Raw genomic sequence first — 57,671 nt, 5'->3', positions numbered from 1 at the left:
GGCCTCCCATTACCTGGCCGATCCCTATGCCGCAGGGGCGGCAACCACCGTCTTGGTCGTCGTCCTGAACTATATCGTCCTCAAACGCTGGGTCTTCCGGCCCTCGGCCTCGTGACCATGGACAGACGCGCAGGGCTCCGCTTCGAATGGGCGATGGCCGCGGTCATCGCCGCGATGACCGTGTGGAACATGTGGCACCTGGTCACGCGAGGCTATCTGCCGCAGCCGTTCTTCTATGAATCTTCCGACACCTGGATGGACTGGTTCAACACCGCATGGTGGGCGCATGACCGCGGCATCTACGACAGTTGGGCCTCGATCTACCCGCCGATTTCGTTCGTCGTCCTGCGCCCCCTCAGCCTTGCATCCTGCTACGGGCAGACCACAGCGGGGCTTGAGGTCCGTTCCTGCGACTGGCTTGGCATTGCCGCGATCCACGGGTTCTATCTGCTGGATATCGTTCTTGCCGCGCTCGCTTTCACCAGGCTGGACCGGCGCACCGCACTGCCACGGTCATTCGCGCTCACGGCGGGCATGCCGCTGCTCTATGGACTGGAGCGCGGCAATCTCATCCTGCTTGCCTTTGCCTGCATGATCTTGGCCTTTGGCCCGCTGCTGAAGTCGGCCCGCCTGCGATGGCTGAGCCTTGCCGTGGCGATCAATCTCAAGGTCTATCTGGTAGCAGCACTGGCGGCACAGCTGCTCCGTCGCCGCTGGCGCTGGTTCGAAGGCGGCGCAATCGCCTTCGTTGCCGTCTATCTTGCCTCCTTTGCCATGCTAGGCATCGGCACGCCGGGTGAGATCGTCCGCAACATCACCGCCTTTTCGGGCGGCTTCAATGCCGCAAGTGTCCTTGATGTCTGGTATCCGGCGACCTTCATCCCGATGAAATCGCTGCTGAACAGCACCGATTTCCCGATCACTGCACTGATCGGTTCGCAACTAGTCGAAACCGGTGATCCGATCATTTCACTCGTTCTCCGGCTGGGTCAGGCCAGCATGGTGCTCGGCGCCGCCGCGATCTGGTTCCGCCCGCAGGCGGTGCCGGCACACCGCGCCACGCTGCTGGCTGTCAGCCTTGCCTTGGTCACTTCGGAAGCTGGCGGTTACACCCCCGCCCTCATCCTGTTGTTCGTGATGATGGAGCGCTGGGATGGCTGGCTGCGCCCTGCCGCTATCGTCATCGCCTATGTCCTGTCCCTCCCGGGTGAGATCGTCTTCTCGACCATACCGTCGATGATCCAGGACAGCTACTTTGCCGGGCACACCGTGACCGTCCAGCACGGCATCGGCCTTGGCATGTTCGTCCGGCCGATCCTGAACATCCTGGCGCCCAGCCTGCTGGCCTGGCACACCATCGCGCTCGTCTGGCGGGCCGTCTTTCAGGGTCAGCAGAGCCAGCCCCCCCCCAATTCCGCAGGTCGTGCCGCTTAGCGCCTCTGCAATTCGCTTGTCAGAACTCCGACCAGTCGTTGTCGATAGCGAGATTGCCTGTCGCCAGCGGGACCGACGGCGCAGGCGTTGTCGCCCTCACGCGTGACGGCGCCACCGTCGGGACTCGTGCCAGAACGGGTGTCGGGAGGCGGCGCTTTTCGCCGCCGATGCGGAAGCTGGAAAAGGCGCTGGCAAGCTGGCCGGCCTGCTCGCTCAGGTTCTTGGTCGCGGCGTTCGTTTCCTCGACCATCGCCGCGTTCTGCTGGGTCATCTGATCCATCGCACCGATCGCACCGTTGATCTTGCGCAGGGCGATGCTCTGTTCGCCCGCCGTCTCGGCAATGGTCGAGATCGAAGAAGTGACCGCGCTAACGCGGCTGATGATCGTCTCCAAAGCCGAACCGGTCTCGTTGACCAGCGACACGCCCGACCTGACGTGGCTCGTCACCGCCTCGACGCGTTGCTTGATCGCGTTGGCGGCTTCTGTCGCACGCTGCGCAAGCGCGCGCACTTCCGACGCGACGACCGCGAAGCCCTTGCCGGCCTCACCCGCTCGCGCTGCCTCGACGCCTGCGTTGAGCGCGAGCAGGTTGGTCTGGAAGGCGATCCCGTCGATCATTGCCGTGATCTCGGAAATCTCGGCGCTGGCACGTTCCACGTTATCCATCGCCTCGATCGCCTTGCTGACGACCATTCCGCCATTCTCCGCCTCCCCGCGCGCCTCGACCATCGATCCGCTGACTTGCGCAGCGATCTTGGCATAGTCCTCGATCTGGGTCGTCAGGTGCTCCATCGCACTCGATGATGCCTGCAGGCTCGCCGCCTGCTGTTCGCTGCGGGTCGCAAGATCGGTCGTGGCCTGCTGGATCTCGGAAGATGTCAGGTTGATGGCGACAATGCTGTCCTGCACCAGTCCCATGGCCTGGCAAAGACGCTCCATCGCTTCGTTGAAGTCGTCCGCCACTGTCTGGAATGCCGGAGGGACGCCAATAATGCGTACCGAAAGATCCGCTTGGGCAACGGCTGACAGGCGCTCTCCGATCTGCGCCATGGCTCGCTCGCGGTCGGCCACGGCGCGGGCGCGGTCAAGAGCGGCGTCGCGGAAAACCATGACGGCGCGAGCCATGTCCCCCAGCTCGTCGGCACGGCTGGTTCCGGGAATGGGCGCGTCATTCTGGCCGTCGGCAAGCGCCGTCATCGTTTCGGTCAGGTCCGAAAGCGGAACGGCGATAGACCGCGACAGGCGCCGCGACAGCACGAGGGCGAGACCAATCAGGGTGGCGCCGCCGATTGCCAGCGCTATCCACGCGAAGAGGATCGCGCTTTCCTGCCGCGCCGTCTCCTCGGTGATCTCCTTGGTCTTGGCATCTTTCACCGCGCGTAGTGGCAAAACGGCATCGCTTACCAGCACGGCCTTGCCTGCCGCACGGACCGCCTCCTGCGCCGCATCGCGCTGGCCGGCCTTGACGACGGCGATATACCTGTCGCCCCAGCTTTCGCGCCACTTCAGTGTTTCGGTGCGGGAGCGACGCACAAGGTCCTGAAGCTCCGGCTCTGTGAGTCGGGCTTCCAGCGCAGCGGATGTCTTGTCGTAATCGTCACGACCTTCGTGATACGATTTGAGATAGCTTTCGTCGGCAGTCACCAGGAAACCACGGAACTGGCTGTTCTGCCGCAGCAGAGCGGTCTCCAGTGCCAAGGTGTCGGCCAGGACTGCCTGGCTCTCAGTATTACGCGCACTGACATTCGACACCATCGCCAGGCTGATGCCGAAGACAACCATCATCAGGGCTGCTGTCACGTTCAGCGCGACGAAAGCAAAGCCGAGGCGGCGCGGAATGTTCATGCGGTCGAACACGAGTGTGGTTTCCTTGTCGGGCGTTATCGCCTTGGTGTCGATCGTGGCTCGCCCGCGGACGAACGAGCCACCCGAGGATCAGAAGCTGTAGCGGATCGAGCCGGTGACCGTGCGCGGGTTCAGCGTCCGGATGTTGGCGATCCCCGATGCAGGAATGGTGCTGGTCGATGCCGAATAGACAGCCAGCTTGTCGAACACGTTGAAGGCGTTGACCGCAAGCGTCAGCTGCTGTGCCGGATGGAACTGCACAAACGGGCTGACGACGACGTAGCCGGGCAGCTTGAGTTGGTTCGTATCCTGCGCATAGCTGCTCGTGGTGGCATTGATCACAGCTCCAAAAGCCAGGGACGCAAACTCGACGGTCGGCCGGGCGTTGAAGGAAAGTGACGGAATGTAGCGTGGGACGTTCCCGACGAGTTCCGGGAAATCAGCATCCTTGACGATCTTCGCCTTGGTCCAGGTCCCGCCGATGGCCAGCCTGAAGGGACCGCGCTTGAATTCACCCTCGAGTTCGATGCCCTTTGCAGAATACTCGCGCACCACGTCCAGGACGATGACGTTGCCGTTCTTGTCGGCGGCCAACTGGGTATTGCGTTCCTCGGTTGATGCCCAAAAGCCGGTCACGTAGATGCCGACACCGTCGTTGCGATATTTTACACCCGCTTCCGCCTGCTTCACGATCCCGTACTTCAAGGCATCATTGGCAAGCTGGCCAGTCGTTGCATTCAGCGATCCAGGGCGCAGGACGCGCTCCGCGCTGGCGCGTCCGCCGCGGCTGTAGCGGGCAAACACTGAAAGCGGCTGGGCTATACGATAATTGACCCCGGTCGAGTACGACAAGTAGCCGTAATTGTAGTCGACCCGGATCGGTCTTGTCAGCGGCAGCACGGCAACCGTCGATTCGACTGGTGCGATGGCGCCATCGCGGTTGATATCGAAGGGAGCAACCAGTTCGTCGGTAATGACCTTCCCACTCACGTCGCCACGATCATAACGCAAGCTCGCCCCGATCGAGAGCTTGCCGGTCGCAAAGTTGATCGAGCCATATGGCGCGGTGATGCGGTACTTCGTGTCGAAATTGTAATTGCCGTAAGCGCGCGGCTGTCCGAAGCCGAAGCCGTAGGCAAACACGCCGTTCTGGCTGAGCAGCGTCCCGCTGGCATTGCGCAGGTCAAGCGGCGCCATCCGTCCGTTCCCGACGACGTCGGAAATGGCGTTGGTGAAGCTCCAGTCGACGTTGTAGTCCTGAATGGCGTTGTAAATGCCGCCGCTGACAGTCAGCTTGCCGCCATTGAGGGCGAAAACGCGTGACGCTCGCAGATCGTTGGTGATGTTATCGTTCGACTTCTGGTTCATGTTCAGCAGCAGATTGATGCTGGCGAGGCCATTGCCGTTGATCTGGTTACCGGGCGCGAGGACCTGCCCGAGATTCGGGCCGGCGGCGTAGGTCAGGCTGGCGCCCGGGCCGCCCAGGATGGTCGATATCACCGCCGACGGCGCGGAAAGCATGGAATCAACCTGATTGAAATCGCCGCTGATGTCGGCAAACCGGAAGCGATTGCTGACAGTCCAGTCGGCAATCTCGAATTGCGTTTCCAGCCCGATCGCCTTGACGATCGCACGCATGCCATTTTCAAGACTGCGGCTCAGGGGATTGTTCTGGTCGTCCGTGCCAAGGTAGCCCGCGACAAGCGGCGAGCCATAGCCGTCGCCGGCCAGGCGAGTTCCAGCGATGCTGGCGAAGACCGGGGCTTCATCCGTCCCGGTAATCCGCGCCGGTTGCGTTCCATAGTTCGGCTGTCGGTCGTCGAGGTACTTGCCATAAATGCGGACGTAGCCACCGGCGAAGTTCCGCGTCACGTTCAGCTTGATCTGACCGCCGCGGTAGGCGGTGTACCCATAATCGCGCGGTCCTTCCCCTTCGCGGTAGAAGCCGCCGACGTGAAAACGCCAATTGTCGCCCAGAGGGCTGCCATAATCGAAGTCAATTCGCTTGAGATCGTGACCGATCCCGCTGGAAACCTGGAAATTGCCGCTTTCGATTTCGCCCGTCTTCGAGATCAGGTTCACGACCCCGCCAGGCGAGTTGGACGCGAATGTGGAGGCTGATCCGCCGCGGATCGACTGAATCTGGGATATGTTGAAGTCAGCCCGCAGATACCGGTCCGCGGCGTTGAACTGCATGTCAGCGAATTCCAGCACAGGCAGGCCGTCTTCCTGAAGCTGGAGGTACTTCGAACCATCCGCTGCCAGGGGCAGACCGCGGACGGTAATCGACGAGTAGCCATCGACGTCCGAGGTCAGCGACCGGATGCCCGGAATGTTCTGCATGATGCCGGAAATGGAGCTGACCGAGAACTTGGCCAGGTCGCTTTCGTCGATCACGCTGGCCGAGATGGCAGTGTCGAGAAGATCGCGCCCCTTGGCGACGCCGGTGCTGAACGTCTTTCCAGCTGCTGTCGATCCGGACACAATTTCGGTCCGCTTGACCGAGGCCGTCTCGCTGGCCTCGCTTACGTCTTCTGCGAAGGCTGGAGCCGCGAGACCGCAGCCAAGCAAAGTGGTAGCAAGAAGCTTCCAGGTATGCATAAAATCCCTCAATTGATTTATCTTCCTTGAGGGTCAATAATCACCGGTCGTTAAGTCACGACGATCAAAATATTACGTAATGATACGACTGAATTCTAACATATTAACATAATGTTAATTGAAGGATACGGAAAATCCGCAATTCTCGGCATTCGAATAATTGAGGACGACCTTCTAGGGTGTGGTTGCCCCGCCGTCAGACACCATGAAAGACAAAACCTTGCCGATCGCTGCCTTTGCCGAACCATTTTCCGCTTCGGCTTTCGCGACAGGGCGCGGCGCAGCGCAGCTCGCAGTGGAAGCGCAAAAGGCGCGAAAGTTCGGAAAGATGTTTGTGGCAGCCATCCTCGAGAGCGTGGCCCGGGTCCTTCCGCAGGCACCGAGCCTCGCCCATGCGATTGACACCTGGCCGGGCGACCTGGCCAGCGCTGGCGTGATTTTCCGCCTGAATGCCGGACTTCACGCTCTGGCGCGCTCAGGCAAACATCCGGGCCTCGCTGCAATCTACAGCCGGGCGCAGCCTGCCCAGGCGCCCGAACCCTCGTTGCTCGACAGAACGCTGTCGATGGCGCTCCACGATTGCGAGGCAGACCTGCTCGAATGGATGAGCGGACCGACCCAGACCAATGAGGTGGCACGCGTAGCCGGCCTTGCCGCAGTGCTGATGGAGCTGGACGCGCGCGCGCCTATGCCGACCCACCTGCTCGAACTGGGATCGAGCGCCGGATTGAACCTCAATCTCCGACACTACTCTCTGCGTCTGGGCACGCATGGCACGGGTGACCCTGCCAGTGCTGTATCCATTGCGCCACGCTGGATCGGCCCGTCGCCCAAAGGCGAACGGATCGATCTGGCCAGCGCAAAGGGCGTGGACCTGAACCCCCTCGACGTGCGCCGTGACGCCGACAGTGAGCGGCTTCACGCCTATATCTGGCCTGGCGAGCAAGTGCGATCGGAGCGCCTGCGGGCAGCTATCGCGATCGCCCGGGTCCATCCCCCACAGGTCGAACGGGGCCGCGCCGGCGAATGGCTTGTCCGCGAACTTGCCGCGCAGCCGCCGCAGGGTGAGCGGCGCGTCATATTCCATTCGATGGTCACCCAGTTCCTTCCTGAAAGCGACCGCAGAATGATCGACTGGGCAATGGCCGAGGCAGGTCGAGCAGCAAGTCCGGCGGCACCACTCGTGCGGGTTGGCCTCGAATGGAATCCGGGTCGGACCGCCGTTGAAGTCACGGTAACGCAGTGGAACGGGCTCCCGGAATCAGGACACCCGGTCGTCTTCGCCGAATGCCATCCTTACGCCGAATGGTTCTCGTGGATCGGCCCGGAAGGGAGGGAGGTCGCAGCCCAACTCCAAAACGGTGTCGCCGCGTAGCGCACCTTGGGCGGTAACGAATATGGGTGGCACTGCGCGAGCACGTCCGCGTTCGGTGAAAGCGCAGGGTCCATCAGACCACCGTTGGCTCTGCCCCCCAAGGTCCCACGGGAGAACGCCATATAGCCGGACCACCCCGTCTCCCTGGCGCATATCTTTATCTGACAAGGCCGGAAAGTTGGCTTGCCCGACGAACCTGGTCAAAGCGGTCACGCTGGAGCGGTGAAGGGAGTCCCAAAGTCCATAAGTACATGACTTAGTTTCTCCAATGTCTCGCGTCAGCCATCCGATCCCTCCCAGGCCTGATGGCCCAGCATTCAAATCTCCGTTCGCTCTGACAGTATAATTGCATCGTCTACGTCGATCCCGAGGCCGCAAACGGCGTTCTGAATGTTCGGGTGTCCCAGCAAGGGTTACTGATCCGTCAGGATCTAATGCTGTAATGGATTGGCTGGGATGGGGCTGTAATCGACGCCCCAACAGGCGGCAACTCCTTAACCCTTGACGTTCCAGGTCCGGTTTGACGTGATGGATTCCCACTTATTGTGGATCACTTGGGGGAAGCGATAACATTTGCCGCTCACCTCTGGCGTCGGTTCTTGTACAGGGCGGCAAAGATGATGCAGAGGAACGCAGCAAGCCTGACAAGATACAGCCAGCTTCTTTCCTCTTCCGCGACCTCCATGAGCGCCAGCATCGCCTGACCCGCGCCGAGCAGGAGGAATGCAACCGCGAATGCCGCGAACAGTCCGTCGCCGGTGCTGCGCCAAAACCGAAAGAAGAACAGCGCCGCCACTGAGAAGCCGAATGTGATGGCGCCGGCCATGAAGGAGAGCAGGGTTTCCATCAGTCCTCTTGCTCCCAGATGAACCCGAACAAGAGCACCGAAACGGCGGCGAGTGCAAAGACAAGGCGAAGCAGACGCAAGTCGTGCTCCTGCAGCAGAATCATGTCGAAGATCACCACGAGGTTGTTTGCGGCCAGCAGCGTGAAGCAAATCCCGCTCCACAGGAGCAGGCGCACGTTGCTACGAAGGTAGCTCCGGAGCAGCAGAACGGCGCAACCCGTACTAGTCAGGAAGCACAGGAGGTAGACGAGAGGTGGTGCCCACTGGTTCATTTCTCGTCCCTCAGGCGGAAAGCGTCGGCAAACGCGACCATGCTCGGGGAATTGGCCCGTACGATGGCGCGGCGGACTTTGTCAGGTGCCGATTTGTAAAGGCGGATCACCTGTTCAACGGTATCTTCAAGAGAGGCAGGGGCAGCGTAACGCACCGCTCCGGCAGCGTCCGAGACGACCAGCCCAGCGCCGACGAGAGCGTCGATACCCTGCTGCACCACCAACTCGCTCGCCCGCATTGCCGTCACGATGTCGGCGAAAGGCCAAGTTCGTTCGGGCTCAGCCTGGAGCAGGCAAAGCAGTTCAACTGTCCACGCCGAGCGAAAATTGGCTGCAGCAAATGCGAGCGTTCGGGCATTGTCGTGATCCTTCATGACCGCCCCGTCATGCTGCTATTGCCCGCAACTGCGACGGCCTCACGCTGCAACCTCTCCGCTCAACAGGGCCTCCAGGTCCTCCACCGAAACCGGTTTGCGGAGAAGGTGCGTGGCATCTGGCGAGGAGGCGCCCAGACTGTCGTCGGCGTAACCTGTCATCAGCACGCACGGGAGGTCAGGATGCAGCGCTCGGGCCTGCGCGATGACCTCAAGTCCATTAGCGCCCGGCATGGCGTAGTCGGTCAGGAGCAGATCGAACGGTTCGACAGGCGAACGCAGCAGATCGAACGCTTCTGCGGCGCTCGATGCACATTGTACGGTCGCGCCAAGCTCGCGCAACTGCTCTGCGATGATGGTGCCCACCGTCGGATCGTCATCTACCACCAGGATCCGACGAAGGCTGACAGGCCGTGCAGAGCGGCTTACCTCGACAAGTCGTTCGGCGACTTCCGGCTTCCGGACGGCGGGCATGAGCAGGCGCACTGAAGTCCCTTCGCCCACGATGCTGTCGATCTCGATCCTGCCGCCGGATTGCTCTACAAAGCCCAGCACCATCGAGAGCCCGAGCCCAGTGCCCTTGCCGACTTCCTTGGTGGTGAAGAACGGTTCGGTAATGCGTTCGAGGACTGCCGGTGGAATGCCTGTCCCTGCATCGCGTACCTCGATGGAAAGATAGCTTGCCGCCGGGAAAGAAGGCATGTCCGACGACGCAGGTACCACGGCTATCGAGACCGCGATCCTGCCGCCTCCCGGCATGGCATCGCGCGCATTGATGATGAGATTCACCAGCGCCAGTTCAAGCTGCGAGCGATCGGCGAAGAGGACCAGCTCGGTTTCCTCGCAGTTCCACACCAGTTCGACATTTCCGCCCAGCGTCTGCTGCACAAGCCCGATAACGGCGTCGCAGACTTCCGATGGTGGCAGGTAGACGGGCGAGAGGTCCTGCTTGCGGGCAAACGCCATCATCCGGCGCACCAGGGCCACGCCCCGCTCTGCCGCCGCGCGTACCTGATCTAGGACCTGCCGCTCGCGATCTTCCAGTCTGGCCCGCTTTTCGAGGAGCGAGGCACCGCCGAGCACTGCTGCCAGGACGTTGTTGAAATCGTGCGCCACTCCGCCCGTCAGCTGCCCCAAGGCATCCATCTTTCCGGCCTGGAGCAGCTGCGCCTCAAGTTTCTTGCGATCGGTCACATCGAACAGGGTTCCAGCCCACCTCGAGTCGTCAGCGCCCTCCTCGGAGATGCGCACTGCCCGCTCGATGAAGTGCTTGTGGCCTCCTTCGTCGCTGATCCAGCGATATTCCGCGGAGAACACCTCGCTTGACGGGTCCACCTGCAATGCGCCGCGATCGTCAGGATGGATGCGATCCTCCCACCGCAAGTCACCTGCCTCGATGGCAGATGCCTCGCGTTCGGCAAGCTTGGCCAGATCGCCTGCCACAAATTCGCGGACCAAGGTGCCGGTGCCATCGCTGACAGCTTCGAACAGGGCGAGAGGCAGCGCTTCCAGCACCGCAGCCTGTCGCGCCCGCGCGGAATGCAGCTCGTTCTCGATCCGCAGCCTTTCGAGCTCGGATCGGAACCCCGCTTCGCGCAGCTCCCGCTCCGCGCGACTTCTCGCCTCGACCTGCTTCCTCATTTCGAACAGATCGACGAAGACGCTGACCTTCGAAGTCAGGACAAGAGGATCGACCGGTTTGAACACATAGTCCACCGCGCCCATCGCATACCCCCGAATCAGGTGCTCGGTCTCCTTGTTCACGGCGGAAAGGAAAATGATCGGGATGCGAGCGGTCTGCTTGCGTTGCCGGATCAGGTCTGCAACCTCGTATCCGTCCATCCCAGGCATGAACACATCGAGCAGGATCACGGCGAACTCGCCGGCCAGCAGATGGCGCAAGGCATCACGACCCGACGTTGCCGTCACCACCTCGCCCAGATCGCCCAGAACCTGCGTCAGCGCGAGCAGGTTGCGCTCGTCGTCATCGACGACGAGGATGCGGGCAGAAGGGACAAGTTCCTCGCCAACTGCCTCGCATGACCGCACTTTCGTTGCTTCGGTGGTCATTGCAGCACGCCGCTGCGAGGCGGCACGAGCATCGCCTGAACCGACGAGGCATTGGCCCGGCTCCGTCCGATCCACACCCGCAGCAGCGCGAGTAGCAGATCGATGTCGACAGGCTTCGAGATGTAATCCGACGCACCTGCATCAAGGCACTTCTGGCGGTCGCCCTTCATCGCCTTGGCCGTCACCGCCACAAGTGGAATGTCTGCGATTGCCGGAAGGGAGCGGATCTTCCGGATGGTCTCGTAGCCATCCATTTCGGGCATCATGATGTCGATCAGCGCGACATCGATGTCCTCGGTAGTTTCAAGCAGTCGGATGCCTTCAGCCCCTCTCTCGGCGTGCACCACCTGCACGTCATGGGCCTCAAGAACACTGGTGAGCGAGTAGATGTTCCGGATATCGTCATCGACGATAAGGACTTTGCTTCCTCCCAGCGCCTGCATTTCGGAAAGCTTGGGCTTCCTGGCCCGCCCCGGCGCAGCGGCCGGCTTGGGCTCGTCCCCGGACAAGTTCGCAATCCGGGAAAACAGCGCCTCCAGTTCGTCGTGGCTGGCAGGTTTCTCTATGACCCCTGCCGCCCCGAGGTTGAGAGCATGCGCCGCCTGCTGCGCTCCGGAAATCACGAACACGGGAATGCCGGAAGTGTCCGGCTCGTGTCGCAGCAGGTCGAGCAGGACGAAACCGTCGATGTCGGACAATCCAAGGTCCAGCGTGATCGCACTCGGACGGAGCTTGCGCACCATTCCGATCGTCCCGGAACCAGCCGAGGAAATGACGCCCTTCAGGCCGGCATGGTGCGCCAGTTCCAGCAGGACCGTGGCAAACGTCGGATCATCCTCGACGATGAGGACGAACGGATTGCCGTTGAGCTGCTCGCGATCGTCCGGCGGAGAATAGTTCACGACCGGATCGCGCTCTGGCGATGCCGCTGCCAGCAGGGCCTGCGAAGTCGCCACGGCGTTTAGCGGTACGTAAAGGGTGAATGTCGAGCCCTGCCCGGGAACCGAGCGCACCTGAAGCTCGCCGCCAAGGAGCCGTGCGATTTCACGGCTGATCGACAGGCCGAGGCCCGTCCCGCCATACTTGCGGCTCGTCGTTCCGTCTGCCTGCTGGAACGCCTCGAAAATCAGCTTCTGCTTGTCCTCGGGAATGCCGATCCCGGTGTCGCTGACCGCGATCTCCAGCGCCGCATCGAGTTCGCCGAGCACCGGGTGGCTGGGGCTCCACCCCTCCCGCGCCTTGCGGACGGAAAGTGTCACGCCTCCGGCGGCGGTGAACTTGAAGGCGTTCGACAGCAGGTTCAGGACAATCTGCTGGAGACGCTGTTCGTCGGTCTGGATCGATTCCGGGAGGGTTTCGTCAAACCTGACATCGAACGACAGGCCCTTCTCGGACGCGAGCTGGCGGAATGTGCGCTCCATGTGCTGCTTGAGCGCGACCATCGGCATGTCGCTCATCTCGATCGAGACCGTGCCGGATTCGATCTTCGAGAGGTCGAGGATGTCGTTGATCAGGTTCAGAAGGTCGGTCCCCGCGCCGTGGATCGTCCGGGCAAACTCGGTCTGCTTTTCGTTGAGGTTGCCCTGCTGGTTGTCGGCGAGAAGCTTGGACAGGATCAGCAGCGAGTTGAGCGGCGTGCGCAGCTCGTGGCTCATGTTGGCAAGGAACTCGGACTTGTACTTCGAAGTCAGCGCAAGCTGCTCTGCCTTCTCTTCCACGGCGCGACGCGCCATCTCGATCTCGAAGTTCTTGGCCTCGACCTGCCGCTTCTCGTTCTCGAGGAGCTGGGCCTTCTCCTGCAGTTCCTCGTTGGTGGCGTGGAGTTCTTCCTGCTTGCGCGTCAGTTCGGTCTGCCGCGCCTGCAGTTCCTGGGTCAGCAACTGCGACTGCTCGAGCAATCCTTCGGTCCGCATGGTCGCGGCGATCGTGTTAAGAACGATACCGACGGTTTCCATCAGCTGCGCAAGGAAGCTGTGGTGGGTTTCGTTGAACTCCTCGAACGAGGCGAGCTCGATAACCGCCTTCACCTCATCCTCGAACAGGGCGGGCAGGATATTGATATTGGCCGGTGCTGCCGTGCCGAGGCCGGAGCCGATGCGGATGAAGTCACCGGGGACCTTGGACAGCCGGATTGGCCGCTTGTCCGCCGCCGCCTGGCCGATCAGGCCTTCGCGCAGCCCGAAGCGGTGGCGCAGCTCGCCGTGGTTCTCGGCGCCATAGCTGGCGACGAGGTCGAGCCGGATGTCCTCGTCGTCGCGGCTCGTGACGTAAAAAACGCCGTACTGCGCGTTCACCAGCGGGGCCAGTTCGGACATGATCAGGTTCGAAATCGTTGCAAGATCCCTTTCACCCTGCAGCATGCGCGAAAAGCGGGCCAGGTTGGTCTTCAGCCAGTCCTGCTCGGCATTCTTGAGCGTCTGATCCTTGAGGTTGAGGATCATCTCGTTGATGTTGTCCTTCAGCGCGGCCATCTCGCCCGAAGCCTCGACCGCGATCGAACGGGTAAGGTCGCCCTTGGTCACCGCGGTTGCCACCTCGGCGATCGAGCGCACCTGATTGGTCAGGTTCGTGGCCATCGCATTCACGTTGTCGGTCAGGTCGCGCCACAGGCCAGCTGCACCCGGCACGCGCGCCTGTCCACCAAGCCGCCCTTCGACCCCGACTTCGCGGGCCATGTTGGTAACCTGATCGCCGAACGTCGAAAGCGTCTCGATCATCCCGTTGATCGTCTCGGCCAGAGCGGCGATCTCACCCTTCGCGTCGAAGGTCAGCTTGCGCTTGAGGTTGCCTTGCGCAACCGCGGTAACGACGTCGGCAATGCCGCGAACCTGGTTGGTCAGGTTGGTGGCCATCAGGTTCACGTTGTCGGTCAGGTCTTTCCAGGTGCCGCCCACGCCCGGCACTTGCGCCTGGCCGCCAAGCTTCCCCTCGGTCCCCACTTCGCGCGCCACGCGGGTCACTTCCGAAGCAAAGCCGTTGAGCTGATCGACCATCGTGTTGATGGTGTTCTTGAGCGCGAGGATCTCACCCTTCACGTCCACCGTAATCTTCTTGGACAGGTCGCCCTTGGCGACAGCAGTGGTCACGTCGGCGATGTTGCGAACCTGGCCGGTCAGGTTGTCGGCCATCAGGTTCACGTTGTCGGTCAGGTCCTTCCATGTCCCTGCCACGCCGCGCACATGGGCCTGTCCGCCAAGCTTGCCCTCGGTGCCCACCTCGCGCGCCACGCGGGTCACTTCCGAGGCGAAGGAGTTGAGCTGGTCGACCATCGTGTTGATGGTGTTCTTCAGCTCGAGAATCTCGCCCTTCACGTCGACCGTGATCTTCTTGGACAAGTCGCCAAGGGCCACGGCCGTGGTCACTTCAGCGATATTGCGCACCTGCCCGGTCAGGTTGGCGGCCATGGCGTTGACGTTGTCGGTCAGGTCCTTCCACGTTCCGCCCACACCCTCGACCTGTGCCTGGCCGCCAAGCCGACCTTCGGTGCCCACTTCGCGCGCCACGCGCGTCACTTCGGAGGCGAAGGAGTTGAGCTGGTCGACCATCGTATTGATGGTGTTCTTCAGCTCGAGGATCTCGCCCTTCACGTCCACCGTGATCTTCTTGGACAAGTCTCCCCTGGCGACAGCCGTCGTCACCTCGGCAATGTTGCGCACCTGGCCGGTAAGATTGCCGGCCATGGCATTGACGTTGTCGGTCAGGTCCTTCCACGTTCCGCCGACGCCGGGCACCCGCGCCTGCCCGCCCAGCCGGCCTTCGGTGCCCACCTCACGCGCCACGCGGGTCACTTCGGACGCAAATCCGTTAAGCTGGTCCACCATCACGTTGATCGTGTTCTTCAGCTCGAGGATCTCGCCACGCACCTCGACGGTGATCTTCTTCGAAAGGTCTCCCTTGGCGACGGCCGTCGTCACCTCGGCAATGTTGCGGACCTGGCCCGTCAGATTGTCCGCCATGAGGTTGACGTTGTCGGTCAGGTCCTTCCACGTCCCCGCGACACCCGGCACCTGCGCCTGTCCGCCCAGCTTGCCGTCGGTGCCGACCTCGCGCGCCACGCGCGTCACTTCCGAGGCAAATCCGTTAAGCTGGTCCACCATCACGTTGATGGTGTTCTTGAGCTCGAGGATCTCGCCCTTCACATCGACCGTGATCTTCTTGGAAAGGTCTCCGGAAGCCACCGCAGTGGTGACCTCGGCGATGTTACGGACCTGGCCCGTCAGGTTGTCCGCCATGAGGTTGACGTTGTCGGTCAGGTCCTTCCACGTCCCCGCGACACCGGGCACCTGCGCCTGTCCGCCCAGCTTGCCTTCGGTGCCGACCTCGCGCGCCACGCGCGTCACTTCCGACGCGAATCCGTTGAGCTGATCGACCATCACGTTGATGGTGTTCTTGAGCTCGAGGATTTCACCCTTCACATCGACCGTAATCTTCTTGGAAAGATCCCCCGACGCCACAGCCGTCGTCACTTCGGCGATGTTGCGGACCTGTCCGGTGAGGTTTGCGGCCATCAGGTTGACGTTGTCGGTCAGGTCCTTCCACGTTCCCGCGACACCGGGCACCTGCGCCTGTCCGCCCAGCTTGCCTTCGGTGCCGACCTCGCGCGCCACGCGGGTCACTTCCGAGGCAAAACCGTTGAGCTGATCAACCATCGTATTGATGGTGTTCTTCAGTTCGAGGATCTCGCCCTTCACGTCGACGGTGATCTTCTTGGACAGATTGCCCAGCGCCACGGCGGTCGTCACTTCGGCGATGTTGCGGACCTGCCCGGTCAGGTTTGCGGCCATCAGGTTCACGTTGTCGGTGAGGTCCTTCCACGTACCGGCGACGCCCTTGACGTTGGCCTGTCCGCCGAGCTTGCCTTCGGTACCGACCTCGCGCGCCACGCGCGTCACTTCCGAGGCGAAGCTGGCCAACTGCTCCACCATGGTGTTGACCACTTTGCCGATGCGCAGGAACTCGCCCCGCAGGGCGCGGCCTTCGATCTCCACGGCCATCGACTGGGACAGGTCACCCTTGGCAACGGCGCCGATCACGCGGGCCACCTCGGTCGTCGGCTGCACCATGTCATCAATGAGTTCGTTGATCGCGCTCAGGGTAATGTCCCAGTCGCCCACCGCGCCCGGCACGGCGGCGCGATGGCCGATCTTGCCTTCCTTGCCGACGACGCGGGAAAGGCGCTGGAACTCTTCCGTCATGCGCCGGTTTATGCCGACGACCTCGTTGAACAGCGCGGCAATCTCGGTATCGGCGCTGTCTTCGGGCAGCGAGGCACTGAAATCGCCGTTTCGCAGCTTGCGCAAGGCGGTGAGCAGCTCGCGTCTACCGATTTCAAACTCACCCTTGGCCGCCGGTCTGTTCATGTGCCCTCCGAACAGAGGCGTTCAGCGCGCCCCTTCCGGTCGCAAGCGCACAAGAATCACTCAAGTTCCAGTGGGTTCCGAGAAGCCAGGATTCTTCGAGCTGGCTTGGGGATGAGCCGAGACGGCTCGCACATGGGGCACTCTTCTCGGCTTGAAGCTTGCAGCCTAATCGAATTGCCACATCAGTCGAACGTGAACCTTGCCGAAGCACTTCGGTGAAACAATGCCGGCACCCACATCTCGAACGGCGCCTTTTGCGTTTCCGGCGATCGTGTCCAGACGCTCACGGCATTCGGCGGACAGGAAAATGGACGGTGAAGGGAAACCAAAAGTAAGCATATTGAGCTGTTTTATAATGGGGTTTTGATAGTTCAACCTGACAGTGGCCCCCAATATGGCCCCCTGCAGCGTTAGATGCCTGTGGAAATCCTAAGATTTGCCAAGACAATGCCAGCCGCAAATGTCCGGCAAGTTGGACGATCCGGAAAGTCTCCTTTCAGGACCGCAAATTGGGATAGCGGACATTTTCATGCATAGTTGAGGCAAACTCCCCGTGGCCATTCCGGCCACAGGAGAAGTGTCATGGGACATTTAGACCTCGAAGGCATTCCAGATACCGATGTCGATCACAAAACCCCAAAATAAACTTTAGCCACCTACGAACTTTGCCGTGCGCTTCTCAAGGAAGTGCGCAACGCCCTCCTTGAAATCCGCGCTTTTCAGGCTTTCCCGCATTTCCTCATCGGCTTCCTGCATCGAGGTTGCGAGATCGACGAACAGGGCGTCCCACAGCTGGCGCTTCATGATGCGGGTCGAGCGCGGAGAGACATTCGCCGCCAGGTTCTCGGCATATTCGCGTGCCTCGTCCAGCAGCCGTTCGGGGGCGCAGACCCGGTCTGCCAGGCCGATGCGGTATGCCTCGTCGCCATCTACTCGACGCGAGGAGAACATCAGGTCCAGTGCACGGCTATGTCCCACCAAACGCGTCAGCATCCAGCTGGTGCCATGTTCCGCGATCAGGCCGCGCCGCGAGAATGATGTCACAAATGCCGCGTTGCTGGAGGCAAACCGCAAATCGCAGAACAGCAGAAGCGCAAGCCCCAGCCCGGCCGCCGCACCGTTGACCGCGGCAATAATCGGCTTGCCGACCGACGGCAGCCAGGTCATCGGATGCTGGAAATCTTCGCGGGCCGCCGGGTCAAGCGGGGTGAACGATTTGCTTGGGGTCTTGCCGCTTGAGGTCATTCCATCCAGCGCGTTCATGTCGACGCCCGAGCAGAACCCCTTGCCCGCGCCGGTCACGATAATCGCACGCACCTGCGGATCGTTGTTCGCCTGCTCCATGGCCTGGCGGAATTCTGCCGCCATGGTCGGGGTCCAGGCGTTCAGGCGCTCTGGCCGGTTCAGCGTGATGGTGGCGACCGCGCGGATCACATCATAACAAATCTGCGAATAGGTCACTGGTTATCCTCTCGTGTCTCAGGCGCTTTGATGCAGGCTATCAAACCAGCCGAATAGTCACGCCGAACAGTGCGACATTCCCCTCACTGGTCAGGCAGCCGTGCCGAACAGCGTTTTCGCGCAGCTGCGCGGCGCGGGCGGAGTGCAGGTCGAAGGCTTGGAATCCTTCACTGCCGTTGCCTGCTGGGGCCGCAAACCGCAGCTCGCCTTCATCCAGGCCGATGCGGCTTGCATGATCGCAATGTTCCATCGGGCGACCGAGAATTTCCCCCCAGCGCCCCGCCATGCCCTGCGGGTCGAGCGCGCTTATTCCAATCCCGGTAATGGCCTCGTCTTGGGTAGCGGACTTTTGCCAGTCGGGGCCGCCCCATTCCCAGTCGGACCAGCGCGGCATGTAATCGATGGACAGCAGGGTTCCGCCAACATCCTTGGGATGCAGGTGCATGAAGCCCGCGCCATTGCGGTCCAACTGATCCGCCACGCGCACACCCGCAGCATCAATTCGCGCGCGCGCTTCGTCTGCCCCGTCGGTTTGAAGAATGACCATATAGCCGCAGTCACCGCCTTGCTTGGCCAGCAAGCGCCCGACGGTGGTGTTTTCGGTGATCGGCGATACGAATTCCAGAAAGGTGTTGTCGATCGCATAGACCGCATTGCGCAGCCCGTAACGCACGATTGCCGGGTCTTGATAGGCTGAGCCCAGGCCAAGAATCTGGCTGGCCTGCAATGTTGCAACTTCAAGGTCAGTTACGGCGAGTGCAATCTGGCGCAGGCGCAGTTTCATCTTGGTACTCCGGTAGTTTGGAGCAGGACCATAGCGCTTTATCCTTCGTCACGTTCCGTGAGCAACCGCAGCGCTTCAGGATCGAGGACTGTCAGGCTGCGGTAAGCAACTTCTATGGCGCCGCCTCGCTCCCATTGCTTGAGCAGGCGGTTGATGCTTTGCCGCGATGCGCCGAGCATCTGGCTCATTTCCTCTTGCGAGAAGCGGAGCGTGACCGGGTGATGTGGTCCCGCCGCTGCAAGCTCCCGCCCATGCGCCTGCAGCACTTCCCGCGCCAGGCGGGCGGGCAAGGGGCGCAGCACGGTATCGTCCATCCGGCTGAGTATCATGCGATACCGCCTCCCCATCATGGCCAGGAATTGCAGCAAGAAATCCGGCCGGTGGTCGACAAGCTGGTGGACTGCTGCAGCCGGGACGATCAGCACAGCGCTGGCAACAATCGCCATGGCGTCATTTCCGCGCGGCTCTCCCGAAAACAGGGAGGCTTCGCCGAACCACTGGTTTTGAGTCACCATGCTGAGAACGGATTCCCGGCCCTCGGGGCTGGTCACGCTGAGGCGCAGTACTCCCTCTTCAACGCAGAACAGCGCATCGGGCACGGACCCGAACGCATAAAGCTGCTCACCCCTGCCAAGCAGTCGGCGGCGGGCATGCTGGCGCAGCGCAGCATCGAGCTCCGGGTTCAATACTCCTGGTTCGTGCTGGGCCCTGTCTTCGTGCAACTGCCGATGTCCTTGATCCGCCTGTGAGGGCTGGCGTTCAACTGGCCAGTGCTTCCTTTAACCGGTCGCGCCGCTCCTTGAACATCGGAATGTCCTCGTAGGGAATATCGGGATTGGATCCCGCCGCGATGTTATCCAGGCGGTTCTTGACGATCGGGAGCAGTTCCGGGCTGGGATAGACGTAGAACTGTCCCACTTCGATTGCCTGGAAAGTGATGCTGGCCACTTCTTCTGCGGTCAACGACCCATTGGCGAGATCCTTCGCGGAAATGGCCTGGGTCGCCAGCTGGGACTTTGTCGGGCCGCTTTCATTGGCAAGATCGGCGGGCCGGGTGCGATAGCATTGGCTGATGTTGGTGGTCACGTATGAGGGACACAGCACAGCTGTCTTGACCTGATCTCCGGCCAGATCGAGATCGTGGTAAAGGCATTCCGAAATCGCGATCACGGCGTGTTTGGAAACGCTGTAAATGCCCATGCCGGGTGCCGTAACCAGTCCGGCCATCGAGGCGGTATTCACAATGCAGCCTTGATAGGCCGGGTCGGCAGCGGCGGCAGCAAGCATCCGCGGGGTGAAGCTCCGCACACCGTTGGCCACCCCATCGACGTTGACGGCGAACACCCACTTCCAATCCTTTTCGGTGCTTTCCCAGATCGGCCCACCGGATGCGACCCCGGCATTGTTGAACACCAGGTTGGCGGGGCCAAACTGGCGTTCGGCGGCCTCTGCGAGCGCCTCAACCGAAGCAGCGCTGGTCACGTCGGTCAACACACCAATCGCATCCGCACCGCTGGCCCGCAGCTCTTTAACCGCCGCATTCATCGCCTCGGCCTGCACGTCGGCAATCACCACCCGCATTCCCCGGCGTGCGGCCTCCTGTGCAATAGCCTTGCCCAGGCCAGAACCGCCGCCGGTTACTACGGCTACGCCGCCTTTCATGTTCTTCATCTGCACGCTCCTCGGTCTTTGCGGGTCCGGCCCGGTCAATAGCTGTAGGAAAAGATCGGATCGTCGAGATCGATGGCCGGGATGGCCTTGCTCTCGTAGAGATAATCCTGGCTGTGCTGCCACTCCGGCTTGTCACCGCTGCGTGGCAAGCGGTCCAGGCTGCGCAAGAGGTAGCCGGGATTGAGGTATTCGGTGTCGACCCACGGCCGCAGCGGCATGTCGTGATCATCCGGGCGCAAGGTCGGCGCTACGCTCTTCGCGCCGCGCGCCTCCAGATGGCGCAGCAGGCGGCAGACGAACTCGCCGATCAGGTCCGCGCGCAAGGTCCAGCTATAGTGCCCATAGCCATAAATCCAGGCCATGTTCGGCACGCCGGTGAACATCGTCCCGCGATAGGTCACAGTCTGCGCAAAATCGATATGGCGTCCGTCAACCCGGAAGGGGATCTCGCCCATCACGGACATCTCAAAGCCGGTCGCGGTGATCACCACGTCGCAGTCGATGCGGCTGCCTGAACCAAGCTGGATCCCGGTTTCGTCAAAGGCTGCGATCTGGTCCGTCACGACCGATGCCTTGCCCGAAGCGACGGCCTTGAACAGGTCGCCATCAGGCACAAAGGCCACGCGCTGCTGCATGGGCTTGTAGGGCGGGGTAAAGTGGCGATCGACATCAAAGCCTTCGGGCAGGCAGGCCTTGACCCCGTCGATCAGCAGTTTCTTCAGCTTGTCGGGCGCTGCCTGCGCGCGCTCCAGCAGATCGGCGCGGTCGCGCACCACCTTGCGGCGCATGATTTCATGGATCCAGGCGTCATCGACATACAGCTTGCGCAGTTCGTCCGCCAGGCTGTCGGCATTGCGACCAGCCGCGAAGTAGGTCGGCGTGCGCTGCAACATGGTGACATGCGCGCAGCTATCAGCCAGCGCCGGGATCAAGGTGGCGGCCGTGGCACCCGAGCCGATCACCGTCACCTGCTTGCCGCTGAGATCGAGATCGTCTGGCCAGTGCTGCGGGTGGACAACCTGCCCCTGGAACTGGGCGAGACCTGGCCAGTCCGGCGTGTAGCCGTGTGAATGGCGGTAGTAGCCCTGACACATCCACAGGAAGCGCCCCTGCAGATGGACCAAGCCTTCTATATCACTGCGCTCGACTGCCAGTGTCCAGCTTGCCGCTTCACTCGACCATTCGGCGGATTGGACCTTGTGGCCATAACGGATGTGCGGCCCAAGATTGGCATCCTCGATAGCCCCGCCCAGATAGTCCAGAATCTGCTGGCGCGAAGCGATGGGATCACCCTTCCACGGCTTGAAGCCATAGCCGAAAGTGAACAGATCGCTGTCCGAACGGGTGCCGGGATACTTGTGCATCAGCCAGGTGCCGCCGAACGATTCCATCGCGTCGAGGACAACAAAGCTCAAGTCCGGGCAGTGCTTGCGCAGCAAGGTTGCGCTGCCGATGCCCGAGATCCCCGCGCCGACGATTATAACGTCGAAACGCTCGATCTCTTCTGAGTCGCAACCGGCATCGCTTGAAACCGCAGACATTTCATTCCTCCAGCGCCGGGTGTTTGGTGCGGCGTCGGAGGCTCCCTAGAATCGATCACATGGCTAAACTGTCGCCTATTGGCAGTTTAGTCATGCGAGTTGTTTTTAATCCTCGCCCAAGCGAATGGTGGTGTCTGCAAAGGCCCGAACGCCCACCTAGGCGCTACCCGAGAGTTGGCATACATAGGTCGTCGGTGAACGAACGACGGCTTTCGACCAGACAGATTAAAGCCGATTATGGCCGCATTGTCAGCGGAAACAGACGCTCTCATGCGCCGTTTGGCTCAAGCCCCACCAGGACTCATTTTCATCTGCTCGGACCATATTCGGGGAACGTATCGAACCCACCTCGGCAGCAGGTTTACAAGCACACCGTACGCAGTGGACTGCTAGATGCAAGTTATTGGCGGGATTACGGAAAATGGGAAATATCGGTCTGGTGTCAAACTGATTTGCTTGCAAATCGCGATTTGCAATCGCGTCTGCTGGGGGGATAAATACAGCCATAACAATGGTCTATCCTGACGAATTGCACGCAAGTCGCGATTTGCGCGCCAGTTGCCAGCGATCAGCTCGTTGGATCGCCCATCAGACCGATTTCGCCACGTTCCGCAGGTCGTCCAGGTAGTCACTCCACCACTGCGCCATGGCTACACGCTCCTTCCAATGGGCGCCGCGATGGTACGCAGCGCGTACCTTGTCAGTGTCGCCGTGAGCCAGAGCGCGTTCGATGGCATCGGGGTTCCATTTCCCGCTTTCGTTTAGCAGCGTGGACGCCATTGCGCGGAAACCGTGGGCAGTCATTTCGTCGGTGGCGTAGCCAAGGCGGCGCAGGCCAGCGTTGATCGTGTTGTCGCTCATCGGGCGGCGTCGGGTGCGGACGGAGGGGAAGACATAGCCGCTTGGACCGGTCAGGGGCTGGACGCTCTTCAGGATCGCAATGGCCTGCCGCGAGAGCGGAACGACATGTTCCTTGCGCATTTTGGTCTTGCCTGCCGGGATCGTCCACAGCGCCCCTGCCAGATCGATTTCCGACCATTCCGCGTGTCGTAGTTCGCCGGGGCGGACGAACACATGAGGGGCAAGTTGCATCGCGAATTTTGTGATCGGTTGCCCCTCGTAGCCATCAATTGACCGGAGCAGTTCGCCCACCCCGGCGGGATCGATGACTGCCCCGTAGTGGGTGACGGTGGGGCTTGTCAGTGCTCCCTTGAGGTCACGCGTAGGGTCGGACTTGAGGCGCGCCGTGGCTACCGCAAAGCGGAACACCGAGCCCGCCAGTTGGAGCGTTCGGCGAGCACTCTCGAGGTTGCCTTTGCCTTCGATCCGGCGAACGGCAACCAGCACATCGGCAGGCTCTATTTCGGAGATCGGCATGTTGCCGATGGACCCGCACAGGATCGACAGAAGGTATTCGCAGCGCTTGGCAGTGGCCGGTGCCCAAGCACGCTGCCCATCGCGCTTTCGCTTCTCGCAGAACTCAGCAGTGATTGCCCCGAAGGTATTTTCGGCCTCAACCTTCGCGCGGACCTTATCGCGTTGCTTCTCTCGCACCGGGTCCTTGCCGGCTGCCATGGCCTCGCGGGCTTCGTCGCGCCGCCTGCGAGCCTCGCCCAGGCCGATCTCGGGGTAAGGGCCAATCGCCAGTTTCTTCTCACGCCCGTCAACGCGGAACTTGAACCGCCAGAGTTTTCCGCCGGTTGGCTGGACCAGCAGGAACAGGCCATGGGAGTCGCCCATCTTATAGGGCTTCGTACCCGGCTTAGCATTTCGGACGGCCACATCGGTAAGTGCCACGATTTCAATCCCTTCCATCCTGAGTGGCCCCCTGGGTGGGGGCCACTCGAATTGAGCGAAACCCACTTGGCCCCCAAAAGAGCCCCCAGATTCGCGAGATGCGGCGAGAACAGGCGGGCGCTGGCGGGACAAATGCAGTGTGAAAACCCTAGGATTTCCGAGGACTTCGTAGCATTTCCGGGATGTTGTGGGAAGGGAGGGCTGGAGCGGGTGAAGGGAATCGAACCCTCGTATTCAGCTTGGGAAGCTGCTGCTCTACCATTGAGCTACACCCGCGCGGCCGCAAAGGCTGCTTGATCCGGGGCTGCCGGATGCGCTGCCTCTGGCATGATCGAGGGCTCGTCGTCAACCTTGCGCCTGCACTTGGCCGCATTTGCACGACGCGGCTGCCGACATGCCACTGAACAATGTGCGCGATCAGCGTATGGATCCTGGCCGGGACATGCGCGAAGATCATCCGATAGAGCGCCAAAACCTTTTCGCACCCGCAAAAACAAAGGCGTTGACGAACTTTTGACGTCTGTCCAGTCTTTGCCCTGACACCGCGTCCGACTCGTTCCCGGACACGGCCTGCCAAGGGGGAAATCGCGACCATGACTTTGGCCGAAACTGCTGCCCGTAATCTTGCCACGGATGTTAGCCAGACCGGGGCGAAGCGCCCGCACCGTCGGCATCTTCTCCAATTCCTCGCCCTGACCGCGCTCCCCGCTTCGATTGTCCTGGCACAGTCCGCCAAGGAGCCGCCGCGCGATTCTTCGAACCCGGTGGAGACCGAGGCCGGTATCGCGATCAAGGACCCGCTGGTCGTCGAAAAGTGCGGCAGCTGCCATACTGCAGATGCGAAAGGGAACCTCTCGCGCATCTCCTGGGTGCGCACCACCCCGGAAGGCTGGGCGCAGGTCATCCGCCGCATGGCCTCGCTCAACGGCCTGTCGATCACCCCGGCCGAGGCCAAGGCGGTGATCCGCTCGCTTTCCGCCAGCAACGGTCTCTCGCCCGAGGAAGCCAGGCCGGTTTCCTACCTGCCCGAACACCGCATCGTGGTCGAGAGCAACATTCCCAACGAGACGATCCGCCAGTCCTGCGCGGCTTGCCACGCCTTCGCCCAGCCACTGTCGTGGCGGCGTTCGAAGGCGGAATGGGGCCTGCTGCGCAATCTTCACGTCGCGATGTATTCGCAAGCTGATGCGCAGTTCCGCAAGCCGGTCGAAGACCCGACACAGCCCGTCCCCGCCAACGGGGCGCCCAAGCCGCTCCCGGTCGAGGTCGCGCTCGATTACATGAACAAGACCGCGCCGCTGATGACGCCCGAATGGACGAAGTGGCAGGCGCGGCAATCGTCCGCGAAGCTCGGCGGCAAGTGGCTGGTAAACGCCTTCCTGCCCGGCAAGGGCCTCTACGTCGGCGAGATGATGCTGACGCCGGCCGGCACCGACGACGATTACACCACCGCCATCACCCTGAAGTCACTGACCGATGGCTCCACCCTTACTCGCAGCGGCAAGGGCCTCGTCTACACCGGCTATTCGTGGCGGGGCACGTCATCAAGCGGCCCGGCCGGCGCGCGTCCGGATGCACCGCAGGACCACGAAACGCGTGAGGCTATGCAGTTCTCGCCCGACCGCAAGAGCGCGGAAGGCCGCTGGTTCTGGGGCGACTACACCGAGTTCGGCTTCAACGTGAAGCTGACCCGCGCCGCCGCCGAACCGACTGTCGTTGCGACCTGGCCCTATGCCCTCAAGGCCGGAGCCAGGGGCGCAACGCTCAAGCTGATTGGCGATGCCTTCCCTGCAGGCCTAAAGCCTTCGGACGTCGACCTCGGCAAGGGCGTGACGGTGACCAAGGTTGTCTCCAACAGCCCGACCGAGGCGGTGCTCACGGTCGATGTCGCCCCCGATGCGACCATCGGCGCGCATGACGTCGGCATTGGCGGCTCGATTCTTGCGGCGGGCCTGCCGGTCTACAAGCGGGTGGACTACATCAAGGTCACGCCCGAAACCGCCATTGCCCGCCTCGGCGGCAGCGAGAAGCACGCGCCCGGTTACCAGCAGTTCGACGCGCTTGGCTATGACGCGGGCCTCGACGGCAAGCCCTATACCGCGGATGACGTCTCGCTGGGCCCGATCGACGTGACCTGGTCAATGGAGGAGCTGCCGACCGTCTATTACGACGACGACGTCAACTACGTCGGCAAGCTCAGCCCGACCGCACTGTTCACGCCCGCCATCGACGGGCCGAACCCTGAACGCAAGTGGGGCCGCAACAACTATGGCGAGGTCTGGGTCGTCGCCACGGCCAAGACCGAAAAGGACGCATTGGGCAAGCCGCTCAAGGGCAAGGCGTTCATGGTCGTGTCAGTGCCCGCCTACAAGCGCTGGGATCAGCCGGAGGTGGCCAAGTGACCACGATCCTCGCTCCAAAGTATCGCCGCGGCGATATCCACCTGTTCGAGGCCGATGGCGCAGGTTTCGTCTACCTTGCCTCTGCTGGCGCAATCTTCGCGCTTGATGAAGGCGCCGCCAGCGTCATGGCGATCCTTGGCGAACGGCAGATGGCCTATGGCGAGATGGTCGCCGGGCTGGTCGAAAAGGGCTATTCGCGCGCCGATGCCGAAGACCTGATCCGCGAACTGCGCGCGGTGCGGGGCATAGTCTCGGACGAGATCCGCGAAGCCCCGCTCGCCCCCGCGGCACCCCCTGAGGACTACCCGCTCCAGGCGCTGGTGCTCAACGTCACCAACCAGTGCAACCTTGCCTGCACCTATTGCTACGAGTTCGGCGCGGACAAGATCGCCACGCCCGCAGGCAAGCCCAAGTACATGACGCTGGAGACGGCGAAGACCTCGGTCGACTTCCTGCTTAAGAGTTCGGGCGAGCGGGAAGTGCCGCACATCACCTTCTTCGGCGGCGAGACTTTGATGAACTTCAAGCTGCTGCGCGACGTGGTGCTCTATGCCAACGAAGCGGCAGCGGCGATGGCCAAGCGCATGACCTACAGCCTGACGACCAACGCCACGCTCCTGACCGACGAGATCATCCAGTTCCTCTCGGACCAGGCGATCGGCGTCACCGTCTCGATGGACGGCCCGCCTGACCTGCAGGACCGCCACCGCGTCTACAAGAACGGCAAGGGTTCCTATGCGGTGATGGAACCGCGCCTCAGGAAGCTCATCGCCGGGCACAAGACCCGCGCCATCACCGCCCGCGTCACGCTGACCGAAGGCGTGACCGACGTGATCCGCATCTACCGTCACCTCAAGGATGACCTGGGCTTCCACGAAGTCGGCTTCGCGCCGGTGACGGACTCCGGCGCACAGGCCTACACGCTTGATGACGAGGGCATGGACACGGTCGTCGCCGCGTTCCACGAACTCGCCGCCGAGTGGCTCGCCTATGCTCTGCGCGGGGAAATGCACGGTTTCTCGAACGTGTCGGAAACGATCAGCGAGCTGATCCAGGGCACCAACAAGTCGCACCCTTGCGGCGCTGGTCTCGGGCTGGTGGGAGTGAGCCCTTCGGGCGACCTTTCACCCTGCCATCGCTTCACCGATGCCGATACCCACGTACTCGGCCACGTCACCACCGGCCTTGACAAGGAAAAGCGCACCGACTTCCTGACGCGCGGGCACGTTGGCGCGAAGTATGAATGTTCGTCGTGCTGGGCCCGCCCGCTCTGCGCCGGCGGCTGCCATCACGAGGCCTTCGTCCGCTACGGCGATACCGGCCACGCCAACCTGCACTACTGCGACTGGATCCGCGAATGGACCGAGGCCTGCCTCAAGATCTACGGCACCGTCGCCCAGCGTAACCCTGAATTTCTTGAACGCTTTGCTGCACGAAAGGGCTTGTCATGAAGCACCTGAAACCCCTCAACAAGAAGGCACTGCGGATCGAGGAAACGATCGCCTCGACCGAAGAGGACGTCGTCGCGCTCCAGCAGAAGCCGATGCACACGCCAATGGGCTGCTCGATCTCGTTCTCGCCCGGCTGGGAGGTCGATGCGGGCGGCGGCACGGCAGGCCTGTGCCAGCCGGCGGAGCGCGACATCTACGACTGCTACGTCACCTGCTTCTGGCCGGTGCAGGTCCCAGATCACGTCAACTACTCGCCCGACTGGGCCAGCAATTGCGCGACCGCGGCCAAGGACTGGCGCAGCCTCGACATCATCTTCCCCTGAGCGGCCCGCCTCCACTCCTGACATTTCAGCATCGGAAGACCCGACCCATGAAGAAACTTGGTCTCGCGCTCCTGCCCCTTCTTGCGACCGCCGCGCCGGCGCACGCATCGACCGTGTTCATGGGGTCCTACCCCGACAAGATGCTGATCGTCGACGAGGCGACCGGCGAGATCAAGGATCGCATCACGCTGGCCTCTGGCCTGCCCACCGCGATGCGCATCTCGAACGACAGCAAGAAGATCTACGTCTCCACGATCACCACCAGCGGCATCGAGGTGATCGATACGGCGACCAGGAAGGTGGTCAATTCCTTCAGCCTGAATACGCCGACCGTGCGCTACCGCTTCGGCGGCGGCGTGCCCGATCCCACGGGCCGCTTCTTCTACACGATGATCCAGAAGTTCGAGAAGCTGCAGGATCGCTGGACCGTCAGCCCGCAGATGTTCGGCGTGATCGACCTGACGAAGAAGGCCGTCGTGCGCACCGCAGACGTGCCCGACGAGGACGTCCGCAACGGCGCTGGCCGCGGCAACTACATGCTGTCGAAGGACGGCACCACGCTGTTCCTGATCCGCGACAAGGTGCTGGTCGTCGATACCGCATCGCTCAAGGTAAAGGATCGCCTGGAGTTCTCGAAGCCCGAGGCGACCGGCATCGAAGGCGTCAGCTTCGGCGGCGGCGTGGAGACGTTGCGCAATCCTGACCAGTACGTTTCGATGTTCACCGCGCAGGACCCCTACATCCGCAACAAGGTCTATGGCGTGGGTCGCTTCGATCTCGTCACCAAGACTTTCGACTTCCGCCCCATTGGCCCCGCCCCGGTCGGCGGCGGCATGGCCGGCCTGCAGGTATCGAAGGACATGAAGGAGGGCTGGACCGTCGTCACGCAGGAGAAGGTCGGCAACAAGCGCTGCGAATTCTGGCACCTCGACCTCACCACCAACCTGGTCAAGAACAAGGCCGAGTTCCCCTGCCGCACGCGCTTCCAGTTCGGCATGTCGGGCGATGGCAAGCTGCTCTACATCTATGGCGCCAGCTACGACATCGAGATGTACGATGCGCAGACCCTGAGCCACGTCAAGACCATCGACCTCGGCAACGACACCACCGGCGCGGGGATGATCATAACCCAGTGACGTCGGAAATACTCATGAGGGGGCAGGGCGTCGCGGTGGCTACGGCCGCGCACCTGCTGGACCGGGCCGGGTTCGCGTGTCTGCGCGAGCCCGGCCTGCGGCGTCCGGTGCCGGTGATCATGCTCAGCGATCCGGCCCTCGCCCTGCTCCGTGACGTGTTCGGTGATGCGTCGCTCTTTGCCGACAGGCCCCGGATCAATCAGCGGGTGGTCAAGTGGGGCAGCGCTGAAGCGGTTGCCATGCCGCACGGGGCGGTTGTGGTTTCGGAGGACGACCTTGCCGCGGCGCTCGATCCGGCTGGCCTGTGCGATCCGGGGCGGGTGCACACAGCGTTCACGATTGAGGCGATGGCACCGTTTTCCTGCGGCGAGATGCTGCGCTTCGGTGAGCGAATTTCAGCGACGGCGCGGGTCACTCTGAAAGCAGATGCCCCCGTCCGCACCTGCTGGATCGAGGCGGTCGACGCAGGCTGGCTGTTCCTGATCCCCGATGGCTTCGGCCAAGCGTGGCTGCTGGCCGTCGGCGGCGATCCACAAGCGTTGACGCAGGATGCGCCGCTGATCGGCCCGCTGATCGACGCACTCGAACTTTCGGGCGGCCGGTTCGACACCAGCCCACGCATGCTGGCCCAACTCGCCGGAAACGACTGGCTGTCCTGCGGCACGTCCGCCATCGCCTTCGACCCCATCTGCGGCGACGGCACCGCGCAAGCCGCGCGCGAGGGCATCCTTGCCGCCGCCGTCATCGGCGCTCTCGCGCGGGGCGAGGACCCGACCATGCTCGCCACCCACTACCACTCCCTGCTGCTCGCCTCGCTGCGGCGCCACCTGCAACTGTCACTGCCGTTCTACGCCAATGGCGGTGCAGGGCCATGGTGGCATGACCAGTACGCCGCCGCCCGGGCCGGTTACGATCAGACCACCGCGCTGCTCGCAAGGCTCCCCGAACCTCGCTTTGCACTTCACGGCTTCGATCTCGTCCGCCGCGAGCAGGCCGCATGAGCGAAGCGCCGAAAATCGCACCTTGGAGCACTTACAAGCGCCTCTGGCCATGGCTGAAGCCCTACGCTCCCAGGCTGGTGCTGGTCCTCCTCGGCAGCCTCATCGCCACTGGCCTCACGCTCGCCCAACCGTGGATCTCCAAGCTGATGATCGACGAGGCGCTGCTGAAGCGCGACTGGGACATGCTGGTCAGGATCGCCGCCCTGATGATGGGCGCAACGGTCGGCGGCTTTGCCGTCAATGCTCTGGTATCCTACCGCTATGTCTCGCTCTCGGCGCAGATGCTGTTCGACATGCGCGTCGCGCTGCTGCGCCACCTCCAGCGCCTCTCCCCGCGCTTCTACGGCAGCTTCCGCCTGGGCGACCTCATGTCGCGGCTCAATTCGGACGTTTCGGATGTCCAGCGCGTCGCGGGCGACACCCTGCTTTCCGTATTGAGCAATATGCTGTTCTTCGCCGGCTCGGTCGGCATGATGCTATGGCTCGACTGGAAGCTGTTCCTCGTCGGCACGGTGCTAGTGCCGTTTGCGGTAGTGAGCTTCCTCCACTTCCAGCGCCGCATGACCGACCTCACCCAGCAGATGCGCGAACGTGGCGCGGATATCGGCAGCCTGCTGGCCGACACGATCCTCGGCATGCGCACGGTCAACGCGCTCGGCGCCGAGGATCACGAAGCCAGCCGCTTCGCCCGCGCCAACAGCGGCTTTGTCGGCACGATGCTACGCATGCAGACCACCTCGTACCTCACCGGCGCACTGCCCGGCACGATTGTGACGGCATCGAGCGCGGCGGTGATCCTCTATGGCGGCAAGCAGATCATCGACGGCACCATGACCGTGGGTGCGCTCGTCGCCTTCATCACCTACCATGGCCGCCTCCTCGCCCCGGTGCAGGCACTGATGGGCCTCACCGCCAGTCTCGCCACTGCGCGCGTGGCGCTGGCCCGCATCTTCGAACTGTTCGACACCGCGCCCGAAGTGACCGAGGCCGAAAAGCCATGGCCGCTGCCACTGGTCGCCCGCGAAATCCGCTTCGAAGGCGTGACCATGCATCACGGACGCGAGCGGGTGCTGCGCGATGCCACCCTCGCAATCCCGGCAGGCTCGCTCACCGCTATCATCGGGGCATCCGGCGCGGGCAAGTCCACGCTGGCAGACCTGCTGGTGCGCTTTCTCGATCCCGTCGAGGGCAGCGTCACCATCGACGGCACCGACTTGCGGGACCTTTCGCTTACCGACCTGCGCGCGCGCGTCCTGCTGGTCGATCAGGCCCCGTTCCTGTTCAACGCCTCGATCGCGCAGAACATCGCCTTCGCCCGGCCCGACGCGACGTCCGATGACATTGCCGCCGCCGCCTCTGCCGCCGGACTGGACCCGCTGATCGCCCGCCTGCCCGAAGGCCTGGCCACCCGCACCGGCGAGCGCGGCCTCGCGCTTTCAGCGGGCGAGCGCCACCGCATCGCCATTGCCCGCGCCCTGCTGCGCCAGCCCGACGTGCTGATCCTCGACGAGCCCACCGCCGCACTGGATGAGGTAACCGAACGCCTCGTCGCGCTCGGCCTGCGACGCGCCCTGCCCCATGCCACGCTGATCGTGATCACGCACAAGCCAGCGCTGGCCGAGATGGCAGACCACGTGATCCGGCTCGAGAAAGGCAAGGCGCGCCGGGAACCGCAGGTCACCGCCCATGGCTAAGGTTGCTGTCATCGACAGCGGGGTCCACCCCACCCACCCGCACATCGACGCGGCACGGCTGTTGCCGGGGTGCTCGGTTCTCGCCGATGGCACGGTGTTGACCGACCCGCTCGAAACGGTCGACAAGCTTGGGCACGGCACCGCCGTCACCGCCGCAATCCAGGAGCTTGCGCCCAACGCCGAGATCCTGACCATCCGCGTCTTCCGCGATGGCCTTCGCGCCTCGGCCCGCGCACTGGCGACGGGCATCCGGCAGGCGCTCGAAGCCGAATGCGACCTGATCAACCTCAGCCTCGGCACCGCCAACCCCACCCATGCCGAGGTCTTCGCCCTGCTTGCCGAGGAAGCAGCAGACCGTGGCGCGCTGATCGTCGCTGCTTGCGAGGCCGAGGGACAGCCCTGCTGGCCGGGATGCCTGCCTCAGGTCCTCGGCGTCGGCCTCGACTGGGACCTGCCGCGCGGCCAGCCGCGCCTTTCTCCCGACCGCCTCATGGTCATCGCCTCAGGCTACCCGCGCCCGATCCCCGGCGTCGAACCTCGCCGCAACCTCTATGGCGTCAGCTTCGCCGTGGCGCAAGTAACCGGCTGGATCGCGGCACATGGGCTGCGGAGCCGGGCCGAGGTCATCGCAGCTTGCGCCGATTTGCGTACACCGCAAAGGATCGGTGCCGACTAGGCTTGCACCATGATCCAGCAGTTGCGCGCGCCCTCGCCCCAGCAAGCCCTCGCCGAGGGCGAAGCGCTGCTCGTAATCGCGCCGCACAAGGCGCTGTCAGCTGCCGAAGTCGTGCTGCGGCAGGCACCCGGCTTTCCGCCCGCAGAATTCCTCGCCGCCCGCGCCTTGCGCCGCATGGGCAAGGGCAAGCAGGCAGTGGCAAAGCTCGATGCCCTCGCCCGCGGCAATGGTCGGGTCCCCGCCGTGCTGTGGGAACTGGGCCAAGCCGCTGCCGAAGCAAACGACACGCCGCGCGCCATCGCAGCACTGCAGGCGCTCACCCAATTGCAGCCGCGCATCGCCGGCGGCTGGTTCCTCCTCGCGCGGCAGTTGCGCAAGGCTGGCCGCGCCGACGAAGCATGGCGCGCAGATCTGTCCGGCGTCCACGCATCCTCGTGCGATACGGGCCTGCTCAAGGCAGCGCTCGCCGTCCAGGACGGCGATCTCGAGAGTGCGGACCGGATGCTCGCCGAACGCCTCGCCCGCGAAGGCGACGACCCACCAGCGCTGCGCCTCCACGGTGAAATCGCCTGGCGCAAGGGCGAGATGACGCCCGCCATCGCGCGCGTCGAACAAGCCGTGGCCAGCGCCCCCGGCTTCGATCTGGCGCGCGATTTCCTGATCCGCCTGCTGCTCCAGACCAACCGCTTGCCAGAAGCGCTCGATCATGCCGAAGTGCTGCAGGCCTCGCCGATCCCTTCGCCGGGGCACAAGCTGATCCTTGCCTCGGTGCTGGTGCGGCTCGGACATCAGGAACGCGCTGCGGGTCTCTATCGCAAGCTGCTCGCCGCAGACCCGGACCAGCCGCAGGTCTGGCAGAATCTCGGCCACGTGCTCAAGACGCTGGGGCAGCAGGCCGAGGCGGTCGAGGCCTATCGCGCCGCCGTCTCCCGCCAGCCGACCATGGGCGAAGCGTGGTGGAGCCTTGCCAATCTCAAGACGGTGAAGCTCGGGCCAGACGACATAGCCACAATGGAGGCCGCCCTCGCCACGCTCGGCGAGGCGCAGGATGAGCGCAAGGAGGACGTCTTCCACCTGCACTTCTCGCTCGGCAAGGCCTTCGAGGACGCGAAGGACGCCGCAGCCTCGTTTGCGCACTACGACAAGGGCAATGCCCTGCGTCGCACGATGATCCTCCATGATGCCGATACTTTCAGCGCCGAAGTGCAGGCCGCGAAGCAGACTTTCACCGCCGCCTTCATTGCCACCCTGGGCGAAGGTGGCTGCCCTGCGCCCGATCCGATCTTCGTCGTCGGCCTGCCGCGCTCAGGCTCGACGCTGGTCGAGCAGATCCTGTCGAGCCATCCGATGGTCGAAGGCACGATGGAACTGCCCGAGTTGATGATGATCGGCGCGCGCCTGCAATCGCGCGTTGACGAGGGCGAGTTCGCCGATTTCGCCACGATGATAGCCTCGCTCACCCCGGCAGACCGGCTGCGGCTGGGCGAGGAGTACATCGAGCGCACCCGCGTTCACCGCCAGACCGATCGGCCACTGTTCATCGACAAGATGCCGAACAACTGGCAGCATGTCGGCCTGATCCGCCTGATCCTGCCCAACGCCAAGGTGGTCGATGCGCGGCGCCACCCGCTGTCTTGCTGCTTTTCCGGCTGGAAGCAGCATTTCGCGCGCGGCCAGACCTTCACCTATGACCTGACCGACATCGGTCGCTACTACGCCGACTACGTCAACCTGATGGCAAAGTGGGATGCGCAAGCGCCCGGCCACGTCCATCGCGTGATCTACGAGCGCATGGTCGCCGATACCGAAGCCGAAGTGCGGCGCCTGCTGAGTTACATCGGCATTCCGTTCGATCCCGCCTGTCTCGAATTCTACAAGACCGAGCGCGCCGTGCGCACGGCGAGTTCCGAGCAGGTCCGCCAGCCGATCTTCAAGGATGGGCTCGAGGCGTGGAAGCCCTACGAGCCGTGGCTTGCCCCACTCAAGGCAGCGCTGGGACCGGTGCTGGAAAGCTATCCCGACGCGCCTGCGGGCTGATAGTCCAACCGTTGCGAATGCAGCGAGGCAATGGACCCCGGCCTTCGCCGGTGTGACGGCAATTGTCTCAACGAGTCAAAGGGATCGTCACCCCGGCGCAGGCCGGGGTCCATGACGCCAGCGACGCACACCTCATCCATCGCTCCCACGCCATATCCCACCACCCCAAAAAAGCCCCCACGGTTTCCCGCGGGGGCCTCAGGTTCCTTACGCAGGGTAAAGTCTTTGAAACCTCAGTACTTCTGGCCCCAGCGGATGCCGAAGAACTGCGGCTTGATGATGAAGGTGCGCGACGATCCCGAGCAGAAGTCGATCGAGCAGAAGGTGTTCTTGGTCAGCTGCCCGCGCTTGTCGAAAGCATTCTGGAGGAACACGTCGAGCGTCCAGCTTTCGGTCTTGATCCCGGCCGAGAAGTCGAAGCTGACAAAGCCCGGCGTGTTTCCGTACAGCGCGTTCTGGTCGACGTTGAGGTCCTGCGTCGCCCCTGTCTGGTAAAGCGCCGCACCCTGAACGTAGAAGTCCTTGTCGCCCCAATCGCCGTCATAGCGCACAGAAGTAGTGCCCTTGAACTTCGGCTGACGTGGCAGGCGGGTCCCATCGATTGCGGCAACCGAAGGAGTCTGTCCGTTGGTGCCAGGAACCGGCGTGCCCACGGCACAGGTCGCCAGCTGCGTGATGGTAAGCGCCGTCCGGTCTGCAATGAAGTTGCAGAAATTGCCTTTCAGCTTGCCGTCGTTGAACGCGCCAGATGTCGAGATCGTGACCGCGCCAAGCTTGAGATCGGCGTCATACTCGATGCCCTTGACCTCAGCCTTGCCGGCGTTGCCGGTGTAGCCCGCGCCTTGTGCGCCGGCAACGACCACCGAATACTGGATGTTGTTCCACTTCTCGAGATAGACCGCTGCGTTCAGGCGGAACATGTTGTTCCAGGTTCCCTTGAAGCCCAGCTCGAAATTGGTCAGCTCTTCCGACTTGAAAGGCGGTGCAGCCACGATGACCTGCGGCAACCCGCCCGAGGCGCGAATGCGCAAGGGTCGGTTGAAGCCCCCCGGACGGAACCCGGTCGAGTAGTTTGCATAGATCATCTTGTCCGGCTGGAACTGCCAGTTCAGCGCAACCTTGTGCGTCTCGCCCTGCTCGCGATAGCGTCCGACGCTGAGCGGATCGAGACGATTGAAGTTGCGGCACTGCAGGCGTTCGGCCGGCAGAGGCAGCGGACAGCCGACCGAGTTGGTCGGCAGGAAGATCGACGGTGCATTCTGCGCCGATGCCGCAACACCGCCAAACCCGGTCACGTCAAATCGCGTCCAGAAATAGCGGATGCCGCCGGTCAGCTTCAGTTCGGGGGTGATGTTGTAATGCCCTTCGGCGAAGACCGCGTAGTCCTTCCAGTGGTTGGTCTGCTCGCTCAGGTAGAAGGCATCGCGCTTCACCGCAGGTGAACCGAGCACCATCGTGCCGCCTTGGCTGACCGGAATGCCGAAGCCGGCGGGGTTGCTGTCGCCGCCACCGGACATGGTATAGCCGACGATGTCGGCAAGACCATGGATGCCGTAGTCATTGTTGATCTCGTTGGTCTGGTGGTGGAGGAAGCCACCGATCGTCACGTCGAAAGGCCAGGACTTGGGCGTGGTCAGCCGGATTTCCTGCGTGAATTTCCGCTCGTTGCGCAGACCGCTGTAATACTGCGTCGGGTTGATCAGGTTGGTGCATTTCAGCGTTGCGCCCGATCCGGTGCAGCCGTCCTTGCTGAAGAACTGGAGGTAGTTCTCGTAGCCCGGACCGAAGCCGTCATAGGTTACGGTGTAGTAGGTGTAGTCGTTCAGCAGCTTGATCTGGCGCTGATAGTAACCGGTCGCAGAGACCAGATCGAAATCACCAATGTGGCCGTGGATGCTCAGCGCGGCCTGGTAGAACCTGTCGTTCTGGCTGGTCTTGTCGTAGTCGTGGACCTCAAGGTCGCCCACGCGCGGATCGAAACCGAAGTACCCGTTGGCGATCTGCTGCTGCGCGGTGATCTGGGGCATGATGTCCCAGCCATCGAACGGTTGCCACAGCACCTGCAGGCGCCCGCCGTATCCTTCAATGGTGTTGTAATCGTCCTGCGCGATCGAAGAGTTGTCGAGCGTGTAGCTGGTGTTCGGGTTGTCGTCGCCCAGCGTCAGGACCGAGGGGCTGCCATCGTTGAACTTGCCGTTGTTGGGCGTGTTGTCGATGTAGCCGCCGTCACGCCGGTAGAAGCCCATCGCGCGGATCGCCAGATTGTCGGCAATCGGCACGTTGATGTAGCTCTGGTACTGGCCACCGAAATCGCCCTTGCCGTACTTGTTGACCTCGGCATCATAGCCGAACTCGAACTTGTCGGTCGTCGGCTTCTTGGTGATGAAGCGGATCGTGCCGGCCAGCGAACCTGCGCCATAGAGCGTACCCTGCGGACCCGAAAGCGCCTCGATGCGCTCCAAATCATAGGCCATGATGTCGGGGAGGCCGGTGCCGGTGATCGGAATGTCGTCGATGTAGTAGCCGACCGATTCGCGCCCGCCACCTGCCGGCACGATGCCGCGGAAATAGGGGGTGTTGCGGCCCGGGCCAATGCCGGCGAAGGTGACCGAGGGGAGCAGCGAGGCAAAATCGGTCAGGCCCTTGACCTGACGCTGGCCAAGCGTGTCGGCGCTCAAGGCCTGCATCGAGATCGGAACCTTCTGGATCGAAGTGGCCGTGCGCGTCGCCGTCACCACGATCTCGCCCAGACCCTGCTCTTCGGCGGCCTGCGGTTCGGCAGCGGGAGCGGCGGCTTCCTGCGGCTCGTCGGCGGCATGGGCGATTGCGGGCAGGACCATCGTGGAAAGGATGGTTGAAACGCCCAGCGCCCGCATGGCTTTCGATTTGAACCCGATCTGCTTTTTCATCTCGTCAACCCCCTGTATGGCTCGGCCAGGCAAGTCTGGCCCGGCCCTCGCTTCTCCCCGTGCATCCATCCCCAATCTCGTTGCGCATCCTCGCCACCTTGCACCGCAACATGGCCAGGCCGCCGCGCGAACGGCCCAGATGAAAAGGCAAAGCTTTCCCGCCAGCCGAAGACAGCAGTGTCTCCGGCCCCGTCGCGTCAGCGCGACAGACGTCAGTTTGTCAGCAATACCCCTTCGACCGGCGCGGCCTTTTGGCCATTCCATGACGCCTGTCCGGGATTGATAATGCTGCACAGCAACATGGAGTCAACGCCCTTTTGGACAGGTGCCTCACCCTTTTCATCCACCCCCGCCGGAACCACCGACCGATAAAAGAAAACGGCGCCCGGACCGAACCGGACGCCGCTTTGGCTGGTGCAGGATAGGGGGGCTTACCAGGTGCCGGTATTCGGCATGCTGGCCCAGGGCTCCTGGGGCGGGAGATGACCCTCCTGAAGCAGTTCGATCGAAATGCCGTCGGGCGACTTCACGAAAGCCATGTGCCCGTCGCGCGGGGGGCGATGTACGATGTGGCCTGCGTCCATGATGCGCTGGCAGGTCTCGTAGATATTGTCGACGCGATAGGCGAGGTGGCCGAAATTGCGCCCGCCGTCATAGACTTCGGCTGGAGACCCATCCTCGGGCGGCCAGTTGTAGGTCAATTCCACTTCGGCCACGCCCTCCTGGCCCGGTGCTGCCAGAAAGATCAGTGTGAAGCGGCCCTGCTCGCTCGAGAAGCGGCGCGTCTCCTTGAGACCGATCAGTTCGAAAAAGGCGATTGTCGCGTCCGGGTCGGTCACGCGGATCATGGTATGGAGAAACTTGGTCACGGCTAGGCATTCCGTTCAAAAACAGTTCATCGATAGAATCGCACAACTTGTCGCAGGCACACAAGCCCGGGAGGTGGCGATGCAGGGTGAAGATAGCGACGACAGGATCGAAACCCAAGGGTCGCCCGCGCGCATCCTGCCGCAAGGCGGAATGGCGCTCCTGCCGGTGGCGATCCTCGCAGCTGGACTGGTCGCCGGCGGCTGGTTCATCGGCGATGGTTTCCGCCGCGCCAAGGTCGCTGATCGCTCTGTCACCGTGCGCGGGCTCGCCGAGCGCGAGGTGACCGCCGACCTTGCCACTTGGACCCTGGCCTATTCCGCCACCGCGCCCGACCTTGCCAGCGCACAGGCCAGCGTCGACCGCGACAGCCAGTCGATCCGGGCCTTCTTCGGCGAGCTCGGCTTTCCCGCAGAAGCGCTGCAGCCGACCGGGGTCAACGTCCAGACCATGACCAGCGACGGTGTCGTCAGCTTCTCGGTCCGCCAGCGCATGACCTTGCGCACCACCGACATCGCCCGGGCGCAACGGGCTGTGAAGCGCCAGTTCGATCTGGTCCGGCGCGGCGTGATGCTCGAGGAAGGCTCAGGGATGGCCTATACCTTCACGCGCCTCAACGCGATCAAGCCGGAGATGGTCGCTGCCGCCACCAAGGACGCACGCGCCGCCGCCGAACAGTTCGCGCGTGACAGTGGCGCTTCGGTCGACGGCATCAAGACCGCGAGCCAAGGCTATTTCGAGATCACCGCGCGCGATGGCGATGGCGGGGGTTGGGGCGTCTCGGACACGCCCTACAAGAAGGTCCGGGTGGTCACGACCATCGACTTCTACTTGCGCTGACCGGGCGAGGCTGCGGCAAGCCTGGAGGGCCTCTGCAACGTATCGGATGGCAAAGGTGTTGCATGATGCACAGGCCGGGGCCATATCGCGCGCTAACGAGGATCCATGTTCAACAAGCTTCGCTCGCTGTTTTCATCTCCTGTCGTCGAAGAGCCCCTGCCGCCGCAGGCGTCCATGCCTGCCGGGCAGCGCGTCTATGCAATTGGCGACATCCACGGACGGCTTGACCTGTTCGAGCAGCTGCTCGCGCGGATCGACGCCGACGACGCCGCACGTGGGCCTGCCGATACGACGCTTATCCTCCTGGGCGATCTGGTCGATCGTGGCCCGGACAGCCGCGGCGTGATTGAACGGGCCATGCAGCTCATGGCCACGGGCAAGGTGCGTATCCTTGCCGGCAACCACGAAGAGATGATGCTCGGAAGCCTTCGCGACGAGGAAACCATGCGCCATTTCCTGCGCCACGGTGGCCGGGAAACGCTGTTCAGCTATGGGCTGCGTGGCGAAGAATACAGCCGGGGCAATCTCGAGGAGATCATCGATCGGGCCAACGCGCTGGTTCCACCCGAACACGTTGCCTTCATGCAGGCGATGGAAGACCAGATCGTCGTCGGCGATTACCTGTTCGTCCACGCCGGTATTCGCCCTGGCGTACCGCTTGACCGGCAGATGCCGTCGGATCTGCGCTGGATTCGCCGCGAATTCCTCGATCATGCCGAACCGCACGGGCACCTCGTCGTGCATGGCCACACCATCACCGACGAACCGGTCCTGAGGCATAACCGCATCGGCATAGACACCGGCGCTTTCGCCTCTGGCAAGCTTACCGCATTGGGCTGCGAAGGCGATCACCGCTGGCTGTTGACCGCTTTCATCGCACCGCAGGAACGCGAAGCCGCCTGAGCCGTTGAGGCGGCGCACTTCGCTGCGATGCAACAATTTTTGTTATGTGTTGCAACATAGCCACGTCTTCGGAAAAGTAGCTTGAAACCGGCGATCTGCGCAATCTTTGGATATGCGCAGGCAACCTTCGCGACAGTTTTTTACGCAGTCGCAAACAAAGCCGCCGCACTGTCGTAACCTCGTCATTATAGTGTCACCTGAGACCGGTTTGGAGCCATCGCAAGGGCCGCTAAGGCCGCTCGCGAAGGTTCGGCGCACCGGGTGATTCCCGCTCCGGCCTAAGCATACGGCGGGGAATCAACCACGCCACAAACCGCGCCACACGGCGCCATGTAACGGGGTCAGATAATGCAGATGAAGTTCCTGGTCGCAGCGTCGACCATTGCTCTCGGTAGCGTCGCAATGGCCGGCGCAGCCCACGCCCAGTCGACCGGCTCGGTCGACTTCGAACAGCCGATCATCGTCACGGGCACCGTAGCCAAGTCGGTCGCAGGCGTCGAAACGCCGAACACGACCCGCGCCAAGCAGGTGCTCGACCAGGCCATCATCAGCCGCCAGGCTCCCGGCCAGTCGATCAACGACATCATCAACCTCGTGCCGGGCGTCAGCTTCCAGAACAACGACCCGTTCGGTTCGGCCGGCGGCACGCTCACCATCCGTGGCTTCGACAGCACCCGCATCTCGCAGACCTTCGACGGCCTGCCGCTGAACGACACCGGCAACTACGCGCTCTATTCCAACCAGCAGCTTGATCCCGAGCTGATCGAGCAGGTGAACGTCAACCTCGGCTCGACCGATGTCGATAGCCCGACTGCTGCCGCTTCGGGTTCAACCGTGAACTACCGCACCCGCAAGCCGACCGAAGACTTCGGCGTGCGCATGGTCGGTTCGGCCGGGCGCTTTGATTTCATGCGCGTGTTCGGCTCGATCGACACCGGCAACCTCGACGCCTCGGGCCTGCGCGCGTTCATCGCCGCCAGCTCTGCCACCAACGACACGATCTTCGGCGGCATCGGCGAGATCAACAAGAAGCAGATCAACGCCCGCATCTACCAGCCGCTGGGCGACAATGGCGACTTCATCTCGATCGCCGGTCACTACAACCGCAACCGCAACAACTTCTTCGGTTCGGTCAACCTGCGCAGCGACACCTTCCCCGACACCAAGGCCGAGCGTGACATCCAGACCGCGCGCTGCATCATTCCTGCACCGGTTGCTGGCGTTGAAGATAAGGCTAGCAGCTGCGGTTCGGCGTTCGACTATCGCTACAACCCCTCGAACACCGGCAACATCCGCATCAATTCGCGCTTCACGCTGGCCGACGGACTCGTGCTGACCGTCGATCCCAGCATCCAGTACACCAAGGCCAACGGCGGCGGCACGCTGATCGCCAGCGAAGGCCTCACCCCGCAGGGCCTTTCGGGCTTCATCCAGGGCTCCAGCTCGAACCCGAACTACTTTGCAGGGGTCGACATCAACGGCGACGGTGACACCAAGGACACCGTGCGCGTCCACAGCCCCAGCCAGACCCAGACCTGGCGCCTCGGCGTCATCTCGTCGCTGCGTTACGATATCGACGACAACAACACCGTCCGCCTTGCCTATTCGTACGATCGCGGCCGTCACCGGCAGACGGGTGAAGCGGGGCTGCTCGCCCAGAACGGCTTCGGCGCCGATTACTTCCCGGTCGACAACCCGATCCTCGCCAAGGACGGTTCGAGCCTGCAGAAGCGCAACCGCCTGTCCTATGCCATCCTGCATCAGGTTTCGGGCGAATACCGCGGCGACTTCAAGGATCTGACGGTCACCGCCGGCGTGCGCATGCCGTTCTTCCGCCGCAACCTGACCAACTACTGCTTTGCCACTTCGGCAAGCGGCAACGTCGCCTGCTTCGGCACCGATGCGGCCAACGCCACGTATGACGCGGCAACCACCTTCGAGCGTCCGCAGCAGCGCATCTTCAACTATTCGAAGCCGCTGCCGACCGCCGGCTTCACCTACCGCATCGGTGCCAGCGCCAGCGTGTTCGGCAACTACTCGAAGGGTCTGCAGGTGCCGGGTACGGACAACCTCTACCAGTCGTTCTTCTACGCTCCGGATCGTGCTGAAGCGAAGCCCGCACCCGAAACCTCGCACAACTTCGACCTCGGCTTCCGCGTCCGTTCGGGCCGGGTGCAGGCGCAGGCTTCGGGCTGGTGGACGATCTACAACAACCGTCTGGCCTCGGCCTACGACGTCGATCTCGACGCGACGATCTATCGCAACCTCGGCCGCGTGGACAAGTACGGCATCGATGGCTCGATCTCGTTCATGCCGATCGACCAGTTCAGCCTCTACCTGTTTGGCTCTTACCTGAAGTCGAAGATCAAGAACAACGTGGTCACGGGCGAGACGATCTCGAACGGCCAGACCGTTCCGGTCTTCGCCCAGACTGCTGGAAAGCGTGAAGGCGGCGCTCCGGTCTACACCTTCGGCGCCCGCGCCCAGGGTGAAATCGGCCCGGTCTCGCTCGGCGTCCAGGCCAAGCGCACCGGTCCGCGCTACGTCAACGACCAGAACCTGCCGATCACCTCGGGCGGTTCGGTGGTCTATCCGAACAAGACCCCGGCCTACACGCTGGTCGATCTCGACGCCAAGGTCAGCCTCGAGTTCCTCGGCCTGAATGACAAGACGTTCTTCCAGCTGAACGTCCTCAACGTGTTCGACGAAGTCTACGTCGGCGGCTTCAGCGGCACCGCAACCTCGACCACCAGCGTGCCCTTCGCCCAGATCGGCGCACCGCGCACGGTGATCGGCTCGATCAGCGTCGGCTTCTGATAAGCCTAAACGGTTGAACAAAACGGCGCGGGGTGGGGAAACTCACCCCGCGCTTTTTGTTGTGCTGGGGGGATGTTTGGCGATCAAGGGGCCATTGCTCCAAAAGCTGCCGTTCAGCGCACGAGGCCTTCTCGGACGCCGGCCAAATGTCCCCACCGCTTCACTTTCGCCAGAACCTGCCCTCGCGAACAATTTGGCAATGATAACACGCGGAATTTCGACCGTCCTTGCTGTACGAGTCGTGCGTCCCCCCGGCCAGCTTACAATCCGCACCCTTCGGGACGAGGCCAATAAGGCAAAACGGCAATCTCTGCCGCACCCAAGTCCTGAGCCGATAAGGGCGTTGCGCGGGGGGGCCACCAGAAGTCATACAGAAAAGCTAGGGATGCGCCCGCAGGAATTCCAGTCACTTACCTCTGCGACCTCACGCCTTCGGCTTCCACCAAGCGAAAGCCAAAATCATCAGGCCGCTGACAAACGCGCCGATCGCTATCCAGCCCGCCATAAAAGGCAGTTCAGGTCCGCAGAAGTCGATGCAATACGCCGCCGGACCTTTGGCTGGAGCATCGAGGCCAAAGAAATCGGCAAAAGACTCCCACCCGCCGGAAATTGCCGATCTCACATACGCATTTACGATCCACGCTTGAACCGCTCCCGTCAGAAGCGAGACAAGGAAAAGCAACAGCGCAGCGAGCAGTCGTCGATCACGCTGCATTATCTTCCTCCGGTCAGCGCTAACGTAGAAGTCCAAAATTTGTGATCGCAACGATTTACCCCAAACACGCCATTCAGCGCATCCGGCCGGTTCACCCAGACCCGACGTACGTCCATCCCCGCAACCGACTGCACCGCTAACAAACCTCAATTATAGACACACGCGTCCAGCGCCCCGTTCTTCACCACCCGGACCTGGCGGGCGATCGAATTGCCATGGCGGCGGGTGAAGCCGCCCGCGCCGTTGACTTCGCGCTCCTTGGGCAAAGGCAGCACGGCGGCGATGCGCGCGGCCTCCACTGGGCTCAGCTTGCGCGCGCTCTTCCCATAATACCGCTGGGCACCTGCCTCGACGCCATAAGTGCCGATCCCGGTCTCGGCGACGTTGAGGTAGACTTCCATGATCCGGCGCTTGCCCCAGATCGTCTCGATCAGCACGGTGTACCAGGCCTCCAGCCCCTTGCGGAAATAGCCGCCGCCCTGCCACAGGAACACGTTCTTGGCGGTCTGCTGGCTGATCGTCGAGCCGCCCCGGATGCGCCCGCCCTTCTGGTTGCGGCGGAAGGCCTCCATCATCGCTTCCTGATCGAAGCCGTTGTGCTGGCAGAACTTGCCGTCCTCGCCCGAAATCACCGCCGCCACCATGTCGCGGTCGATGTCGCCAAGCGGAGTCCAGTCCTTGGTGATGGAATGATCGTCCATCAGCATGGTCAGCGTGATCGGCACCGGCACGAACTTGTAGATCACCACCTGAACCACCGAGATGAACAGGAAGGCGGCAATCAGCCGGGCAAGAACCCAGCCAATGCGCCCGATGATTCCGGAGCGTCGGCCAGTCGTGGTGCGGGGGTTCTTCAGGTCCTCGAGCATGGCCCCAGCCTATCCGCGCCGCACCCGATCTGGCAACGTCTTCGCTGATGGGATCGTCAACTGCTCTGCGAATAACGATGCAGCCGGTCGGCAAGCCGCGCCACCGATGGCACGACGATGCGCCGCCCCTCGCGCATGACGAGGCCTTCCTTGATCAGCAGCGAGAATTCGCGCGTCACGGTTTCGCGGTTCGTGCCGATGCGGGCCGCAAGTTCGGCTTGGGTCGGAATACGATTGATCGTGGCGGCACCGGCCTGATCCGGCTCGCCTGCCAGCCGCAGCAATTCTGCCTGCAGGCGCGGCCCGACGCCCATCGTCGAAAGCTCGTAGATGCGGTTGGTCAGGTAGCGGACCTGGTGCGAGAGGTACCGTGCCAGCCACAGCGACAGGACCGGCTCCACGCCCAGCAGGCCGGCAAAGGTCGGCCCGGGAATGACCAGCAGCGTGCTGTTCTCTACCGCGACCACGTCGGCCGAGCGCGGCTCCCCGTCGATCGCGGCCAATTCCCCGAACATTTCCCGCGGACCGATGGCGCGGAGCACGGTTTCGCGGCCCTGCGCCGAGACGAGCGAGACACTGACGCTGCCTTCCAGAACGACGTAGACGTCGTTCGCAGGCAGGCCCACCGCGAGCAGCACCTGCCCCTTGCGCACGCGCATCTGCCGCCCGTGGAGAGCAAGAACTGCCTGGACATCATCCGGCACCTTTAGGATCGAACTGGACATTGATATCACCGTTCCCGCGGCATCTCACGGCCGAGGCTTAGTGAATGTGCGCCAAATCACAAGGGGCCGGTGCGCTGGCCAACGGACGCCTCACGCGGGCGGGCGGCATAGAGAGCGGCCCGACACTCCGACCGTTTCCGGCCTGATTGCCGGTCGCGAACCATCGAGGCCAATGCAGCGCTATCTCATCTGGAAATCCGGCCCCGGCCCCCTGCAGGTCGAATTCCGGCGCGTGGGCGAGGCAATCCTGCGCCCGTCGCTGCAGATCGTGACGCCAACCGGTTCAGCCCCCCTGCCTCGGCAGGACGATTGCGATGTCGCACGCTTCTCGCTTTCGGACGGGGATGTCGAGCGCGTGCTTGCGGCGCGGGGTGGACTGCGCCCGCCCTGCCTGATGCTGCAATGCGATGCCTTCCTGGGGCTGGCGTGCGACCAGCGGCGCTGGGGCTGGTCGATCCGCGTCTCGCGCGAGGGCGAGGCCCTGCCATGCTACGACCTTGACGGCACGCCGCTGCCGCTGCGCCGCGATGGCTTTACCCGGGCGCAACTGCAACGCATCCCCGAACGCTCGGGAATGGCGCGCAGCCATCAGATCATCGGCCTGTCATGATCGGCAGTGCGAAAGCACATGCCGAACGCCTCTGCCGATTCTCGTTGCGATTCAGTCAACAAACTGAATATCTGCCACTGTCAGTCGGTTCGGCGCGGGATTCGACCGGACTGTCATGGGGGCGAAAGACGACAGGGTGCGGGCCGAGGGACTCGATACTGCCACCGGACAACCGGTGCAGCCGATTGCCGGGGAAGCGAACGGGCGGGCGCCCTCGCTGTCCGGTGATGTCGAGGCCGTGCGCTTTGCGACCGTGCTCTTCGCCGATATCGTCGGCTCCACCCGGCTTATCTCCGTGCTCGATCCGGAAGACGCCCGCGACGTTCTCGACAGCACGATCACGCTCATCCGCAACGCCATCCACGATTTCGACGGCATGGTCGTGCGCGTGCAGGGCGATGGCGTGATGGCCGTGTTCGGCGTGCATCCGGCAGTGGAGGACCACCCCTTGCGCGCCGCGCTTGCCGCACGGGCCATTGTCGAGCGCATGCGCACCGGGCCATCGGGAATTCTCCCGGCACCGCGCGCGCGCGTCGGCCTCCATTCCGGGCCGATCCTGCTGCGCCGCCAGGACAACGATTTCGGCAGCATCCTCGATGTCGTGGGCCATGCCACGCACGTTGCCGGGCAGATCGAAAAGCTCTCGCCACCGGCAAGCGTGGCAATCTCGGCCACCACCGTTTCGCTTATTGCCGAATCGTGCCAGTTGCAGCCGCTCGGCACGATCACCAGCGAGATCGACCAGCGCGGCGAAGCGGTCTTCGAACTCACCGCCATCGACCTTGAAGGTGCCGATCGCATTCCCGTGAAGGGCAACGCCACAAGCCCCCTGATCGGCCGCGATGTCCAGCTCGACGCGGTCAAGGCGCTGGTTTCGGGCGAGCCTGGCGCCGCCTTGTGCATCGTTGGCGAAGCCGGCATGGGCAAGAGCCGCCTGCTTCTGGAAGGCGCGCGCCTTTCGGCCGGCTTTGGCGTCACGACGCTGGTGGTCCGGGGCAACGCCCTGCTTGCGCCGGTCCCGTTCGGCTGCCTTTCCGGCCCTGTCCGCCATCTGGTGGAACTGTTGCAGCCCCTGCTGGCTGACGTGGCATCCGCAGCAGCGCTGACCGCAGACCAGGCCGAATGCCTGCAGGGCCTCATCGACAACGGCCAGACGTGGCTTGCACATCTCGCTCCGGGCGACCGCAACCGTATCGCTACCCAGACCATTCTCCGCCTGTTTCAGCTGGCCGTAGTCCACGTCCCGCTGCTGCTGCTGGTAGACGATGGCCAATATCTCGATCGCGAAACCCTCTCGGTGCTCACCGGCATCAGGGAGGGCCGCATCATGACGATGCTTCTGGCCGCGCGGCCGGAAGCGCGCACCAGCCTCGCCCAATGCTGCGATCAGGTGATCGACCTCGATCCGCTCGGCCCCCGCGCCGCGCGCAGCCTTGTCGCGATGATCAATCGCTTCGCTCCGCTTGACGAAGCCACCATCGAGCGGATTCTCGACCGTGCGCAAGGCCTGCCTCTCGCACTGCAGGAATTCGCGGTCAGCGCGCAGGGAGAGGACGGCACCGAGCCAGCCGAACTGTCGGCACGCATTCCGGCACGGCTCGATGCCCTGCTCGGCGCCCGGCTCGCGGCGCTTGACGACGATTCGACACGCCTGTGCCAGTTCTGCGCAGCGCTTGGCCCCATCTTCCCGGTGAGCCGCCTGCAGCAAGGCGCCGCACTCGTCTGCCGCAATCCTTCCAGCGCCATCGCGCGGCTGGTAGAAGCGCGGGTGGTGGAATTCGCCGTGGCCAACCAGGCGCGGTTCACCCACCAGCTGGTGCAGGAAGCGGCCTATCGCACCATGCCCCGGCGGCGGCGGACCGCGATGCATGCCAAGGCGCTCGAACTTCTCGCCACGCAGGCCTCGTCATCGCAGGAGGCCGAGGTCGCCAGCCATGCCGAACTTGCGACCCACGCCGAAAAGGCCGGCCTGCCGCAGCGCGCACTCGGGCATCTCTGGGATGCCTGCCAGCAGGCATTGAGCCTCGCGGCGATCGATTCGGTGCGTCAGCTTTACCTGCGCGCGCGCGATATGGCGGAACGCCTCGAACCCGCCGCTGCCGCATCGGAACGGGCGCGCTTCTCGCTGCTCGCCTTCGATACGCTGCAGCAGCTGTCGCAAGAGCAGATCACGCGCGAGGACATGGCGCTCCTGGCCGAAGGCACCGTCGACATGGGCCCGGGCATCCGCACCGTCGCACGGATCAACATGGCGCTGCTCGACTGGATCGATGGCGCTCCGCTTCAGGGCGAAGCCTGGCTCGCCCGCGCCGAGGCCGATCTCGATGCGCACGACAGCTTGCCACGCCGGACTTATGCCGATCTCGTCGCGGCCTATCTCGCCTTCTCGCAAGCCCGTCCGCGTGCTGCAATCGCGCGCATCGAACGTCTGGGAAACAGGCTGGACGATGGACAGCGCGGATCGACCTTCGGTGCAGTCGTGGTCATTCCCCACGTGCTCGCCCGCGCTTTCGGCGCGTGGTATCTCACCGATCTGGGGGATATCGCAAAGGCACGTTCGTGGGTGGCCGAAGCGCTCAATCTTTCGCGCCGCTATGCGCACGCCTATTCGCAATTGCTCGCCGATCTCGCCCACGGCTACCTGCACTACCGCGAGGGCAGGTTCGAACGGGCACTTGGCATATTGCGCGGCGCCTACGCGGATGGCCTGCACCATCATTTTCTAGGCTTCGAGCCGGCCAGTGCAAGCTGGCTTGCCCTGACGCTGATCGAACTGGGCCAGCTGCGCGAAGCCGAAGCCGTTCTGTCAGAGTCGGTCGCCCGGGGCCACTTCCGGCATGTCCGCACCTCTGCGACCTACTACCTGCACGAGGCCCGCGCCCGCCTTGCCCTGGCGCAGGGCAAGGTGGTGCAGGCCGCCGACCTTGCCGCCGAAGCGCTCGAACACTGCCGTTCGTGCGGAGAAGCGATGCACGAATTGCACGCACTGGTGCTGTGCCGCGAGGTTGAGGCGCAGACCGGGATGGCAGTGTGGGGCGCGCAGGATGTGCCGACGGCTGACCTAGTCGGCAGGATCGACGAACTAGGCCTCGCTTGCCTGCAACGCCGGCTCGTCGCCATCGAGGATCGCATCGCATGAACCAGCAGGCCGTGCTTGCTGCAGCGTCAGCCCGCCTGTTCCAGCCGGGCGCGCCAGCGCTGCTCCGCTGCGCCGAACTGGACAAGGGTGGCGTTCGGGTCTTTGCCGCCGCAAGGCACGAGGTGGTCAGCGCAGTACTACTCGAGGAAGACACCTTCTCGCTGCAGCAGTACGATGACCTGCTCGAACAGGTCGTGCCCGGCACGCGCTATCTGGTGGGTGAGAACGACGGCAACCGGCAGGTGCGCCTTCGCCAGCTCCATGCCGCGCAAAGCTGGCTCAATGCCCGCATTCCCGGCGTGGACCCAAGCGTTCCGCCCAATCTGGACCCGGGCTTCCGCGGCTGGATCGCTGCCATGGCACGCAAGGAGGCGTCGGACATTCTCGACGTCCTGCAGCGACGTGCGCAGACCGGCGAGACCATCAATTTCGTCCGGGAATATGCCTTCCTGCTCTCCTACCGCATGGCGCGGCGGGTTCTGGGCGTGCCTGCGCCGGAAAAGGTGCCGTGGCCGGTGCCGCTCCTGCTGTTTGCGCGGAACCTGACGAGACCCGGCCCCGCTCTGCGCCGCAAGGACGAACTGGGCGACGCGCTGAGCGCCCTGTTCCTGCAAGTGCCGCTGTTCGGCCATGTCTTCGGGACCATCATCGCCAGCACCGGCGCAGTTCCATGGCTCGCCGGAAAGACCGCCAGCGTCGGGCTCGCCGCCATCAACGATGCGCTCGACATGCCCGAAGTCGCGCCCGAAACCAGCCTGCTCAGCGCACTTGTCGCGGTGCAGCCGCAATTTCCCGATGTTGCAGACTACCGCCTGCAGGCACGCAGCGTCCTGTTCGAACTGACCGGCGCGCTCGTGCTGATCGTCGGCAAGGTCCTTTCGGAAGTGGCCGCTTTCAGCGCTTCGGAGCGCGGGCGCGAAGCAGGCATTCCCTGGCCTGCGCTGGTGCAGCGGCTGTGCGATCCCGCGCTTGAGCCAAAAGCGCGCGACGCGACGATCGCCGAAATGCTGCGTCTGGCTGATACCAGCCAGCTCGTTCGCCGCGTCCGCCGCGATTGCACCTGGCGCGGGGAGCAACTGAAGGCTGGTGACCGCATCGTCGCTCTGGTCGGCGCTGCGGCGCACGACGATGCCGCCTTCCCCCAAGCCGACCGTTTCGCGCCCGACCCGGCACGCCCCTACATCACCTCCGGCCCGCTGCAGGGTCCGCACGTCTGCTATGGCCGCGGCATCGCCTGGACGATCATTGCCGAGGCCATCGCCGCCACCGCAGGGCGGATCGAACCCGCCCCAAACGCCAGCCTTGGCACCTTCCTCGGCCTGCCGGACGATCTGCGCTTCACCGCCATCCGCCAGTAAACACAAAGGAACCAACCTTTGAGCGCAATCCAAGACTTCGTCACCGTTGCCATCCCCTTCGGAGACAAGTCCGAATGGTGCGACGTGGACGACATCGAGCGCGAGATCGGCGAACTCGGCAATCCGGCGAACGAAGCCATGGCCAGCGCCCTGCGCCAGACCGGCGTGGTCCACTTCGCCAGCATCCATGCCATCCCGCCCGAAGCACCAGGAAAGCAGGCACATCTTGTGCTCGAGGCTACCGTCGACGGCGACGCCGGACGCGCGCTTGACCTGATCGCCGAGCATGCCGGCCCCTTGCTGCTCCCGGTGCTCAAGCTGACCAGCGGCATCGGCGCGGTCGGCGAAGTCCTGCCGCTGCTGCGTCGCCATGCCTACGGTATCAACCCCGCCGTCTTCCGCGTGCCCTGGATTGACCGCCGCCTGACCGGCCTGCCCTTCGTCGGTCTGCCGGGCCTTGGCGTGCGCACCATCGACGAGAATCGCGCGATCGTTGCCAAGGCACGGTCAATCATCGCGCGCGAGCGTGCCCGCTCCTCGCTCCACGGCCCGCAAAGCCTGTTCCGCGTCGTCGCGACAGAGCTGAAAGACGATCTCGCCAGGCTGGACGACCGCAAGCCACCCAAGCTCGCCTTCTGCGAGCGCGCCGACGCGCCGTGGCTCGATTTCGCCCGCTCGCGCTGGACGCTGGGCTGGATCGGCAAGGGGCTTGCCAATGCGCAAGGGCTGATCTGGCCCCTGCTGGCGATCGGCTATGGCCTTGCGCTCCTGCTCGGTTTGGCAGGAGGCGCAACCGGCATCGCCCTGTTCAAGGGCGCCATTTTCCCCGCCCTGGTCATCGCACTGATGATTGTAGCGGCGGTGGCGTGGCTGCTGCGCCGCGACGAGCTTGCCAACACGCCGGTGGACCGCACGCCGTCAGCCGCCGCGCTCGGCGACATGATGGCGCGCGAGAACGCGCCCGGCGTCATCCCCAACCACATGGTCAGCGTGACCACGCTGCGCCGCGCGTGGGTGCGCCGCTGGACCCTGCCGCTTGCCTTCACTGCCGTCGCCATCATGGCCAGGATCGGGGTGATGCGAAAAGGCTTCCTCGCCACCATCGGCACGATCCACGCCGCGCGCTGGGTCGTCCTGCCCGGCACCCGCCAGCTGGTGTTCTTCTCGAACTACGATGGCAGCTGGGAAAGCTACCTCGAAGACTTCATCACCAAGGCCTCCGAAGGCGTCACCGCCGTGTGGAGCAACGCGGAGGGCTTTCCCTCCACGCGCCTGCTCTTCTTCAAGGGCGCCGAGGATGGCGACCGCATGAAGCGCTATGCGCGCTGCTCGATGCGCCCCACCCCGTTCTGGTTCGCCGCACACCCCGATCTTTCGACCACCGCCATGCGCAAGCATGCGCTGATCGTCAGCGGGTTGCTCTGCAAGGACCGCCTCGAAGCCAACCCCTCCGACGCCGAAGCCTGGCTCGACCTGTTCGGCTCGATTCCCCGGCCCGATTACGGGTTGCAGTACGAGGAAATCCAGACGCTGATGTTCGGCGGGTTGAAGCGCCACCCGCACAGCCGCGTCGTCGCCCTGAACTTCGGCGAGCCGCGCCGTGAAGGCAGCGCCCATCCCTATGCCCACGTGCAGAAGTGGCTCGCAGGCCTGATTGCCGAGGATCTCGTCTCGTTCGGTGACAAGCCGCCGCAGGACTTCGTCTGCAACATCGCCTTCTCAGCCGCCGGCCTGCGCCTGCTCGGGCTGGACAAGGAACTGGCGCTCGAAGGTCCCGGCACGCAGCAGGGATTCCCGCCGGCCTTCTCGCTCGGCATGGCCCACGCCAGCCGCAAGCGCGCGCTGGGCGATCCCGAGCAGCTCGAATGGTGCGACGACGATACCCACGTCGTCCTGCTGCTCTACGCCAAGGACGAACTCGCTGCGCAGAAGTTCGCGCAGATCGTCAGCGATGCTGCTGCCATCGGCATTACCGAGAAAGCCTCGATCCGCACGGGCCTGAAAGCCTTTGATCTCGAACGCTTCAAGGAGGCATGGAGAACCAGCGACGACAGCGTTTCCAAGCCGGCCGAGGGCGCGGAATTCGTCCATGCCCAGTCTAGCAACGACGATCTCTCCGAAGAACCCTTCGGCTTCGTCGATGGCGTCTCGCAACCACTGGTGCGCGGCTTCCCCGGTCGCCACGGCGCGCCCGATCCGGTCCATGGCGTCGAACCCGGCGAGTTCATCCTCGGCTACACCGACAACCGCGGCTACTACCCGCCTTCCCCGCTGGTCGAGCGCCGCATGGACAGCCTGGGCATGTTGCCCGAAGTCCTCCTGCCCTCGCCCCCGCCCGACCAGCCGACACAGTACCCCGATTTCGCCGATCAGGGCGCCCGCGCGCGCGATTTCGGCCGCAACGGTAGCTATCTGGTGATCCGCCAGCTGGCGCAGGATGTCGAGGGTTTTCGCAAGCAGCTCGATGAAAAGGCGCACGAGATCTGCCGGCAGCCCGATGTCATCAACCCGCATAACGGCAACATCCACCGCACACGCGAATGGATTGCTGCCAAGATGCTCGGCCGTTGGCGTGATGGCTCGGCGCTGATCGACAATCCCTTCCACCCGGCAATGAAGAGCGGGGTGGACGCGATGCGGAAGAACGATTTCCTCTACAAGGACGCCGATCCGCAAGGGCTGCGCTGCCCCTTCGGCAGCCACGTCCGGCGCACCTTCCCGCGCGACAGCCTCGCCCCGACCGAGCCGGTGGAGCTGTCAGTCAGCAACCGCCACCGCCTGCTCCGCCGAGGCCGCCCCTATCTCGATCAGGACGGCGACACCGCCCGCGGCACGCTGTTCATGGCCTTCAACGCCGATCTCGAACGCCAGTTCGAATTCGTCCAGCAAACTTGGCTCGCCTCGCCCACCTTCCACGGCCTCGAATGCGAACCCGATCCCTTCGCCATGCACAAGGGCCCGACCGAAACCGCCGACCAGCGCTTCACCATCCTCGGCCGCAATGCCCCGCTCGAGCTATGCCCCGTCCAGCGCTACGTCACCCTGCGCGGCGGCGGCTACTTCTTCCTCCCCGGCCGCCACGCCCTGTGGTTCCTGGCAGGCGCGGCGCTGGATACGGACCGGCTGCATATGTCGTGAGCCCCCCGGCCCCACCCTCCGCTCGTCCTGAGCCTGTCGAAGGACGCTGGGCCAAGCAGCATGCTTCGAAAAAGCTCAGCACGAGCAGACAGGGGAACCAGAAGCACAAACAAAAACGGCCGGGCTCACCGCCCGGCCGCTTCGTATGACTCATGCAACCCGCGTCAGGCCGGCAGCAGCTTGCGCTCCACCGCGATCCGCTGGATCGCCTTCTGCAGCTTCTCGAACGCGCGCACCTCGATCTGGCGGACGCGTTCGCGGCTGACGTTGTAGACTTGGCTAAGCTCTTCCAGCGTTTTCGGCTCGTCGACCAGACGGCGATCCGTCAGGATGTGCCGCTCACGCTCGTTCAGGCTGTCCATCGCCTCGACCAGCAGCTGGTGGCGATAGCTAGCCTCCTCGGCGTCGGCCACGGTCTCGTCCTGCAGCGGGCGGTCGTCGGTCAGCCAGTCCTGCCACGAACCCTCGCCGTCCTCGCGCATCGAGACGTTGAGCGAGGCATCGCCGCCCATCATCATGCGCCGGTTCATGTTGACCACTTCTTGCTCGGGCACGCCGAGGTCGGTCGCGATCTTGCGCACGTCGTCAGGATGCAGGTCAGAATCCTCGAACGCCTCGAGGTTCTTCTTCATCCGGCGAAGGTTGAAGAACAGCTTCTTCTGCGCCGCCGTGGTGCCCATCTTGACCAGGCTCCACGAGCGCAGGATGAACTCCTGCATCGAAGCCTTGATCCACCACATCGCGTAAGTGGCCAGACGGAAGCCCCGGTCGGGCTCGAACTTCTTAACGCCCTGCATCAGGCCGATGTTGCCTTCGGAGATCAGCTCGCTGACCGGCAGGCCATAGCCGCGATAGCCCATGGCGATCTTCGCCACGAGACGCAGATGGCTCGTCACCAGCTGGGCGGCAGCTTCGGGATCCTGGTGTTCCTGGAAACGCTTGGCGAGCATGTATTCCTGCTCAGCCGTAAGCACGGGGAACTTGCGGATTTCCGAGAGATAGCGGTTGAGGCTGGCTTCCCCGCCAAGGGCAGGTACTGTCACAGCGTTTCTTTCCTCACTCACCTGAACACGTCCTTTCTTCGCGTCGGTTCCCAATTGACGGCCCCCTGATGGGCGACCGGCGGCGGGACCACTCAAACGGAGCCTCCTCGCGGACGACTCCAAAGTCCTTCATTACAACATCGCCAGTACCTTTGCATCATGCCCTTCAGCGCAGAGTTCGACGATGAGTTCCCGCATATCGACGGGCGTCGGGCTGGCGAAATGATGGGCCGCACCGGTAACGGGGTGAATGAACCCCAGTTCCGCCGCATGCAGCGCCTGGCGATGAAACCCGAGCCGCTGGAGCAGCGGCCGAAGCTTTGAAGGTGTGCGTCCATAGACAGGATCACCCAATAGCGCATGGCCGATTGACGCAAGGTGAACGCGCACCTGGTGGGTTCTCCCGGTCTCGAGCCGGCACTCCACCAGCGCCGCCCCATCGAGCGCCGCCCCATCGAGCGCGGCCAACGTCCGGTAATGCGTCACCGCGTGCTTCCCGCGACCATCCTCCACCAGCGCCATCTTCTTGCGGTCATGGCTCGACCGCGCAATCGCTCCGCGCACCGTCCCCGCTGGCGGCACTGGCAGCCCCGCGGTCACGCATTTATAGGCACGCACGATCGAATGGTCGGCAAACTGCTTGGCCAGTCCCTCGTGCGCCACGTCGGTCTTGGCGACGACCAGCAGCCCCGAGGTATCCTTGTCGATCCGATGCACGATCCCCGGCCGCGCCACCCCGCCGATGCCCGAAAGCTGCCCCCGGCAATGGTGCAGCAGCGCATTGACCAGCGTGCCATCGAGATTCCCCGCCGCCGGATGGACGACCAGCCCTGCCGGCTTGTCCACCACGATCAGCGCCTCGTCCTCATAGACGACGTTGAGCGGAATATCCTGCGCGATGGCTTCAGCAGGCGCGGCTTCAGGCACGCGGATCTCGAACGAAGCACCCTCGGCAACCTTCACCGAAGCCTGCGACACCACCTTGCCCGAAAGACTGACCCGCCCCTCGCCCAGCAAAGCCTTCACCCGCTCCCGCGAAAGCCCCGAAGCATCGGCCAGAGCCTTGTCCAGCCGCTGCCCGCCAATAGCGACGGTTCCGGAAATGATCGTATCAGCAGCCCCCATTCGCAGGGATATGGGGTGGGTGGAGGTGGGGTGCAAGGCGGGGGATGAGCGTGAGGTAACGGTGGGCGCTTACGCAATAATTGCTATACTATTTAAATAGTTCTCACTATTATCGTAATTTCTATAAGCTTCTGTCGAGATGGGAAATGAAGATTCTACAAAAACCAGCATCAGGGTATCTCGTTGCAGCATGCGCGACGGCATTGCTGGTCACTTCTAGCAGTGAATTGATTTTCGCTTGGAAAAGCGGACTTTTAGATTCTGCAACGTTCTTCATGAGAATGTCGGTTAGAATATTGCCATTTAGGTACATCGTCATTCACGCCTTTTAATCCATTTCCGAATACAAAGATCGGGTAGTACAGTTATAAACACGGTGGGATTAGGGGACACCTCACTGAATCTCCAAACTCACCGTCGCCCCGGGCTTGACCCGGGGCTGGGCTTTTCTTCCTTCATGCCGCCGCAAGAAGAAAGCGGGATCCCGGGTCAAGCCCGGGAAGACGATGGGGGACGTGCGAAGAGGCCTTGACAAAACGAACCATATAGGTTATACGCCCCGCCCACAGGTCAGGAGAGGGCACAAGGCCAACCCGCTCCTCTCCCTTCGGAAGCTGACGCTGTGGCCAATGCTTTCGGCGCGATCGGTGCGGCAGGTGCGCAGCGGGTTCAACGAGGGGCGAGCCCCAAGACCCACCGGGCAATCCCTGCCGTTACCCAAGGACAGACAGGACAACCCAGGGCTGATAGCACGGCGCCGAACCCTGAGCGACGCTGCGGATGCGGAACCCGCCATGATTGTGCGACTGTGTCAGCACAAACGACAGGTTCTTTTCACGCAGCCGCTTGCCAGAAGCCAAGGCAGTACGCGAGCCGCTGCCAAAGCTTCGTCCTTTCACATGTGTCCGACCATCAGGCTGAGCCGACAAGGGGTTCGGAACCGCCCCCGGCCACTCGCAGCCGGTCCCGCGCCCCATCCCTTGCGTGCCACAACGGCACCGCACCGGTCGCGCGATCTGTGATTTCCCACCGGCGTAACCGTCCGCATTCGCCAGCGGATGATCTGCCCTGTCGCGCGTCACCGCTCATCCTGAGCTTGTCGAAGGATGCCCACCCCGATCCCCTCCAGTTTACGGGAGGGGGGATGAAAGGGCAGCGCCTGACTCCTGCCATCCCGCAGGCGGGAGGGCCGCGAGACTTCCTGAACGCAGTGAAGCTAGTCGCAGCGGGGTGGGCAAATCAGTGCCGCGCCAACGAAAAAGGGGCCACCGCAGCAGCCCCTTCCCCGATCACTCCACGATGAACGTCAGCGCCCCGTCGCCCTCGTCGATCCGCACGGTCGAGCCGTCCGGCACCTCGCCGCCCAGGAGCTTCTCGGCCAGCGGGTCCTGCAGATAGCGCTGCACCGCCCGCTTCAGCGGACGCGCGCCATAGACCGGATCGTAGCCGACGCGGCCCAACCAGCGCTTGGCCGCATCGGTCAGGTCGAGCACGATCTTGCGGTCCTTGAGCAGGCTCGCCACCCGGCCGACCTGGATGTCGACGATCGGCGCCATGTGTTCCTGGCCCAGCCGGTGGAACAGGATGATCTCGTCCAGCCGGTTGAGAAACTCGGGCCGGAAGTGCCCGCGCACGATATCCATGACCTGCGGTTCGACCGAGGCGACGTCCTGCCCCTCTTCCAGATTGGCGAGGTACTGGCTGCCGAGGTTGCTGGTCAGGATGATCAGCGTGTTGGTGAAATCCACCACGCGGCCCTGCCCGTCGGTCAGGCGGCCATCATCAAGCACCTGCAGCAGCACGTTGAACACGTCGCCGTGCGCCTTCTCGACCTCGTCGAACAGCACGACCTGATAGGGCCGCCTGCGCACAGCTTCGGTCAGAACGCCGCCCTCGTCATAGCCGACATAGCCCGGAGGCGCGCCGATCAGGCGGCTGACGGAGTGCTTCTCCATGAACTCGCTCATGTCGATGCGCACCATCGCGCTGTCGTCGTCGAACAGGAAGCCGGCCAGCGCCTTGGTCAGCTCGGTCTTGCCCACGCCCGTGGGGCCGAGGAACAGGAAGCTGCCCAGCGGACGGTTCGGGTCCTGCAATCCGGCCCGCGCGCGGCGCACGGCCTTGGACACGGCCAGCACCGCGTCCTTCTGCCCGATCACGCGCTTGCCCAGCACCTCTTCCATCTTGAGCAGCTTCTCGCGCTCGCCTTCCATCATGCGGTCGACGGGCACGCCGGTCCACTTGCTGACGACGGCGGCGATGTCCTCGGCGGTCACCTCCTCGCGCAGCATGGCATTGGCGCTCACGCCCTGTGCTTCGGCCAGCTGCCGCTCAAGCTCGGGAATGCGGCCATAGGCAAGCTCCCCGGCCTTCGCCAGGTCGCCATTGCGCTGCGCCACTTCCAGCTCGCTGCGCGCGGCATCGAGCGCTTCCTTGACCTTGCCCTCGGCGGCGATCTTG

The 57,671-nt window shown here is 63.4% G+C and carries 39 protein-coding genes, 1 tRNA gene and 1 pseudogene (2 of these 41 running past the window's edge); 18 read left to right on the top strand and 23 right to left on the bottom strand.

The window, feature by feature from the left end; all coding sequences use genetic code 11:
• Positions 1–115, top strand: partial view of a GtrA family protein gene (locus NJ75_RS04265; protein WP_169745695.1) — the end only. The gene continues 248 nt to the left of window position 1, outside the view; the window shows 115 of its 363 coding nt (coding positions 249–363); its start codon lies off the left edge, out of view; it ends in the stop codon at positions 113–115.
• Positions 116–153: 38 nt separating this feature from the next.
• A complete protein-coding gene (locus tag NJ75_RS04260; RefSeq protein ID WP_169804117.1) occupies positions 154–1,434 on the top strand; it encodes a glycosyltransferase 87 family protein in 1,281 nt (426 codons plus the stop codon).
• A 19-nt stretch (positions 1,435–1,453) separates the two neighbouring features.
• Here the strand turns inward: NJ75_RS04260 and NJ75_RS04255 are convergent, their stop codons facing one another.
• Positions 1,454–3,292 (bottom strand): methyl-accepting chemotaxis protein, encoded by a 1,839-nt coding sequence (locus NJ75_RS04255; protein WP_156135701.1) that lies wholly within the window; start codon positions 3,290–3,292, stop codon positions 1,454–1,456.
• Between the two features lie 78 nt (positions 3,293–3,370).
• The gene (locus NJ75_RS04250; RefSeq protein WP_039331755.1) at positions 3,371–5,881 is read right to left on the bottom strand and encodes a TonB-dependent receptor domain-containing protein; all 2,511 of its coding nucleotides are present in this window, start codon (positions 5,879–5,881) and stop codon (positions 3,371–3,373) included.
• Between the two features lie 205 nt (positions 5,882–6,086).
• On the opposite strand from NJ75_RS04250, the gene NJ75_RS04245 reads away from it, so the two are divergent.
• Positions 6,087–7,256, top strand: a complete 1,170-nt coding sequence (locus NJ75_RS04245; RefSeq protein ID WP_052241973.1) for a DUF2332 domain-containing protein — start codon at positions 6,087–6,089, stop codon at positions 7,254–7,256.
• 580 nt (positions 7,257–7,836) lie between these two features.
• Here NJ75_RS04245 and NJ75_RS04240 read toward each other — a convergent pair.
• The 13 genes and pseudogenes from NJ75_RS04240 to NJ75_RS04185 form a co-directional block, all read right to left on the bottom strand.
• On the bottom strand, positions 7,837–8,103 hold the full coding sequence (locus tag NJ75_RS04240) for a DUF5985 family protein (RefSeq protein ID WP_039331754.1): 267 nt from the start codon (positions 8,101–8,103) through the stop codon (positions 7,837–7,839).
• Positions 8,103–8,375 carry a DUF5985 family protein gene (locus NJ75_RS04235; protein ID WP_039331753.1) on the bottom strand — a complete coding sequence of 91 codons (273 nt, stop codon included), beginning with the start codon at positions 8,373–8,375 and terminating at the stop codon, positions 8,103–8,105. Before NJ75_RS04235 ends, NJ75_RS04240 begins: the two co-directional genes overlap by 1 nt.
• Positions 8,372–8,749: a hypothetical protein gene (locus tag NJ75_RS04230; protein WP_039331751.1), complete on the bottom strand. Its 378-nt coding sequence runs from the start codon at positions 8,747–8,749 to the stop codon at positions 8,372–8,374. Before NJ75_RS04230 ends, NJ75_RS04235 begins: the two co-directional genes overlap by 4 nt.
• Before the next feature lie 42 nt (positions 8,750–8,791).
• Positions 8,792–10,819, bottom strand: a complete 2,028-nt coding sequence (locus NJ75_RS04225; RefSeq protein ID WP_082013265.1) for a response regulator — start codon at positions 10,817–10,819, stop codon at positions 8,792–8,794.
• On the bottom strand, positions 10,816–16,179 hold the full coding sequence (locus NJ75_RS04220) for a HAMP domain-containing protein (protein ID WP_039331749.1): 5,364 nt from the start codon (positions 16,177–16,179) through the stop codon (positions 10,816–10,818). Before NJ75_RS04220 ends, NJ75_RS04225 begins: the two co-directional genes overlap by 4 nt.
• Before the next feature lie 648 nt (positions 16,180–16,827).
• Positions 16,828–17,640, bottom strand: a complete 813-nt coding sequence (locus NJ75_RS04215; RefSeq protein ID WP_039331745.1) for an enoyl-CoA hydratase — start codon at positions 17,638–17,640, stop codon at positions 16,828–16,830.
• A 40-nt stretch (positions 17,641–17,680) separates the two neighbouring features.
• The gene (locus NJ75_RS04210) at positions 17,681–18,424 is read right to left on the bottom strand and encodes a VOC family protein (RefSeq protein WP_052241969.1); all 744 of its coding nucleotides are present in this window, start codon (positions 18,422–18,424) and stop codon (positions 17,681–17,683) included.
• A 38-nt stretch (positions 18,425–18,462) separates the two neighbouring features.
• On the bottom strand, positions 18,463–18,753 hold the full coding sequence (locus tag NJ75_RS25000; protein ID WP_236727056.1) for a Crp/Fnr family transcriptional regulator: 291 nt from the start codon (positions 18,751–18,753) through the stop codon (positions 18,463–18,465).
• Between the two features lie 114 nt (positions 18,754–18,867).
• A pseudogene (locus NJ75_RS24995) lies at positions 18,868–19,023 on the bottom strand (Crp/Fnr family transcriptional regulator); the annotation flags it as partial.
• Between the two features lie 160 nt (positions 19,024–19,183).
• Entirely contained in the window at positions 19,184–20,086 is a 903-nt protein-coding gene (locus NJ75_RS04200; protein ID WP_211257932.1) for an SDR family NAD(P)-dependent oxidoreductase, read from the bottom strand.
• A 44-nt stretch (positions 20,087–20,130) separates the two neighbouring features.
• Positions 20,131–21,636, bottom strand: a complete 1,506-nt coding sequence (locus NJ75_RS04195) for a flavin-containing monooxygenase (RefSeq protein WP_039331743.1) — start codon at positions 21,634–21,636, stop codon at positions 20,131–20,133.
• A gap of 588 nt (positions 21,637–22,224) precedes the next feature.
• Positions 22,225–23,433 carry a tyrosine-type recombinase/integrase gene (locus tag NJ75_RS04190; RefSeq protein ID WP_039331943.1) on the bottom strand — a complete coding sequence of 403 codons (1,209 nt, stop codon included), beginning with the start codon at positions 23,431–23,433 and terminating at the stop codon, positions 22,225–22,227.
• A 202-nt stretch (positions 23,434–23,635) separates the two neighbouring features.
• Positions 23,636–23,709, bottom strand: a tRNA-Gly gene (locus tag NJ75_RS04185).
• Positions 23,710–24,026: 317 nt separating this feature from the next.
• Between NJ75_RS04185 and peaA the strand changes: the two genes are divergently transcribed.
• Genes peaA through NJ75_RS04145 form a run of 8 tightly spaced genes read left to right on the top strand, consistent with a single transcriptional unit; the run spans position 24,027 to position 34,153 of the window.
• Positions 24,027–25,835, top strand: coding sequence for a quinohemoprotein amine dehydrogenase subunit alpha (peaA, locus tag NJ75_RS04180; protein ID WP_082013256.1), 1,809 nt, complete (start codon positions 24,027–24,029; stop codon positions 25,833–25,835).
• Complete coding sequence (peaB, locus tag NJ75_RS04175) at positions 25,832–27,286, top strand: quinohemoprotein amine dehydrogenase maturation protein (protein WP_039331742.1); 1,455 nt, start codon at positions 25,832–25,834, stop codon at positions 27,284–27,286. The genes peaA and peaB overlap by 4 nt, the downstream gene beginning before the upstream one ends.
• Entirely contained in the window at positions 27,283–27,609 is a 327-nt protein-coding gene (gene qhpC, locus NJ75_RS04170) for a quinohemoprotein amine dehydrogenase subunit gamma (RefSeq protein ID WP_039331741.1), read from the top strand. The genes peaB and qhpC overlap by 4 nt, the downstream gene beginning before the upstream one ends.
• A gap of 47 nt (positions 27,610–27,656) precedes the next feature.
• Complete coding sequence (locus tag NJ75_RS04165) at positions 27,657–28,745, top strand: YncE family protein (protein WP_039331740.1); 1,089 nt, start codon at positions 27,657–27,659, stop codon at positions 28,743–28,745.
• A gap of 14 nt (positions 28,746–28,759) precedes the next feature.
• Positions 28,760–29,746, top strand: coding sequence for a hypothetical protein (locus tag NJ75_RS04160; protein ID WP_039331732.1), 987 nt, complete (start codon positions 28,760–28,762; stop codon positions 29,744–29,746).
• Positions 29,743–31,440: an ABC transporter ATP-binding protein gene (locus tag NJ75_RS04155; RefSeq protein WP_039331729.1), complete on the top strand. Its 1,698-nt coding sequence runs from the start codon at positions 29,743–29,745 to the stop codon at positions 31,438–31,440. Before NJ75_RS04160 ends, NJ75_RS04155 begins: the two co-directional genes overlap by 4 nt.
• The gene (qhpE, locus tag NJ75_RS04150) at positions 31,433–32,116 is read left to right on the top strand and encodes a subtilisin-like serine protease QhpE (RefSeq protein ID WP_082013255.1); all 684 of its coding nucleotides are present in this window, start codon (positions 31,433–31,435) and stop codon (positions 32,114–32,116) included. Before NJ75_RS04155 ends, qhpE begins: the two co-directional genes overlap by 8 nt.
• Before the next feature lie 9 nt (positions 32,117–32,125).
• Positions 32,126–34,153 carry a tetratricopeptide repeat-containing sulfotransferase family protein gene (locus NJ75_RS04145; RefSeq protein ID WP_039331727.1) on the top strand — a complete coding sequence of 676 codons (2,028 nt, stop codon included), beginning with the start codon at positions 32,126–32,128 and terminating at the stop codon, positions 34,151–34,153.
• Between the two features lie 233 nt (positions 34,154–34,386).
• On the opposite strand, the gene NJ75_RS04140 is transcribed toward NJ75_RS04145, so the two are convergent.
• Together NJ75_RS04140 and NJ75_RS04135 are read right to left on the bottom strand one after the other, a co-directional pair.
• Positions 34,387–37,062 carry a TonB-dependent receptor gene (locus tag NJ75_RS04140; RefSeq protein WP_236727053.1) on the bottom strand — a complete coding sequence of 892 codons (2,676 nt, stop codon included), beginning with the start codon at positions 37,060–37,062 and terminating at the stop codon, positions 34,387–34,389.
• 431 nt (positions 37,063–37,493) lie between these two features.
• Positions 37,494–37,931, bottom strand: coding sequence for a VOC family protein (locus tag NJ75_RS04135; RefSeq protein ID WP_039331721.1), 438 nt, complete (start codon positions 37,929–37,931; stop codon positions 37,494–37,496).
• A 151-nt stretch (positions 37,932–38,082) separates the two neighbouring features.
• Here NJ75_RS04135 and NJ75_RS04130 point away from each other — a divergent pair, with 151 nt between their 5' ends.
• The 3 genes from NJ75_RS04130 to NJ75_RS04120 all read left to right on the top strand — a co-directional run bounded on the left by NJ75_RS04130 (position 38,083) and on the right by NJ75_RS04120 (position 42,489).
• Complete coding sequence (locus NJ75_RS04130) at positions 38,083–38,769, top strand: SIMPL domain-containing protein (RefSeq protein ID WP_039331935.1); 687 nt, start codon at positions 38,083–38,085, stop codon at positions 38,767–38,769.
• A gap of 105 nt (positions 38,770–38,874) precedes the next feature.
• Positions 38,875–39,672, top strand: a complete 798-nt coding sequence (locus tag NJ75_RS04125) for a metallophosphoesterase family protein (protein WP_039331720.1) — start codon at positions 38,875–38,877, stop codon at positions 39,670–39,672.
• 354 nt (positions 39,673–40,026) lie between these two features.
• A complete protein-coding gene (locus NJ75_RS04120; protein WP_039331933.1) occupies positions 40,027–42,489 on the top strand; it encodes a TonB-dependent receptor in 2,463 nt (820 codons plus the stop codon).
• A 424-nt stretch (positions 42,490–42,913) separates the two neighbouring features.
• Here NJ75_RS04120 and NJ75_RS04115 read toward each other — a convergent pair whose 3' ends face one another.
• The 3 genes from NJ75_RS04115 to NJ75_RS04105 form a co-directional block, all read right to left on the bottom strand.
• Entirely contained in the window at positions 42,914–43,204 is a 291-nt protein-coding gene (locus tag NJ75_RS04115; RefSeq protein ID WP_039331719.1) for a hypothetical protein, read from the bottom strand.
• A 146-nt stretch (positions 43,205–43,350) separates the two neighbouring features.
• Positions 43,351–44,073, bottom strand: coding sequence for a monofunctional biosynthetic peptidoglycan transglycosylase (gene mtgA / locus NJ75_RS04110; RefSeq protein WP_052241967.1), 723 nt, complete (start codon positions 44,071–44,073; stop codon positions 43,351–43,353).
• A 56-nt stretch (positions 44,074–44,129) separates the two neighbouring features.
• Complete coding sequence (locus NJ75_RS04105; protein WP_052241965.1) at positions 44,130–44,798, bottom strand: Crp/Fnr family transcriptional regulator; 669 nt, start codon at positions 44,796–44,798, stop codon at positions 44,130–44,132.
• A 172-nt stretch (positions 44,799–44,970) separates the two neighbouring features.
• Between NJ75_RS04105 and NJ75_RS04100 the strand changes: the two genes are divergently transcribed.
• From NJ75_RS04100 to NJ75_RS04085, 4 genes are all read left to right on the top strand, one after another.
• Positions 44,971–45,408, top strand: coding sequence for a hypothetical protein (locus NJ75_RS04100; RefSeq protein ID WP_039331718.1), 438 nt, complete (start codon positions 44,971–44,973; stop codon positions 45,406–45,408).
• 115 nt (positions 45,409–45,523) lie between these two features.
• Positions 45,524–48,547 carry an ATP-binding protein gene (locus NJ75_RS04095; protein ID WP_039331716.1) on the top strand — a complete coding sequence of 1,008 codons (3,024 nt, stop codon included), beginning with the start codon at positions 45,524–45,526 and terminating at the stop codon, positions 48,545–48,547.
• Positions 48,544–49,905: a cytochrome P450 gene (locus tag NJ75_RS04090; RefSeq protein WP_039331714.1), complete on the top strand. Its 1,362-nt coding sequence runs from the start codon at positions 48,544–48,546 to the stop codon at positions 49,903–49,905. Before NJ75_RS04095 ends, NJ75_RS04090 begins: the two co-directional genes overlap by 4 nt.
• An 18-nt stretch (positions 49,906–49,923) precedes the next feature.
• Positions 49,924–53,043: a Dyp-type peroxidase gene (locus tag NJ75_RS04085; RefSeq protein ID WP_039331712.1), complete on the top strand. Its 3,120-nt coding sequence runs from the start codon at positions 49,924–49,926 to the stop codon at positions 53,041–53,043.
• A 164-nt stretch (positions 53,044–53,207) separates the two neighbouring features.
• Here NJ75_RS04085 and rpoH read toward each other — a convergent pair whose 3' ends face one another.
• The 3 genes from rpoH to clpB form a co-directional block, all read right to left on the bottom strand.
• Positions 53,208–54,107: an RNA polymerase sigma factor RpoH gene (gene rpoH, locus NJ75_RS04080; protein ID WP_039331710.1), complete on the bottom strand. Its 900-nt coding sequence runs from the start codon at positions 54,105–54,107 to the stop codon at positions 53,208–53,210.
• Between the two features lie 111 nt (positions 54,108–54,218).
• A complete protein-coding gene (locus NJ75_RS04075; RefSeq protein ID WP_039331709.1) occupies positions 54,219–55,211 on the bottom strand; it encodes an RluA family pseudouridine synthase in 993 nt (330 codons plus the stop codon).
• A 1,289-nt stretch (positions 55,212–56,500) separates the two neighbouring features.
• A protein-coding gene (gene clpB / locus NJ75_RS04070; protein WP_039331930.1) for an ATP-dependent chaperone ClpB crosses the window boundary here: on the bottom strand, positions 56,501–57,671 show its 3' end. It continues 1,409 nt past the right edge of the window; only the last 1,171 of its 2,580 coding nucleotides appear in the window; its start codon lies off the right edge, out of view; it ends in the stop codon at positions 56,501–56,503.

The sequence above is a fragment of the Novosphingobium subterraneum genome (assembly GCF_000807925.1).
GTDB classification, from domain to species: Bacteria; Pseudomonadota; Alphaproteobacteria; order Sphingomonadales; family Sphingomonadaceae; genus Novosphingobium; species Novosphingobium subterraneum.
The sequence above is the reverse complement of the archived record's forward strand: the minus strand, read 5'-3'. Positions and strand labels throughout refer to the sequence as shown.

Excerpts from the sequence above, each read along its gene's own strand:
- NJ75_RS04260 (WP_169804117.1), top strand. The coding sequence starts at position 154 with ATGGCCGCGGTCATCGCCGCGATGACCGTGTGGAACATGTGGCACCTG.
- NJ75_RS04250 (WP_039331755.1), bottom strand. The coding sequence starts at position 5,881 with ATGCATACCTGGAAGCTTCTTGCTACCACTTTGCTTGGCTGCGGTCTC.
- NJ75_RS04245 (WP_052241973.1), top strand. The coding sequence starts at position 6,087 with ATGAAAGACAAAACCTTGCCGATCGCTGCCTTTGCCGAACCATTTTCC.
- NJ75_RS04240 (WP_039331754.1), bottom strand. The coding sequence starts at position 8,103 with ATGGAAACCCTGCTCTCCTTCATGGCCGGCGCCATCACATTCGGCTTC.
- NJ75_RS04235 (WP_039331753.1), bottom strand. The coding sequence starts at position 8,375 with ATGAACCAGTGGGCACCACCTCTCGTCTACCTCCTGTGCTTCCTGACT.
- NJ75_RS04230 (WP_039331751.1), bottom strand. The coding sequence starts at position 8,749 with ATGAAGGATCACGACAATGCCCGAACGCTCGCATTTGCTGCAGCCAAT.
- NJ75_RS04225 (WP_082013265.1), bottom strand. The coding sequence starts at position 10,819 with ATGACCACCGAAGCAACGAAAGTGCGGTCATGCGAGGCAGTTGGCGAG.
- NJ75_RS04220 (WP_039331749.1), bottom strand. The coding sequence starts at position 16,179 with ATGAACAGACCGGCGGCCAAGGGTGAGTTTGAAATCGGTAGACGCGAG.
- NJ75_RS04210 (WP_052241969.1), bottom strand. The coding sequence starts at position 18,424 with ATGAAACTGCGCCTGCGCCAGATTGCACTCGCCGTAACTGACCTTGAA.
- NJ75_RS25000 (WP_236727056.1), bottom strand. The coding sequence starts at position 18,753 with ATGATACTCAGCCGGATGGACGATACCGTGCTGCGCCCCTTGCCCGCC.
- NJ75_RS04200 (WP_211257932.1), bottom strand. The coding sequence starts at position 20,086 with ATGAAAGGCGGCGTAGCCGTAGTAACCGGCGGCGGTTCTGGCCTGGGC.
- NJ75_RS04195 (WP_039331743.1), bottom strand. The coding sequence starts at position 21,636 with ATGTCTGCGGTTTCAAGCGATGCCGGTTGCGACTCAGAAGAGATCGAG.
- peaA (WP_082013256.1), top strand. The coding sequence starts at position 24,027 with ATGACTTTGGCCGAAACTGCTGCCCGTAATCTTGCCACGGATGTTAGC.
- qhpC (WP_039331741.1), top strand. The coding sequence starts at position 27,283 with ATGAAGCACCTGAAACCCCTCAACAAGAAGGCACTGCGGATCGAGGAA.
- NJ75_RS04165 (WP_039331740.1), top strand. The coding sequence starts at position 27,657 with ATGAAGAAACTTGGTCTCGCGCTCCTGCCCCTTCTTGCGACCGCCGCG.
- NJ75_RS04160 (WP_039331732.1), top strand. The coding sequence starts at position 28,760 with ATGAGGGGGCAGGGCGTCGCGGTGGCTACGGCCGCGCACCTGCTGGAC.
- NJ75_RS04155 (WP_039331729.1), top strand. The coding sequence starts at position 29,743 with ATGAGCGAAGCGCCGAAAATCGCACCTTGGAGCACTTACAAGCGCCTC.
- qhpE (WP_082013255.1), top strand. The coding sequence starts at position 31,433 with ATGGCTAAGGTTGCTGTCATCGACAGCGGGGTCCACCCCACCCACCCG.
- NJ75_RS04145 (WP_039331727.1), top strand. The coding sequence starts at position 32,126 with ATGATCCAGCAGTTGCGCGCGCCCTCGCCCCAGCAAGCCCTCGCCGAG.
- NJ75_RS04140 (WP_236727053.1), bottom strand. The coding sequence starts at position 37,062 with ATGAAAAAGCAGATCGGGTTCAAATCGAAAGCCATGCGGGCGCTGGGC.
- NJ75_RS04130 (WP_039331935.1), top strand. The coding sequence starts at position 38,083 with ATGGCGCTCCTGCCGGTGGCGATCCTCGCAGCTGGACTGGTCGCCGGC.
- NJ75_RS04125 (WP_039331720.1), top strand. The coding sequence starts at position 38,875 with ATGTTCAACAAGCTTCGCTCGCTGTTTTCATCTCCTGTCGTCGAAGAG.
- NJ75_RS04120 (WP_039331933.1), top strand. The coding sequence starts at position 40,027 with ATGAAGTTCCTGGTCGCAGCGTCGACCATTGCTCTCGGTAGCGTCGCA.
- NJ75_RS04115 (WP_039331719.1), bottom strand. The coding sequence starts at position 43,204 with ATGCAGCGTGATCGACGACTGCTCGCTGCGCTGTTGCTTTTCCTTGTC.
- mtgA (WP_052241967.1), bottom strand. The coding sequence starts at position 44,073 with ATGCTCGAGGACCTGAAGAACCCCCGCACCACGACTGGCCGACGCTCC.
- NJ75_RS04105 (WP_052241965.1), bottom strand. The coding sequence starts at position 44,798 with ATGTCCAGTTCGATCCTAAAGGTGCCGGATGATGTCCAGGCAGTTCTT.
- NJ75_RS04100 (WP_039331718.1), top strand. The coding sequence starts at position 44,971 with ATGCAGCGCTATCTCATCTGGAAATCCGGCCCCGGCCCCCTGCAGGTC.
- NJ75_RS04095 (WP_039331716.1), top strand. The coding sequence starts at position 45,524 with ATGGGGGCGAAAGACGACAGGGTGCGGGCCGAGGGACTCGATACTGCC.
- NJ75_RS04090 (WP_039331714.1), top strand. The coding sequence starts at position 48,544 with ATGAACCAGCAGGCCGTGCTTGCTGCAGCGTCAGCCCGCCTGTTCCAG.
- NJ75_RS04075 (WP_039331709.1), bottom strand. The coding sequence starts at position 55,211 with ATGGGGGCTGCTGATACGATCATTTCCGGAACCGTCGCTATTGGCGGG.